This window comes from Streptosporangium sp. G11 (assembly GCF_051192615.1).
Taxonomy (GTDB): Bacteria; Actinomycetota; Actinomycetes; order Streptosporangiales; family Streptosporangiaceae; genus Streptosporangium.
In genome coordinates, this window is sequence record NZ_JBPJUQ010000027.1 from 1 (window position 1) to 55768 (window position 55768).

Here is a 55768-nt window from a genome sequence, read left to right on the forward strand (position 1 = left end):
CGAGGGGTCTGGTTGCGCGAGCGGCCTTCATCACGCTGTATCAGAGGCGGTCACGTCACGCTGGCCAATCAGCCGAAAGCGCCGGTCTCGCGCGGAAGATCTCAGGGATCTTGCACCGGAAGTAGGCATCCCATCGATCACTGACCAGGCGGGACGTGACCACCCGACCGTCATTAGCACCGGAAGCCGCGCGGCAGTCGATCGCCCCAACCCGCGGAGGACGAGGGTCGAAGTGAGCGATCGTCACGGCCTTTCGTGGCACCTTCTACGGTCTCTCGGGCGCGCGGGCGGTGCGTGCCCGGACCGGCCGAAGAGCCGCAGCCGGGCACGCTGACCGACCGGCCCGCCCGCGGGCCGCGTAGCGGACCGCCTTTAACCCTGTAGTGATACTTGTCGCCGAAAACGGCTCTGGCCCAAGATCGACACCGGATGCTCCGGGTGATCAAGGGCCAAGATTGGTTAAACCCGCAGGTCTACGCCTCGCCGGAGGTCAGGCCGACCGGGCACGACACCCCGGTCCCGCCGATCCCGCAGTAGCCGCCGGGGTTCTTGTACAGATACTGCTGGTGATATTCCTCGGCGAAGTAGTACTCCCCCGCCGGGGCGATCTCGGTGGTGATGGGGTCGTAGCCCGACTCGGTGAGCACCTTCTGGTAGGCGTCGCGCGAGGTCAGGGCCGACTTCTCCTGCTCGGGTGAGTGGAAGTAGATCGCCGAACGATACTGCGTGCCGACGTCGTTGCCCTGGCGCATGCCCTGGGTGGGGTTGTGGGCCTCCCAGAAGACGCGCAGCAGTTCCTCGTACGACACCTTGGTGGGGTCGAAGACGACGCGGACGAGCTCGGTGTGGCCGGTCTGGCCGGTACAGACCTCCTCGTAGGTCGGGTTCTGGGTGTAGCCACCCGCGTAGCCGACCGAGGTGGTGATCACGCCCGGGGTCTGCCAGAAGATGCGCTCGGCGCCCCAGAAACAGCCGAGGCCGAAGTCGGCGATCTCGCTTCCCTCGGGGTAGGGCGGAGCGAGTGGGGCGTCGAGGACCGCGTGGCGACCGGGTGCCGTGATCCGTGTGGGGCGGCCCGGGAGCGCGTTCTCCGGGGACACCATCGTCGTCTTGTCCTTGCCGAACAGCCAGCCCATTGTGAACCTCCTCCTGACACGTTCTCACCAGGAGGCAACCGCGGGCGACCTCCTCGTGTTCCCGTAAGACTCTCTTAACTCACAGAAAAGTACTGCTAAATTGTATTAAATCAAGTAAGGAGCGAAGATAGGCGTCATGCCTGAAACGCGCCGGGGAGTCCTGTACGGCATCGCCGCCTACACCATGTGGGGCCTGTTCCCGCTGTACTGGCCGCTCCTGAAGCCCTCGGCCGCCCTGGAGATCCTGGCGCACCGCATCGCGTGGTCCCTGGTCGCCGTGGTCGCCATCCTGGCGGTACGGCGCCACTGGTCCTGGTTCCGGGCGCTCCTGCGCACCCCGGGGAAGCTCGGCCTCCTCGTCCTGGCGGCGGCGATCATCACGGTCAACTGGGCCGTCTACATCTACGCCGTCAACAGCGGGCACGTGGTGGAGAGCGCGCTCGGCTACTTCATCAATCCGCTGGTCAGCGTGCTCTTCGGGGTGTTCCTGCTGAAGGAACGGCTGCGGCGGTGGCAGTGGGTCGCGGTGGGGCTGGGCGCGGTGGCGGTGGTCATCCTGACCGTCGACTACGGGCGTCCGCCGTGGATCGCGCTGGTGCTGGCCGCCAGCTTCGGCACGTACGGGCTGATCAAGAAGATCGCCGGGGTGGGCGCGGCGGAGAGCATGACGGTCGAGACGCTGGTGCTGCTGCTGCCCGCGCTGGGCTACCTGGTCTATCTGGGACAGCAGGGGACGAGCACGTTCGGGAACGCGGGAGCGGGCCACGCGCTCCTGCTGGCCGGGGCGGGTGTGGCCACGGCCGTCCCGCTGCTCTGCTTCACCGCCTCCGCGATCAGGGTGCCGCTCACCACGATCGGCCTGCTGCAGTACATCGCCCCGCTGCTGCAGTTCCTGTGCGGCGTGTTCGTCATGCGGGAGGTCATGCCGCCCAGCCGCTGGCTGGGATTCTGCGTCATCTGGCTGGCGCTGTCGGTCTTCACCTGGGACAGCCTCCGGGCGGCCGCTCAGACCCGCCGGGCGGCTCTCAGGCCCGTCCCCGTGCAAGAACCCGTATAAGGACCAGGAGCGCCGCCGAAGGGCCGCGCCGAGGCGACTCGGGACGATCAGGAGCCGCGTACGGCGAGGACCAGCGGGGTGAGGTCCGGGTCGACGCCGGCCTGCTCCAGTGCCGCGGCCAGGGAGCGCTCGTAGGTGGGGGTGGCCCCGGCCAGGCGGGCGCGTCCCTCTTCGGTGATCACCGAGTAGACGCCGCGGCGGTCGTCGGAGCACAGGTCGCGCCGGGTCATCCCGGCCTCCTCGAGACGGGCGACGAGGCGGGTCACCGAGCTCTGGTTGAGCCCCACCGCCTCGGCGAGCTCCTGCATGCGCATGCAGCCTTTGGGAGCGGTGGCGAGCCGTCCCAGTGCGCGGTACTCCGACAGCCCGAGGCCGTGCCCGCGCTGGAGGGCCTTGGTCAACTCCGCCTCCACGCGTGCGTGCAAGAGGGCGAAACGGTCCCACGACATGGTGATTCCTCCTGGAGTGTTCTATCGACAGGAGTCTACATGCACGTACAATATTTGCTTTAGCATACAATCAACATCGTGGAAAGCGTACGAAAAACCCGGCTCCGCCGGGTGGGCGAGCCGGGTGATGAGCATGCCTGCGCCGGCCGGCCCGAACGCTCCATGACGTGGTCGCACAGTGTCAGGCTAACGGTGCCGGCCGGAACGGCCCGTGACCCGGTCGCGCGGCGCCGGGTAAGGGCACCGGCCGGAACACCCCATGGCGCGGTGCCGGGTAAGGGCGCCGCCAGGAAACCCCCCGTGGCGGGGTGGTCAGCCGGAGCGCTCCACCACGTAGTCGCACAGTGCCAGGTAGGCGGTGCGGGCCGGGATGTCGGGGAGGCTCACGAGGTCCTCGCGGGCGCGGTCGGCCCAGGCGAGCAGCTCGGCGCGGGCGCGCTCCATGGCCGGGTCGGCGCGGAGCAGGCGCAGGGTCTCCTCGATGTCCTCCTCCGCCACCGGACCGGCCAGCAGCTCGCGCAGGCGGGCACTCTCGGGGGCGTCGGAGGCGAGGACGTAGAGCACCGGCAGGGTCCGGATGCCCTCGCGCAGGTCGGTTCCGGGGGTCTTGCCCGACTCGACCGTCTCGGAGGCGACGTCCAGCAGGTCGTCGCCGAGCTGCCACGCGACCCCGATGGCCTCGCAGGCCCGGGTCAGCCGCTCGACGACCTCGGGCGAGGCACCACTGAGCATGGCGCCGAACCGGCCGGAGGTCGCGATCAGCGAACCGGTCTTGTCGGCCAGCACCCCGATGTAGTGGGCCACCGGGTCGTCGCCGGGGCGGGGGCCGATGGTCTCGCGGATCTGGCCGCGTACCAGGCGGGAGAACGTCTGGGCCTGGATCCTGATGACGTCGGCACCGAGGTCCGCGAGGATCTCCGACGCCTGGGCGAACAGGTAGTCGCCGGTCAGGATGGCCACGGTGTTGTCCCAGCGGGCGTTCGCCGACGGGGAGCCCCGGCGGACCGGGGCCTCGTCCATCACGTCGTCGTGGTAGAGCGTCGCCAGGTGGGTCAGCTCGATCACCACGGCCCCGGGCACCACGCCCGCGGCCTCCGGTGAGCCGAACTGGGCGGCGAGCAGGGCCAGCATGGCCCGGAACCTCTTGCCGCCGGCCTCGATGAGGTGCTTGGACGCCTCCGTGACGAAGGCGTCGTCGCTCTGCACCGAGGACCGCAGCAGCTTCTCGACCTCTGCCAGTCCGGTCGCGACGTCCTGCGCCAGCCGCTCGTCGACGAACGGGAGATCAACAACCGGTGGCGCAGCCATGAAACGTTACTCCTCTAGCGAATGAACAACGCGGACGCAGCCTGATCCGCCAGATCGAGCACCGGCTGCGGGAAGACCCCGAGCACTACCGTAGCCGCTGCCGCCAGGGCGACCACAGCCGAGGTGCCCACCGTGGGCGCCGCGATGGACGGGCCGTCGGCGGCGGGCTCGCTGAAGAACATCAGCACGATGACGCGGACGTAGAAGAACGCCGCGATCGCCGAGCTGACCACACCCACGATGACCAGCGGCAGGGCGTCACCGGCGACCGCCGCCGAGAAAACGGCGTACTTACCGAAGAAGCCGCTCGTGAGCGGGATGCCGGCGAAGGCCAGCAGGAAGAAGGCGAAAATACCCGCCAGAATCGGGGAGCGCTTGCCCAGACCGGCCCACCGGGACAGGTGCCCGGCCTCGCCTCCCGCGTCGCGGACCATGGTGACGACCGCGAAGGCGCCGACCGTGGTGAAGCCGTACGCGGCCAGGTAGAACAGGATGGCCGACAGCGCCTGCGCGTTCTGCTCGGCGGCGCCGATCGCGACGACACCGGTGAGCAGGAAGCCCGCGTGCGCGATCGAGGAGTAGGCGAGCATCCGCTTGATCTCGGTCTGGGTGATGGCCAGGATCGCGCCGACGATCATCGTCAGGATCGCGACGCCCCACATGACCGGCTTCCAGTTCCACTCAAGGCCGCCCAGAGCCACCCAGAAGACCCTCAGAACGGCACCGAAGGCCGCGATGAGGACGGTGGATGCCATCAGAGCGGTGACCGCGGTGGGCGCGCCCTGGTAGACGTCAGGCTTCCACGCCTGGAACGGCGCGGCTCCGATCTTGAAGAGCAGGCCGATGCCGAGCAGCGCGGTGCCGATCAGCAGCAGCGTCTCCTGGCCGCTGACCTCGCTGAGCGCGGCGCTGATGGCCCGCAGGTCCACCGACCCGGCGTAGCCGTAGACCAGGGCCATTCCGTACAGGAAGAAGGCCGAGGAGAACGCGCCGAGCAGGAAGTACTTGACCGAGGCCTCCTGCGAGAGCAGGCGGCGACGGCGGGCCAGGCCGCAGAGCAGGTACAGCGGCAGGGACATGACCTCAAGACCGACGAACATGATCAGCAGGTCGTTGGCGGAGGCGAAGAGCAGCATGCCGCCGACCGAGAACAGCAGCAGCGGGTAGACCTCGGTCTGGGCGTAGCCGCTGAGGATCGCCTCCTCCTCGTCGGGGCTTCCCGGCACCGCCGCCGCCTGCGCGACGAACTGCTCCTCGTCGTTGATCAGGAGCGTGCTGACCAGGGCCAGGACGAGGATGATGCCCCAGATGAACAGGGACGGCCCGTCCACCGCGACCGAACCCATGGCCGCCGGGGCGTCCGGCAGGCCGTTGACGGCGTTGAGCACCGTCATGAGGAACGCGCCGAGCAGGGCGAGCAGCGTGAGCGGCATGTGGATCGACTTGCGCAGGTAGCGGGGCGCGAACGCCTCGACCAGCACGCCGATGATGGCCGCGCCGAACACGAGCAGCATCGGCGAGAGCAGCGCGTACTCGATCATCGGGGGTTGGATGGTGCCGTTCACTCGCCGGCCCCCTTCTGGTCCGCCACGGCGGGTTTGGGTTGTTCGATGTTGATACTGGTGAGCGTCTTGTCCACCGCGGGATTGATCACGTCGAGCACCGGCTTGGGGAAGAAGCCCAGGACGAGGAGCACCGCGATCAGCGGGGCCACCACGAACTTCTCACGCCGGTCGAGGTCGGGCATGACGTACAGCTTCTTCGGGGAGTCGGCCAGGGCCTGCGCCGGCTCCTGCGCGGAGGAACCGGGCACGGCGTGCGCCACCAGCTCCTTCGGGGCGCCGGTCATCATGCGCTGGTACATCCACAGGATGTAGACGGCCGCCAGGACGACGCCGCTGGTCGCAATGATCGCCGGAACCGGGTAACGCTCGTAGGTGCCGAGCAGGACCATGAACTCGCTGACGAACGTGGACAGACCCGGCAGGGAGAGCCCGGACAGCCCGGCGATCAGGAAGGTGCCCGCGAGCAGCGGGGCGACCTTCTGCACGCCTCCGTAGTCGGCGATCTGGCTGGAACCCCGGCGGTAGATCAGGAACCCGGCGATCAGGAACAGCGCGCCGGTCGAGAAGCCGTGGTTGACCATGTAGAGGGTGGCGCCCGCGCCCGCGTTCGAGGTCATCGCGAAGACGCCCAGCGCGATGAAGCCGAAGTGCGAGATCGAGGTGTAGGCGATCAGGCGCTTCATGTCGGTCTGGCCGATGGCCACGATCGCGCCGTAGACGATGCCCACGACCGCCAGCACGATCACCAGCGGGGTGAAGAACTTCGAGGCCTCGGGGAACAGCTCCAGGCAGAAGCGGAGCATCCCGTACGTGCCGACCTTGTCCAGCACGCCCACCAGCAGCACCGCGGCACCGGCCGGGGCCTGCGCGGCGGCGTCGGGCAGCCAGGTGTGGAACGGCCACAGCGGCGCCTTGACCGCGAACGCGATGAAGAAGCCCGCGAAGAGCCACTTCTGCGTGGTCGGGTCCTGAACGGCCGCGATGAGCTCGGGGAACATGAAGGTGTTCTTCCCGGCGACCACGTAGAGCGCGATCACCGCGACCAGCATGAGCAGGCCGCCGAAGAGCGAGTACAGCAGGAACTTCACGGCCGCGTAGGACCGCTGCGCCCCGCCGTACGACCCGATCATGAAGTACATCGGGATGAGCATCGCTTCGAAGAAGACGTAGAAGAGGAAGACGTCGGTCGCCGCGAAGACGCCGATCATCATCGCTTCCAGCACCAGCAGCAGTGCGAAGTAGGTCTTCACCGACCGCTTGGGCGGGGCCGCGGCCCCGGAGCCGTCGGCGTCGTGCCAGGAGGCGAGGATCACGATCGGCACGAGCACCGCCGACAGCGCGATCAGCACCAGGGCGATGCCGTCGACGCCGACGCCGTAGTGGACACCGAACCTCGGGATCCACTCGTAGACCTCGGCGAACTGGAAACGCGTCTCGGAGGCCGGGTCGAACCGGACCGCCAGGACGACGGTCAGCGCCAGCACGACCAGCGAGACCACCAGGGCCAGCTGCTTGGCGAGCTTGTCACTCTTGACAAGGGAGACACCCACCGCGCCCAGAACGGGCACGGCCATCAGGGTCGAGAGCCAGGGCATCACATGTTCCCTACGTAGAGCAGCGCGCCAACGACCACGGCGGCACCGAAGAGGATGGACAACGCGTAGGACCGCACGTAGCCGGTCTGGATGCGACGCAGCCGCCCGGAGGTCCCGCCGATCCCCGCCGCCAGGCCGTTGACCAGGCCGTCGATACCGCGGTTGTCGAAGAACACCGCGATGCGGGCCAGCCACTGGCCGGGGCGCATGAACAGCGCCTCGTTCAGCGCGTCGCCGTACAGGTCACGGCGGGCGAAGGTGGTGACGAACGAGCCGCGCGGGGCGACCCGGGGAACCTCGGCGGCGCCGTAGCGGAACCAGGCGAAGACGACGCCGACGGCGACCAGCGCGAGCGTGGCCAGGCCGGGGACGCTGAAGGGGTGGAACCCGGGGAGCTCCTCGGGCAGACCCACCGCCGGGGCGAGGAACTTCATGAACCGGTTGTCCAGGACCAGGAAGGCGCCCAGGAAGATCGAGCCGATCGCCAGCAGGATCAGCGGCACGGTCATCACCGAGGGCGACTCGTGCGGGTGCGCGTCGTCGGCCCAGCGCTTCTTGCCGAAGAAGGTCATGAAGACCATCCGCGACATGTAGAAGCCGGTGAGGCCGGCGCCCGCGACCGCGAGCCAGCCCAGGATCTGGTTGTGGTGCATGGCCGTCTCGATGATGCCGTCCTTGGTGAAGTAACCGGACAGCAGCGGGAAGCCGATGATCGCGAGGTAGCCGACGATGAAGGTGGCCGCGGTGATCTTCATCACCGAGAACAGCCCGCCGTACTTGCGCATGTCGACCTCGTCGTTCATGGCGTGCATGACCGAGCCCGCCCCGAGGAACATGTTGGCCTTGAAGAAGCCGTGCCCGATCAGGTGCGCGATGGCGAAGGCGTAGCCCACCGGGCCGAGGCCCGCGCCGAGCATCATGTAGCCGATCTGCGACATCGTCGAGCCCGCGAGGCCCTTCTTGATGTCGTCCTTGGCGCAACCGATGATCGCACCGGCGAGCAGCGTGGCCACGCCGACGATCGTCACGACCAGCTGCGCGGTCGGGGCGGCCTCGAAGAACGCGCCCGAGCGGACGACCAGGTAGACGCCCGCGGTGACCATGGTCGCGGCGTGGATGAGGGCCGAGACCGGGGTCGGGCCCTCCATCGCGTCCAGCAGCCACGACTGCAGCGGCAGCTGGGCCGACTTGCCGCAGGCGCCCAGGAGCAGCAGCAGGCCGATCGCGGTGATCGTGCCCTGCGAGGCGCCGCCGGACTCGATCGCCCCGCTCACGGTCTCGCCGGACAGCTCGCCGAAGGCGACCGTGCCGAACGTCGTGAAGACCGTGAAGATCGCGATCAGCAGGCCGAAGTCGCCGACGCGGTTGACGATGAAGGCCTTCTTCGCCGCGGCCGCCGCCGAGGGCTTGAACTGCCAGAACCCGATGAGCAGGTACGAGGCCAGGCCCACGCCCTCCCAGCCGATGAACAGGGCGACGTAGTTGTCGGCCAGCACCAGCAGGAGCATCGCCGCGACGAACAGGTTCAGGTACGCGAAGAACCTGCGCCGGTCGACGTCGTGCGACATGTAGCCGATCGAGTAAATGTGGATCAGGGATCCCACACCGGTGATCAGCAGGGCGAAGCTGATCGACAGCGGGTCGATCAGCAGCCCCATGTCGGCGACGCCGGGGATGAACTGGTAGAGCGGTACACCTTGGCGGCGCTGGGCGTCGGGCAGGCCGAGGATCTCGGCGAAGGCGACGACCGCCACCACGAAGGCGCCCAGGGACATCGCGACGCCGAGGAGGTGCCCCCAGCGGTCGGTGCGGCGCCCGCCCAGCAACAGGACCGCGGCGCCGAGCAGCGGGAGTGCGATCATGAGCCAGGAGACTCCGATCACGCCCCCGGAATGCTGGATGATCTCAGCGGGTTCCACGGCCACCTCTTAGTACTTCAGCAGGTTGGCGTCGTCCACCGACGCGGACCTGCGGGTTCGGAAGATCATCACGATGATGGCGAGGCCGATGACGACCTCGGCCGCGGCCACCACCATCACGAAGAACGCGATGATCTGGCCGTCCAGGTTGCCCTGCTGCCTGGCGAAGGCGACGAACGCGAGGTTGCAGGCGTTGAGCATGAGCTCCACGCACATGAACACCACGATCGCGTTGCGCCGCACCAGCACACCGACGGCGCCGATCGCGAACAACAGCGCGGAGAGCACCAGGTAGTGAGTGGTCACTTGCCGTCCTCCTGCTGGAGTGCCGCGTCCCTCACATGGACGGGCTCGTCGTCCGGGTCGGAGTCGCGGCCCTGCGCCGCGTCCTTCTCCAGGACCTGCTTGATGAGCGCCGCCTTCGCCGGGTCGGTCGGCGCGAAGCCGTCCTCGATCTCGTGCCGGGCGAGCACCCGGTTGATGGACTTCTCCGAGACCGTGCCGTCGGGCAGCAGGGCCGGCATGTCGATCGCGTTGTGCAGCGCGTAGGTGCCGGGTCCCGGCAGCGGCGAGGGCTGCGGGCCGTTGAAGCGGGCGCGGGACAGGTCACGCTGGGTGGCCTTGGGCCGGACGCGCTCGCGGTGCGCCAGCACCATCGCGCCGAGCGCGGCGGTGATCAGCAGCGCCGAGGTGACCTCGAAGGCGAAGACGTACCTGGTGAAGATCAGCTGCGCCAGGGAGGGAACGTTGCCGCCCGCCTCCTTCACGGCCCCGGCGAGGCCGGTGGGCGCGGCGAAGGTGGCGTTGCCGACGCCCAGGGCGAGCAGGGCCGCGAAGCTCAGGCCCGCGACGGACGCCCAGAGGCGCTGTCCCTTGATCGTCTCGACCAGCGAGTCGGCGGAGTCGACGCCGACCAGCATCAGGACGAACAGGAAGAGCATCATGACCGCGCCGGTGTAGACGATGATCTGCACCGCGGCGAGGAAGGGGGCGTCCTGGACCGCGTACAGCACGGCCAGCGACAGCATGACGACGCCCAGCATCAGGGCCGAGTAGACGGCCTTGCGGCTGAAGACGAGCCCGAGGGCGGCCCCCACGGAGACGACCGCCAGGACCCAGAACGTGATGGTCTCACCCATTGTTGCGTCCCAGCCGGTAGTAGTCCTCTTCGGTCTCGCCGAGACGCATGGCGTGCGGCGGGGCCTCCATGCCGGGACCGAGCGGCGAGAGCAGCATCTCCTTGGTGTAGATGAGGCTCTCACGGCTGGTGTCGGCGAGGTCGTACTCGTTGGTCATCGTGAGCGCACGTGTCGGGCAGGCCTCGATGCACAGGCCGCACAGGATGCACCGCAGATAGTTGATCTGGTAGGTGCGCCCGTAGCGCTCACCCGGCGAGAAGCGCTCCTCGTCGGTGTTGTCCGCGCCCTCCACGAAGATCGCGTCGGCCGGGCAGGCCCAGGCGCACAGCTCGCAGCCGACGCACTTCTCCAGGCCGTCGGGCCAGCGGTTGAGCTGGTGCCGGCCGTGGAAGCGCGGAGCCGTGGGCCGCTGCTCCTCGGGATAGTTGACCGTCTCGACCTTCTTGAACATCGTGTGGAAGGTCACGCCGAATCCCTTGATGGGATTCAGCCAATCAGTTGCTCCCACTGGGAACCTCCTTGCGCGCTACACCGTGGTAGTGCGGCAGGTCGAGCGGCGGCACCGGGAAGCCACCCGCGGACGGCTCGGCTTGGAGTTGCTCGAACTCGGCCTCGACCTGGGCGGCCTTGGCCTCCTTGCGCTTCTGCAGCACGCTGTCGAAGCGCCACCAGATCCCCAGGCAGCCGATCATCACGATCGCGGCCAGGATGAGGACGAGCGACCGGTCGACGCTCTCCAGCTGCAGGGCCCTGACCGTGGCCACGAGCAGGATCCAGGCCAGGTTGACCGGAATGAGGATCTTCCATCCGAGGGCCATCAGCTGGTCGTACCTGACGCGCGGCAGCGAGGCTCGGCACCAGACGAAGAAGGAGAAGACCAGCACCATCTTGATGAAGAACCACAGCAGCGGCCACCAGCCGGTGTTGGCCCCGTCCCACATGGAGATCGGCCACGGGGCCCGCCAGCCGCCCATGAACAGGGTGATGGAGACCGCGGAGACCACGAAGACGTTGACGTACTCGGCGAGCATGATGACCGCGAACTTCAACGAGTTGGAGTATTCGGTCTGGAAGCCGCCGACCAGCTCGCCCTCGCCCTCGGGAAGGTCGAAGGGGACGCGGTTGGTCTCGCCCAGCATCGTGATGATGTAGATCAGGAAGGACGGGATCAGCAGGATCATGTACCAGGAGGGCATCGAGAACTCGATTCCCCCCAGGGTGACCACCCCGCCCGTCGCCTGCGCCGCGACGATCTCCGAGGTGGAGAGGGTCCCGGCGAACAGGAAGACGCCCACGAACGACAGGCCCATCGCGATCTCGTACGAGACCACCTGGGCGCTGGCCCGCAGGCCGCCGAGCACCGAGTAGGGGGAGCGCGAGCCCCAGCCGGCCAGCACGATGCCGTACACGCCGATCGAGGCCATCGCCAGCACCAGCAGCACCGCGACCGGCAGGTCGGTGAGCTGCAGCGGCGTCTGGACCCCGAACATCGAGACCATCGGCCCCATCGGGATGACGGAGAAGGCCAGGAAGGCCGGGACCGCCAGGACGACCGGGGCGATGAAGTAGATCACCTTGTCGACGGTCCGGGGCATCAGGTCTTCCTTCAGCCCCATCTTGAGACCGTCGGCCACCGACTGGAGCAACCCGAACTTGCCCGCCCGGTTGGGGCCGTACCGGTTCTGCATGCGGGAGATGAGCTTGCGCTCGAACCACACGCCGAACAGCACGCCCAGCATCAGGACGATGAAGATGACGGCGGCCTTGATGATGCTGATCCAGAGCGGGTCCTTGCCGAAGTCGGCGAGGGTCGGATCGGCCGCTAGAAGAGTCCGGGCATTCATTACCGCTCCTCGTTAGCTTCGCCGGCGGCACGTGCCTCGCCGGCCGTCGTGCCGGGGGCACGCTCGTCAGGCCCGGTGCCCGCGACGGTGCTCGCCGCGCCCGGCGTGACCGGGCTGGCGGCGGCGGGCGCGACGGCGCCTCCGTCGGACGCGGCGTTCCCGGAGGAGGCGCCGATCCCGACCACGTCACCGGCGACGGCGCGCAGGTCCCGGGTGACCGAGCGGCCCGCGGAGTTGGCCGGCAGCCACACCACCCGGTCGGGCAGGTCCGCGATCCGCACGGGCAGGCTCAGCGAGCCGCGCTCGGTGCTGACGACGATCTCGCCGCCGTCGACCAGGCCCGACTCGGCCGCGGTGGACTCCGACACCAGCGCCTCGGCCGGGCGGGCGGTGCCCGCCAGGTACGGCTCTCCGGCCTGCAGGCGGCCGTCGTCGAGCAGCAGGTGCCAGGTGGCCAGCACGGCCTCCCCGGCCTCCGGCCTGGCGGCGGCCCGGCCGGCTGCCTCGGGGGCGGAGGCCCTGGGGCCGCGCCAGGCGCCGATCGAGCTGAGCTCGCGGCGGGCGGCGGCGGGGTCGGGCAGGCCGAGGTGGACGTCCATGGCGTCGGCGATCGCGGAGATGACCCGCAGGTCGCTCATGATCCCCGGAACCGGGAGCGCCTCGGCGAAGGTGCGCCCGCGTCCCTCCCAGTCGACGAAGGTGCCCGACTTCTCGGCCACCACGGCGACGGGGAGCACCACGTCGGCGCGGTCGGTGACCGCGCTGGCGCGCTGCTCCAGGCTCACGATGAACGGGGTGTTCTCCAGGGCGAGCAGCGCGGCCTGCGGCGCGGCCAGGTCGTAGGGGTCGACACCGGCGACGACGAGGGCGTCGATCTGGCCGTCGAGCGCCGCCGCCAGCATGGCGGTGGTGTCGCGGCCCTCGGCCTCGGGCAGGGAGGCGACGTCCCACGCCCTGGCCACCTCGGCGCGGGCGGTCTCGTCGCCGACCGGGCGGCCGATCGGCAGCAGGTTTGGCAGCGCCCCGGCCTCGACGGCCCCGCGCTCACCGGCGCGGCGCGGGATCCAGGCCAGGCGGGCACCGGTGGAGTCGGCGAGCCTCAGCAGCGCCGACAGCGCGCCCGGCACGGTGGCGAGCCGCTCACCGGCCAGGATGATCGCGCCCGGCTGCCTGATCGCCTCGGCGGCGAGCGTGTCCACGGCGGCCAGGTCGTCGAGGACGGCGGTCTCGGAGCCCGGCACCGCCGGGATCAGGGTGCCGCCCATCTTGGCCAGCCCGGGGCCGGCGAACGGCGCGACCGAGAAGACCTTCAGGCCCTTCTTGCGCGCCGCCTTGCGCAGGCGCAGGAAGACGATCGGCGACTCCTCGTCGGGCTCGAAGCCCGCCAGGAGCACCGCGGGCGCCTTCTCCAGGTCGGCGTAGCGGACCTCGATGCCCTTGCCCGCGACGGCGTGCGCCAGGAACCGCGCCTCCTCCTCGGAGTGCGGCCTGGCGCGGAAGTCGATGTCGTTCGTGCCGAGAGCGATCCGGGCGAACTTCGCGTACCCGTACGCCTCCTCGACGGTGAGACGACCGCCGACCAGCACGCCCGCGCGCCCGCGCGCCGCGGACAGGCCCTTGGCGGCCGCGGCGAACGCCTCGGGCCAGGAGGCCGGGACCAGGCGTCCCTCCTCGTCACGGACGAGGGGGGTCTTCAACCGGTCCGGCTGGGTCGCGTAGGTGAAGGCCCAGCGGCCCTTGTCGCAGTTCCACTCCTCGTTGACCTCGGGGTCGTCCCCGGCCAGGCGGCGGGTGACCTTGCCGCGCCGGTGGTCGGTGCGCAGGGAGCAGCCGCTCGCGCAGTGCTCGCAGGCGCTGGGAGTGGAGACCAGGTCGAACGGGCGGGCCTGGAAGCGGTACGCGGCACCGGTCAGCGCGCCCACCGGGCAGATCTGCACGGTGTTGCCCGAGAAGTAGGACTCGAACGGGCGGCCGTCGGCGGTGGCGACCTGCTCCTTGGCCCCGCGCTCGAAGAAGTCGATGAGCGGGTCTCCGGCGATCTCGTCGGAGAAGCGGATGCAGCGCGCGCACTGGACGCAGCGCTCGCGGTCGAGCAGCACCTCGGAGGAGAGGGCGACCGGCTTGTCGAAGGTCCGCTTCTTCTCCACGAAGCGGCTCTCGCCCTGGCCGTTGGACATGGCCTGGTTCTGCAGGGGGCACTCGCCGCCCTTGTCGCAGACCGGGCAGTCGAGCGGGTGGTTCAGGAGCAGCAGCTCCATCACACCGCGCTGCGCCTTCTCCGCGACCGGGGAGGTGAGCTGGGTCTGGACGACCATGCCCTCGGCGACCTCGATCGCGCAGGAGGGCTGCGGCTTGGGGAAGCCTCGGCCGTTGCCGGCGTCGGGGATGTCCACCAGGCACTGGCGGCAGTTGGCGGCCGGCTCCAGCAGCGGGTGGTCGCAGAACCGGGGGATCTGGATGCCGAGCAGCTCGGCCGCCCGGATGATCAGAGTGCCCTTCGGGACGCTCACCTGGAAGCCGTCGATGGTGACGGTGACCAGGTTCACCGGCACCTGCTGCGCCGGGGTGGTGGCTTCGACGGTCATGGCGTCTCCTCCGTCGGCCTGGCGACCGAGACGGTGCTGTGCTTGCCGGTGGCCTGGATCCGCGCGCTCACTGGGCACCCCACACCGTGGAGGGGGCGTGATCGAACGGGCAGCCGCCGATCTCGAAGTGCTTGAGGTATTCGTCGCGGAAGTATTTCACCGACGAGTGGATGGGGCTGGTGGCACCGTCGCCCAGGGCGCAGAACGAGCGTCCCAGGATGTTGTCGGCGATGTCGGTGATCGTGGTCAGGTCCTCTTCGGTGCCCTGCCCCTTCTCCAGCCGCTTGAGCACCTGCTTGAGCCAGAAGGTGCCCTCCCGGCAGGGGGTGCACTTGCCGCACGACTCGTGCGCGTAGAACTCGGTCCAGCGGAGCACCGCGCGCACCACGCAGGTGGTCTCGTCGAAGATCTGCAGGGCCCGGGTGCCGAGCATCGAGCCCTTGGCGCCGACGGACTCGAAGTCCAGCGGGACGTCGAGGTGCTCGTCGGTGAAGATCGGGGTGCTCGACCCGCCGGGGGTCCAGAACTTGAGCCGGTGGCCCTCGCGCATGCCGCCGGACATCTCCAGCAGCTCGCGCAGCGTGATGCCGAGCGGCGCCTCGTACTGGCCGGGGGTCGTCACGTGGCCGCTCAGCGAGAAGATGCCGAAGCCCTTGGACTTCTCCGTGCCCATCCCGGCGAACCAGTCGGCGCCGTTGGCGATGATCGAGGGAACACTCGCGATCGACTCGACGTTGTTGACGACGGTCGGCGAGGCGTACAGGCCCGCCACGGCGGGGAAGGGGGGCTTGAGCCGAGGTTGGCCGCGATAACCCTCCAGCGAGTCGAGCAGCGCCGTCTCCTCGCCACAGATGTAGGCGCCCGCCCCGCTGTGCACGACCAGCTCCAGGTCGAAACCGGAGCCGAACAGGTCGGTGCCGAGATAGCCCTTGGCGTACGCCTCGGCCACGGCCGCCTGCAGGCGGCGCACGACGTGCAGCACCTCGCCGCGCACGTAGATGAAGGCGTGGTTGGCCCGGATCGCGTACGCGGTGATGATGACGCCCTCGACCAGCGAGTGCGGGTTGGCCATCATCAGCGGGATGTCCTTGCACGTGCCCGGCTCGGACTCGTCGGCGTTGACCACCAGATAGTGCGGCTTGCCGTCCCCCTGGGGGATGAAGCCCCACTTCATGCCGGTGGGGAAACCCGCGCCGCCTCGGCCGCGCAGTCCGGAGTCCTTGACGGCCTGGATGACGGCGTCGGGGTCCGTGCCCAGCGCCTTCTTGGCCGCCGAGTAGTCGCCGTAACCCTCCAGGGTGAAGGAGTTGGGCTGGTCCCAGTTCGCGGTGAGAACCGGGGTGAGAGTGGTCACTTCGTCTCCTCGCCTGGCAGCCCGTCGCTCCGTGACGAGGCCGCTCCGTGCCTGTTGGCACGCTCGTTACACCCGCACGCGCCGGTCTGACCGATACGCCCGCTCGTGGTGGCTCTGCGCTGTGGCACGCTCACGCCTCCGGGGCCTTCCATCCGTTGGCCTTCGCGATCTTCAGACCCTCCAGGGAGGGGCCGTTCGCCGAGGGGCCGTCGCCGGCCAGGCCGTCGGGCAGGCCCGCGAGCACCCGCGAGGCCTCCTTGAACGTGCAGAGCTTCTTCGGTCCCCGGGTCGGGGAGATCTCCTTGCCGTCCCTGAGGTCGTCGACGAGCTGCTTGGCCGAGGCCGGGGTCTGGTTGTCGAAGAACTCCCAGTTGACCATCATCACCGGGGCGAAGTCGCAGGCGGCGTTGCACTCCAGCCGCTCCAGCGAGACCTTGCCGTCGGGGGTCGTCTCGTCGTGACCGACGCCGGCGTGCTCGGACAGCTCGTCCCAGATCTGGTCGCCGCCCATGACCGCGCAGAGCGTGTTGATGCACACGCCCACGTGGTACTGGCCCATCGGCCTGCGCTTGTACATCGTGTAGAAGGTGGAGACACCCACGACCTCGGCCTTGCTCAGGCCGAGCATCTCGGCGCAGAACTCGTGGCCGTCGTCGGAGACGTAGCCGTCCTCCGACTGCACCAGGTGCAGCAGGGGCAGCAGGGCCGACCGCGGCTTCGGATAGCGGCCGATGATCTCCTTGGCGTCGCGCTCCAGGCGCTCCCGCACTTCCGGCGCGTACCCCTTGGTCACGGTCGCGCTCACCTCCTCGCCGCCCGCGTGGGCGACCTCGCTGCTCGGCGGGCCGCCGAGGACCGCGCCCGTTCTCTCGTCGGCCGGGCCCGTGGTGGGGTTCATCGGTCGACACCTCCCATCACCGGGTCGATCGAGGCCACCGCCGAGATGACGTCGGCGACCATGCCGCCCTCGCACGTCGCGGGCATGGCCTGCAGGTTCGTGAAGGACGGATCGCGGAAGTGCACGCGGTAGGGGCGGGTTCCGCCGTCGCTGACCACGTGGGCGCCGAGCTCGCCGCGGGGCGACTCGACCGAGGCGTACGCCTGCCCCGCCGGGACCCGGAAGCCCTCGGTCACCAGCTTGAAGTGGTGGATGAGCGCCTCCATGGAACCGCTCATGATGTGCGCGATGTGGTCGGGCGAGTTGCCCAGGCCGTCGGGGCCGAGCGCGAGCTGCGCGGGCCAGCCGATCTTCTTGTCGTCGACCATCACCCGGTCGTTCTTGAGCGGCCCGGAGAGGCGGTCGAGAGCCTGCTCAATGATCTTGAGCGACTCCTCCATCTCGGCCACCCGTACCAGGTAGCGGCCGTAGACGTCGGCGGTCTTCTCCGTCGGGACGTCGAAGTCGTAGGTCTCGTAGCCGCAGTAGGGCTGCGACTTGCGCAGGTCCCACGGCAGACCGGCGGCCCGCAGCATCGGGCCGGTGACGCCCAGCGCCATGCAGCCGGTGAGGTCGAGGTAGGCGACGTCCTTGGTGCGGGCCAGGTACACCGGGTTCGCGTCGAGCATCTTGCGCATGTCCTTGATGCGCCCCGGCATGACCTTGAGCAGCTCGCCGACCTTGTCGACGGCGCCGGCGGGCAGGTCGACGGAGACGCCTCCTGGCCGGACGTAGGCCATGTTCATCCGCAGGCCGGTGATGTACTCCATCACGTCGAGCACCATCTCGCGCTCGCGGGACCCGAAGAGGAACGGCGTGGTCGCGCCCAGCTCCATGCCGAAGGTGCCGATGGCCACCATGTGCGAGGAGATCCGGGTGAGTTCCATCATCATCACGCGAATGGCCTGGGCCCGCTCGGGGATCCGGTCGGTGATGCCCAGCAGCCGCTCGACGCCCATGCAGTAGGCGGTCTCGTTGAAGATCGGCGCCAGGTAGTCCATGCGGGTGACGAACGTCGTCCCCTGGGTCCACGTCCGGTATTCGAGGTTCTTCTCGATGCCGGTGTGCAGGTAGCCGATGACCGTGCGGGCCTCGGTGACCGTCTCGCCGTCCAGGTTCAGGACCAGGCGGAGCACACCGTGCGTGGACGGGTGCTGGGGGCCCATGTTGATGACGAGCTGCTGGTCCTGCTGGCCGGAGAGGGTCTCGACCAGCTCCGTCCAGTCGTTGCCCGAGACGGTGTAGACCTTGCCCTCGGTGGCCTCGTCGTACGCGGTGTCGTACGGGCCCCCGATGGTCTCCTTGGTCTCCTGGTGGGGGACGCTCATGTGTAGGACCTCCTCTGGTCCGGCGCGGGGATCTCGGCGCCGCGGTACTCGACCGGGATGCCGCCGAGCGGGTAGTCCTTGCGCTGGGGGTGACCGTCCCAGTCGTCGGGCATCATGATGCGGGTCAGCGCCGGGTGCCCGTCGAAGATGATGCCGAAGAAGTCCCAGGTCTCGCGCTCGTGCCAGTCGTGCGTCGGGTAGATCGAGACCGTGGAGGGGATGTGCCGGTCGTCGTCGGAGCAGGAGACCTCGACGCGCAGGCGGCGGTTGTGCGTGATCGAGCACAGGTGGATCACCGCGTGCAGCTCCTGGCCCGCCAGGTGGGGGTAGTGCACGCCGGAGACGCCGAGCGAGAGCTCGAAGCGCAGGGCGGGGTCGTCGCGCAGGGCCTTGGCGACGTCGAGCAGGCGCTCGCGCCTGACGTGGAAGGTCAGCTCGCCGCGGTCGACGACCACGCGCTCGACGGCGTCGCCGAGGTCGCCGCCGAGGGCGCGCTCCAGCTCGTCGGCGACGGTGTCGAAGTAGCCGCCGTAGGGGCGGGCGCTGGACAGCTCGGGCTTGCGCCGCACGACGAGGCGGCCGTAGCCCGAGGTGTCACCGGTGCCCGAGGTGCCGAACATGCCCAGGTGGGCGATCGGCTCCTCCGGGACCTCGGGGAGGTTGTCAGCGGGCTCGCTCGTCATTTGGCGGTTCCCTGGTCGATCAGCGGCAGCGTCCGCAGGGCCTGCAGTTCGAGCTCGTCGATCTGCTTGGCACGGTGCGCGCCGAACTTCGTGTTCTGGATCTTGTCGTGCAACTTGACGATCGCGTCGATGAGCATCTCGGGCCGCGGCGGGCAGCCGGGCAGGTAGATGTCGACGGGGACGACGTGGTCGACGCCCTGCACGATCGCGTAGTTGTTGAACATGCCGCCGCTGGAGGCGCAGACGCCCATGGCGATGACCCACTTGGGCTCGGCCATCTGGTCGTAGATCTGGCGCAGCACCGGGGCCATCTTCTGCGACAGCCGTCCCGCGACGATCATCAGGTCGGCCTGGCGCGGAGACGCCGAGGCGCGCTCCATGCCGAAGCGCGCCAGGTCGTGCTTGGGACCGCCCGTGGACATCAGCTCGATGGCACAGCAGGCGAGGCCGAACGTCGCCGGCCAGACGGAGTTCTTGCGTGCCCAGCCGGCGACCTGCTCGACCGTGCTGAGCATGAACCCGCTCGGAAGTTTCTCTTCAAGACCCATATCTAGTCCCAGTCCAGACCCTTGCGGCGCCACACGTACGCGTAGGCCACGAGCACGGTGACGATGAACAGCAGCATCTCGACCAATCCGAAGATCCCGAGCTGGTCGAACGCGACCGCCCACGGATAAAGGAAGATGATCTCGATGTCGAACACGATGAACAGCATCGCGGTGATCATGTACTTCAGCGGGAATCGTCCTCCGCCCACGGGCTGGGGCGTCGGCTCGATGCCGCATTCGTAGGCGTCGAGTTTCGCGCGGTTCCAGCGCTTGGGACCGGTGAAGGGGGCGATCGTCACCGAGAAGATCGCAAATCCCGCCGCGAGAACGGCGAGCACCAGGATGGGTGCGTACAACTCCATCGCTACGCCTCCTCTCCCATCTCCACGCGCGCCGGCGCGTAGCTCTGCGTTGTGGTGTATTTCGAAAGTCTAGGCAGGGCGATCATCGCCCCTGGTTCCAGGTGCTCAGCACTTGTTGATCTCATGCCGGTGGCGCCACCTTCGACAGGGCGTTGATGATGCGGTCGGACGCGTCACCCCGCCGGTCGGTGAGATTAGCAAGGAGCTTGAGCGCGAACCGCATCAGGTGGGGGTGCGGCAACGCGTGACGCGTGGCGAAGTTCATCACACCGCGATGCCCGATCAGCTCCACGAATCCCCTGCCGAGGGTGAAGTAACCACCGTATGCGTCTTTCAGCGTCTGGGGGTAAGCGCGCAGCACGCGCTCCCGCTGCGCGGGGGTGACCCTTCCGAGCGCCTGGACGATCATCTCGGCGGCGATGTGGCCGGTCTCCATCGCGTACGCGATGCCCTCGCCGTTGAACGGGTTGATCATCCCGCCCGCGTCGCCCACCAGCACCAGGCCCCGCGTGTAGTGCGGCTGGCGGTTGAAGGCCATCGGCAGCGCGGCGCCCCTGATGGGGGTCGTCATGTTCTCCTCGACGTAGCCCCACTCGGGGGGCATGCCCTTCACCCAGCGCTTGAGCAGGTCGCGGTAGTCCATGCCCTTGAAGGACTCGCTGGTGTTCAGCAGCCCCAGGCCCACGTTGGAGGTGCCGTCGCCGACGCCGAAGATCCAGCCGTAACCGGGCAGCAGGGTGTCGCCGTCCCACAGCTCCAGCCAGGTCTCCAGGTAGTCGTCGTCGTGGCGGGGGCTCTCGAAGTATGTCCGCACGGCGACGCCCATCGGGCGGTCCTCGCGCTTGTGCAGCCCCATCGCCAGGGAGATGCGGGTGGAGTTGCCGTCGGCGGCGACCACCAGCCGGGAACGGTAGGTGACCTCCTCGCCGTCCCGCTTGGCGACCACCCCGACGATGTGCCCGCTGCGCTCGTCGAGGACCGGGGCGGTGACGTTGACCCCCTGCAGCAGGCGGACGCCCGCCTTGACCGCGTTGGCGGCCAGGATCTCGTCGAAGTCCTGGCGGGTGCGGACCAGGCCGAAGTCGGGGTAACTCGACAGCTCCGGCCAGTCGAGCTCGAAGCGCATACCGCCGCCGACCACGCGCAGGCCCTTGTTGCGGACCCAGCCGGGGGCGTCGATGTCGATCCCCATCGCGATGAGCTGCTTGACCGCTCGGGGCGTCAGCCCGTCGCCGCAGACTTTCTCACGGGGGAAGGTGGTCTTCTCAAGCAGCAGGACGTCGAGCCCGGCCTGCGCGAGATGGAAAGCGGTTGTCGAACCGGCGGGCCCGGCGCCGACGACGATGACGTCGGCGTCAGCCTCAGCGACTTTCCGCTGTGTGGCGGCTGGCACGGTCACGGGACCTGTCCTGTCCTACACGCTTTGGGGGCCTCGGAGTAAGGGGCCTTTCGTTCCTTTGTGAAGGTCTTCACAAACTTGTCGGGCCGAAGTCTAACGCCTTTGCAGGGCAAAGTGTCAGGTGGGTGTCGCGATCGCCCGGCAATCTTCCCCGGGGGCCGCTACGCGGGCTTATACGCACGGTGAAGGGCCACGATCCCGAACGACAGGTTGCGCCAGGCGACCCGCTCCCAGCCCGCCCCCTGGATGATCCTCGCCAGCCCGGCCTGGTCCGGCCACGCCCTGATCGACTCCGCCAGATACTCGTAGGAGTCGTCGTTGGACCCGAAGAGCTTCGCGGCCTGGGGCATCAGCTTCATCAGATACTGCGAGTACACGAGGTCGAAGGACCTGGGCGTCGGGTGCGAGAACTCCAGGATCACCAGCCGGGCACCGGGCCTGGCCACCCGGTACATCTCGCGCAGCGCACGGCCGGTGTCCTGCACGTTGCGCAGCGCCGTGGAGATCGTCACCGCGTCGAAGACGTCGTCGGCGAAGGGCAGCCGCAGCGCGTCGCCCGCGACGAAACTGACGCCCCGCACCCCGCCCCCGAAGATGCCCGAGCCGCCCCTGCGCCTGACCCCGGTGCTCAGCATGCCGAGCGAGAAGTCGGAGGCGATGGCGCGGGCGCCCAGCGTGGTGAACGCGTCGGTGGACGTGCCGGTGCCCGCGCCGAGGTCGAGGACCAGCTCACCGGGGCCCGCGTCGACGGCCGCCGCGGCGGCCTTGCGCCACAGCCGGACCTGGCCCAGGGAGATAACGTCGTTGACAAGGTCGTACCGCCTGGCCGTGCGATCGAACATCGCGGCGACCTCGTGCGGCTGCTTGTCCAGAGAAGCGCGCGTCATGACTCCCACCCTAGGGCCGCTCCGATAATCCACGGAAAGTAGTCATTCCATTACCAAGAGCATGCTAAAAATTGTCGAATGTTTGCCAGAGGCACTTATGCGCTGGTCGCGGCCCTGACCCTGGTCCCCACCGGGATCGCCGCCGCCGGCACCACGAAGCACAGCAGGGTCGTCTCGGCCGATCCGGTGGACACCACCCCCCACGTGCTCGACGGGATCGTCAACGCCATCGCGCTGGTGGGCGGCACGGTGGTGGTCGGCGGCTCGTTCGGCGAGGTGCGCGAAGCCGGAAGCACGAGGGTGGCGAGGGTGCTGTCGCGCACCAACCTCTTCGCCTACGACCTGGCCACCGGCCGGATCCTGCCCGGCTTCGCGCCGCGCCTCGACCGGCCGGTCCAGGCCCTGGCGGCGGGGGTCCGCGGCACCGTCTACGCGGGCGGGCGGTTCACCAGGACCGGCGGCGCGCGGACACGGGGCCTGGCCCTGCTCCGGCTGTCCGACGGCTCCCCAGTGGCCCGCTTCGGCGCCCAGGTCCGCGGCGGCACGGTCACCAGCCTGGCCAGGCTCGGCCGCCACCTCTACGCGGGCGGCGACTTCACCCACGTCGGCCACGTCGCCCGCACGGCACTGGCCAGGCTCGACGCCGTCACCGGCGCGGCCGACCCGTCCTTCACGATCGAGCCGGGCTCGCCCAGGGGAGGCAGGACGAGGGTGCACGCGATGTCCCTCAGCCGCGACAGGCTGGCGGTCGGCGGCGACTTCACCACCCTCGGCGGCCTGCCGCGCGCCCAGCTCGGCCTGATCGCCGTCGCCGCCCCGGACGCCCCCGCCGCCTCGGACCTCCCCCCGTCACCGGCCGCGGTCGCGCCGTGGCGGACCGACGCCTACCGGGGCAGGTGCATGGCCGACTTCCCCGGCTACGTGCGGGGGCTGGACTTCTCCCCCGACGGGAGCCATCTCGCCGTCGTGACGACCGGCGGGCCCGGGGGCCGCGACAGGATGTGCGACACCGCCGCCCGCTTCGAGACCGGCGCACGCGGCCGGGTGGGGCCGACGTGGGTGAACCACACCGGGGGCGACTCGCTGTACGCGGTGGCGGCGACGGGGTCGGCCGTCTACGTCGGCGGGCACCAGCGCTGGCTGGACAATCCGGACGGCCACGACTCCGCGGGCCCCGGAGCGGTGGCGCGGCCGGGGATCGGCGCGATCCATCCGCGCACGGGCAAGGCCCTGACATGGAACCCGACGCGGGAACGCGGAATCGGGGTCAAGGCATTCCTCGCGCATCCCGGCGGATTACTGGTTGGTAGTGACACAACCCGCCTTGGTCACGAGTACCATGCCCGAGTCGGCATGTTCCCGTTGCCGATCACTCCCGATTCTTAGTGATTCGCTCACTCAGCGCGTCTCTCTGCTTCGAGAGCAGGACGTAACTGGCCACGCCGCTGACCAGGAATGCCGCGATCAAGAGGACCACGGGCTGGCGCAGGCCGAGGATATAGAGCACTCCCAGGCTCACGGCCAGCAGGCCGACCCGGGACGCCGTGTAAACGATGACGGGATGCACAGCGTCGAGGCTACGTCACTCCGCTCACACAGTCGCGATCGCGGTGGCTGCACGGGTAACTCTTCGCATCTACTGCGAGCACTGCTAGTCTTCCCAAGAGATCTGTTTCGTAAAGAAACACCCACGAGAGTCCCAAAAAGGCTCTATCATATAACAATCGGGCAGGCAGTAGATAACAACCCGTGATCTTTGTTGAAAACCACGGATAAATCAGGCTTCGCTCGGCACACTGGTTACCTGTCCGCCCGCTGGCAGGAAGCGGGATGCGAGGGGGAGAGATTGTGGAGAGTAGCAGCGAGCGTCTGCTGACGCCCGGAGAGGTTGCCGCCCTCTTCCGGGTCGACCCAAAGACGGTTACACGCTGGGCCGCGGCAGGCCGCATCAGCAGCATCCGTACCCCCGGAGGGCACCGGCGTTTCCGCGAGTCGGAAGTGCACGCCCTTCTGCGTGGAGAGGACGTCTTGACGGCCGAACGGCCGGCAGGCGAGTCCCCGCGCGTCTGACGACTTAGGACGTCACACCATCGGTGATCCTGCGCGCCTTACCCGGAAGCCGCAGGGTCACCGTGGAGTCGTGTGAAGTACGACACGATACGGACGGTGACCTCCCCCGTCACCGGGCCACCCGCCCCGCCGGGCCCGCCGCCGCGCTCCGCACCCGGAGCCGCCCGGCGCGCTCCGGCCCCGATCTCCCAGGCGCGGGCTCTCCCGTCTCCCCGGCGCGGGTTCCTCCCGCCCGGTCTCGAAGTCGGCCTAGGTCTCCTGCTCGGCCTTGAAGGCCAGGAACTCCCGCTCCAGCTCGTCGTTCTCCTCCAGCCACCGCCGGCGCCGCTCGGCCCACTCCTCCTCGGTGAGCGACTCGGCCAGCCAGCGGTCGTAGTCGGGATCCCCCGGAGAGATCTCCACGTAGGCGTTGCCGATCAGACGCCCGTCATCGCTGGCCAGGGTCTGCGGCACGCGCAGGGTCCCGTCAGCGAGCCTGACGACGTACATCCCAGATCACCTAGATTCCGTAGCGCCGGTTGAAGAACAACATGACGTTGAGCGCCATCCGTGTGTCGCCGCCCAGCATGTCGACCAGCGCGGGGCGCTGCCGGGAGACGATCGCCGCGAAGGCGTCGGCGAAGAACTCCTTACGGCCCAGGTCGCCCGACTGGAGATGGAACCCCGAGGCCAGCACGGGAACGCACTGGGCGTAGAGGGCGGCGAACTCCGGGGAGTCGGACACCCAGTCGCCGTGGGGGGCGTCCACGTCGTCGAGGGCGTGCCCGACCTCGTGCATCATCACGTCGGGGGTGGGCGAGGGCCGGTCCCCCACCACGATCTTGCGGTCGCCGTACGCTCCGGCGCAGACGTCCCACGTCGCCCGGCCCGAGGGGAGCGGCGCGCCGCGCAGATATCCCATGTCGTCCAGGTCGGGCACCCCGCCCGCGCCGACGTAGATGCCGTCGAGGCCGTCGGCCAGCTTGTCCTTCAGCACCTCGGGCAGTCTCGCCAGGCTCTCCACCGCCCGTACGACCTCGGGGGGCGGCGCCTCCCGCCGCGAGTCCCACTGGCGGTGCAGGATGCGCTCCAGGCGCCCGCAGTGGCGCAGGCCGTCACCCAGGTCGGGGGTGTCGGGGGAGTTGGGCTGGGCCCGGGGACTCTCGTCGTCGAGCTCGAAGTCCTTCCAGGTGTACTGCGGGCGGTCGGCCACCGGGGCCGTGACCGTCCCGACCCTGCGCTCGGCCTCACGGGGGACCTCACGCGGAGCCTCCCTGACGGCACTCTCCGCACGCGTGGCCGGACCCCGCTGCCACCACCGCCGTCGATGACGGCCCTTGTCGCCCGAATGTGCCATCACACCCCCTGGGGAAGTGGCAACGGGTCTACGGTACGGGGTGGGACCCTTGCCAGTCATCCGTAACGCGGGGCCGGACCGCAACCGGTCCCACGATGGCTTACAGTTCGGGCATGCCCCTGCTTGTCGGTCTGGCGATACTCGCCTTCTGGCTCTACTGCCTGTTCGACGTCATCACCACGCCGGACGAGGAGTCCCGGAACCTGCCCAAGCTCCTCTGGGTGCTCATCGTGGTGCTGATGCCGATCGCCGGGGGGACCTTCTGGCTGCTGCTCGGGCGGCCGACCGGCCCCAGGGCGCCCCGCTCCCTGACGGCCGAGGACAGGCCACCCCGCACCGAGGCCCCGAAGGGCCCCGACGACGACCCCGATTTCCTCAAGGACCTCGACCGCCGCCTGCGCGACGACGACTGAGACGGCGGCCGAATCGCCCTGACGGCGATCGTCCGGCCGGTATGGCCGGTACGGCCGGCCGGGAATTCCGGCACGGAAACCCGCCGGGAATCCGGCGTGGAAATCAGCGGAAACCCCGGCCTGAGAATTCGGCCGGGAATTTCCGCTGTGAAAATTCAGCGAGAGGAAATCTCGGTGTCGAGAATCAGCGGGGAACCTCGGCGTAAGAGTGCAGGCCCCCGAGGAAAATGTTCACGCCGACCAGGTTGAACAGCAGGCAGGCGAAGGCGACGAGTTGCACGATCATGGCCGCCTTGCCCTTCCATCCCGCGGTGGCCCTGGCGTGCAGGTAGGCGGCGTAGGCGATCCAGGTGATGAACGCCCAGATCTCCTTGGGGTCCCAGCCCCAGTAACGGCCCCACGCCTTGTCCGCCCAGAGCGCCCCGGCGATGACGGCGAAGGTCCAGATCGGGAAGCCGATCACGATGGCCCGGTGCGCGACCCGCTCCAGATCCCGCCGGGACGGCAGCCGGACCGCGCTGTCCTTCCTGACCAGATAGAGGATGCCGGAGACCCCGGCCACGATGAACAGCCCGCTGGCGACGATCGCCGCCGACACGTGGATCGCGACCCAGTACGAGTTCAGCGCGGGCACCACGGGACCGGCCTGCACGTGCAGGTACCGGACGGCGAAACCGAGGCCCAGGGCCGCGGCGACCGTGACGAACGCGCCCAGGAAACGGACCGGGTAGCGGAGCTGCATGAACAGGAACGCGCTCACCGCCGCGAAGCACATGGCGACCACGAACTCGTACATGTTGCCCCACGGCCACCGGTCCACGGCCAGTCCCCTGGTGAGGAGGGAGGCGAGGTTCGCGGCCCAGCCGAGCCAGCTCAGCCCGACACCCACCGGCCCCGCCCACACCGCCCAGGCGGGCGGCGTCCTGTCGGCGGGACCGGCGTCCTCGGCGGGAGCGGGCTCCGCGCTCTCGGGAGCGGCGCCGACGGTGGCGAGAACGGGCCGGGCCGCGCGCGCCGACGCCCCCGCGGACCGGCCGAAGGCCAGGTCGAGGGCGTAAGCGATCATTGCGGAGACGTAGAGCAGCACCGTCGCCAAGATGAGCTGGTCGCTCAACGTGGCGAGGCCGGCGTCAACCTCAGCGGACATCCTTCACTCCTGAATCGGGAACTCCTGGGTTCAAAGCGGAGACGATCTCGGCGAACTCCTCGCTGAAATCGCCCCCCTCGGTGCGCGTGAGGCCGCCCGCCTCGACCTGGCGGTTCTCGTGGATCCGCACCCACACCCTGCGGCGGCGGACGGTCAGGGTCAGCACGAGGCCGACGACGGCGAGGACCGAGGCCACGAACGCGGGCATCCGGCCCGGGTCGTGGGCGATCTGCAGGGCGATCCACTCCCTGACGCCGGTGAACTCGATCGAGCCCGCGCCGTTCGGGAGCGTGAGCTTCTTGCCGACCGCCAGCGGGTCGGCCTTCATGACCAGTGGCTTCATCTTCTTCAGGCTCGCCGGGTCGAGCTCGTAGACCGACTGCGGCCGGCCGTCCTTCAGGCCCAGGTCACCGGCGAAGGCGCCGTACACCTGGGCGGTGGGGTTGGCCGCGCCGGGGAAGACCGACACCCACTCGGCGCCCATCGGGACGGTCGTCGGCAGGAAGCCGACGAGGATGCCGAGCTGCTCGGGCTGCGCGTCCGGGACCTTGATCACGCACTCGGAGGTGAAGGTGGCGGGCTGGACGACCAGGCAGGGCACCGGCCCGTCGAAGGCGACCTGGCCCTTGCCGTCGGTGATCCTGAAGGTCGGCGCGTAGCCGTGGTCGATCAGGTAGCTCAGCGTGCCGTTGACGTCCAGCGGCTCGTTGACCTTCAAAACGTAGTCGCGCGGAGCGGCGCCAGGGACGTCCTCGACCTTGAGCCTGGCCTCGTAGTCGAGGGCCTGCCCCGCCTTCTCGCCCTTCGCGATGTAGGTCGCCTGGAAGTCGTCGACGGTGAAGGAGAACGGCTCCAGCGACTCGGCGTTCACCTGCGGGCCGGGCATGTAGCGGTCGTAGGCCGCGACCGTGTTGGCGAACCCCTCGCCCTCCACGACCAGCACGTTGCCCCGGTAGCCGTACAGCGCCCCGGCCCCGACCGCGACCAGCAGGCCGAGCAGGGCCACGTGGAACAGCAGGTTGCCGGTCTCGCGCAGGTAGCCCTTCTCCCCGGCGACCCAGCCGGGACCGGTGGTCACCCGGAACCGCCTGGCGCGCAGCCTCGCGGCGGCCTCCTCGACGGTCAGATCGGCCTCGAAGGAGGCGTGCTGCGGCAGCCTGCCCAGGTTGCGCGGCGCCGCGGGCGGCTTCCTGCGCAGCTCCCGCAGATGGGTCGCGGTACGGGGGAGCACACAGCCGATCAGGGACACGAACAGCAGAAGGTAGATCGCGGCGAACCAGGGCGCCTTGAACACGTCGAACAGCCAGAACCTGTCCAGCCACTCGGCGAGCCGGGGACTGTCCTCGAAGTACTGGAAGACCTTGGCGTCGGAGACGCCGCGCTGCGGCCAGATCGAGCCGGGAATGGAGCCCAGGGCGAACAGGAACAGCAGGATCAGCGCGGTCCGCATCGAGGTGAGCGTCCGCCAGAACCAGCGTGCCCACCCCACGACCCCGAAGCCCGTGGGCCGCCGCGCCTCGCTCACCGCTCGCTCCCCCGTCCCCGGGTCGACGTACACCATCAGATCACCGGCTCGAATCCGCCGACCCAGCCCTGCGTCATCGCGACGAGCTGCTCCCAGAGCCCGGTGACGAGCAGTACGCCGACGACGACGAGCATGACGCCGCCCGCCCGCGTGATCAGCTGCGAGTGCCGGCGCACCGCCTTGAACGTCCTCAGTGCCCTGCTGTACGCCAGACCGGCCGCCACGAACGGCAGGCCGAGGCCGAGCGCGTACGCGAAGGCGAGTATCGCGCCACGACCGGCGCTGCCCTCGTTCAGGCCGAGGGTGAGCACGACCCCGAGGGTGGGGCCGATGCAGGGGGTCCAGCCCAGGCCGAACACCAGGCCGAGCAGGGGTGCCCCGGCCAGGCCGGCGGCCGGGAGCCGGTGGATGCGGAAGTCACGCTGCAGGCCGGGGACGGCCCCCATGAAGGCCAGGCCGAGCACGATCGTGAGGGCGCCCAGCACCCGCGTGATGATCCCGGCGTTGCCGAACAGGGCCGCGCCGAGGCCGCCGAAGAGCGCTCCCCCGGCCACGAACACGGAGGCGAAGCCGAGCACGAACAGCACGATGCCCGCGACCATGCGCCCCCGCCTGGGGTCGGCGCTCATGCCGGTCACGTACGAGAGGTAGCCGGGGACCAGTGGCAGCACGCACGGCGACAGGAACGACACCAGCCCGGCCGCGACCGCGATCGGCAGCGCCAGCGCCAGCGAGCCGCTCGCGACGGTGCCCACGAGGTCGGCGCTCATGACGGCTCCGGCCGTCGCCCCGAGCCGTTATCTCTCATCGCCGACCTTGGTCACGGCGTCGAGGAGGTCGTTGTACTTGACCGCGCCGAGGGCCCTGGCGGCGATCCGGCCCTGGCGGTCGATGATCAGGGTCGAGGGGATGGCCGCGGGCGGGACCGTGCCCTGGAAGGAGAGCGCGACCTTGCCCGGCTGGTCGAAGATGCTCGGGTAACCCGACTTGTGGCTGCGTTCGAAGGCGAGCGCGTCGGCCTTACGGTCCTTGAAGTCGATGCCGAGGAACTCCACGCCGTCCGCCTTCGTCTTGGCGGAGATGTCCTTGAGCACCGGCGCCTCGGCCCGGCAGGGCGCGCACCAGGAGGCCCAGAAGTTGATCACCACGATCTTGCCCTTGTGGGCCGCGAGGGTCGCGGTGCCCCCGTCGAGGGTCTCCCCCTCCACCTGCGGGGCGACCTTGCGGTCGGCGGCCTGGAACAGGGTGATCCTGCCGTCACCCGCCACGAAGCGGGTGTCGCCGGTCTGCGGCTGCGACCCCTGGTTTCCGGCGCATCCGGCCACGGCGATGAGAAGCACGGCGGCGGCGAAGGATTGTGCGCGCATGGGTGACGGAGGCTCCCTGTACTACAACCGGTAGAGCAATCACTGTACCGGCGAGGTCAGGCGCCCGGCACAGTGGGGCGTTTGACGAGCGCCGCCGCGGGCTCGCTGTATCCGACGCTGATCAGGCGGTCTCCCTCGAAGGAGAAGCTCGTGAGGCTGGCGAGCCCGCACTGCCTGCGGCGCGGGTCGTGCGGCAGGCGCCTGCCCTCGGCGGCGAGCCTGATGGTCCAGATCGGGAGCTGGTGGCTGACCATGATCGCCTCATGGCCGCGCGCCGCGTCGCGGGCGGCGTCGATCGCGGCCCTCATCCGGCGGACCAGGTGGGTGTAGCGCTCCCCCCAGGAGGGGCGGAGCGGGTTCCACAGGTAGCGGTAGAAGCGCGGGTTGCGGAAGAGCCCGTCGCCCCTGCCGAGGGAGAGGCCCTCGAAGATGTTCTCCGCCTCGATGAGCCGCTCGTCGATCGTGACGCCCAGGTCGAAGGTCGCGGCGAACGGGGCGGCCGTCTCCTGGGCCCGCTCCAGCGGGGAGGAGAACAGCGCGGTGACGTCACGTCCGGCCACCGTCTTGGCCACCGTCTCGGCCATCTGTCTGCCGTTCTCGGAGAGGTGGTAGTCGGGAAGCCTGCCGTACAGGACGTTATCGGGGTTGTGCACCTCACCGTGGCGCAGGAGGTGAACGACGGTCGTCTCAGCCATGGTCCCGCCAGCCTACCGACAGGTAGGGGTTGGTAGCCGTGCAGGTGGGCCACTTGGGCCGGAGGAGGCAGGATAAGGTCACCGCGTGGGCCCCCTCGCGCTCGCCCTCGTCCTCGCCTCCGCCGTCGCCCACGCCTGCTGGAACCTGATGAGCAAGCAGGCGGCCAAGGCCGACGGCGTCGTCTTCGTCTGGATGGTGGCCGCCGCCTCCGCGCTCGTCTGGACCCCGGTCGCGGCGGGCTATCTCCTCCTCGGCGGCACCGGCCCCTCCTGGGCCGACCTCGGGGTGATCTCCGCGAGCACCACGCTGCACCTGGGCTACTTCATGCTGCTCCAGCGCGGCTACCGGCACGGCGACCTGTCGATGGTGTACCCGATCGCCCGCGGTACCGGGCCGCTGCTGGCCAGCCTGATCGCCGTCCTGTTCCTGGGCGAGCGGCCGGGTCCGGTCGGCATCGCGGGAATCCTGCTGGTCGGGGTGGGCGTCCTCCTGCTCGGCGCGGCGCGCAGGCCCAGCCGCCAGGACCTGGGCGGGATCGGGTTCGGGCTGGCCACCGGGGTGTTCATCGCGGCGTACACCGTCTGGGACAAGCAGGTCGTGAGCGCCTTCGCGGTCGCGCCGATCCTGCTCAACTACGGCGGCGACCTCAGTCGCGCCCTGGTCCTGACCTCGCCGGTGCTCGGCTCCCGCCGCAGGGGCCTGGTCCTGCCCATCTGGCGCGAGCACCGGGCGCGGGTGCTGGGCGCGGCGGTGCTGATGCCGCTCTCCTACCTCCTGGCGCTGACCGCGTTCACGTTCTCGCCGATCAGCGTGGTGGCCCCGGTACGGGAGGTCAGCGTGCTCGTGGCGGTGGTGCTCGGCGGCAGGCTGCTGGCCGAGGGCGACCTGACCCGGCGGCTGCTGGCCGCCTGCGTCATCGTCGGCGGCGTGGTGACGATCGCCCTCAGCTAGGGCGCCGGACACCGGCCTCGACACCAGGAGCCACCGGAGACGTCACCCGGAACCACCGGGACCGCCCGGAGCCACCGGGGGAGCCATCATCGGAGCGGCCACCGGCTCGGACACGGGGCCGCGGAAGTCGGCGGAGACGGCCTTGAGCGCCTCGACCGCGGCGCGGATGGCCGGGCGGCGGGCGGCGTCGCTCCGCCAGAGCGCGTAGATCCTGCGCGTCGGGCGCGATCGGATCGGGACGACCCGTACCCCCGGCAGGACGAAGTCGCGGCCCAGCCGGGGGATGATGGCGCACCCCTGCTCCGCCGCGACGAGGGCCATCTGGGTCGGATACTCGTCCGCCATGCAGGTGATCTCCGGCTCCAGCTCGGCCGAGCGCAGCGTGTAGACGAGCCAGTCGTGGCAGACCGTGCCCGGTGAGGAGCTGATCCACTGCTCCCCGGACAGCTCGGCGAGCTCGATCTCGGCACGAGTCGCCAGCGGGTGGGACGCGGGCAGGATCACGTCGGCGATGTCGTCGAAGAGCGTGGCCCGCGACAGCCCCTCGGGGATCGCCACCGGACGGTTCATCCAGTCCTGGATCACCGCGAGGTCGAGCTCGCCCCTGGCCACCTCGCGGACCTGCCGCTCCGGCTCGCGTTCCATGAGCTGGAGGCGCAGGTCGGGGTGGCGCGTGCGCAGCAGGGCGAGCGCGGCGGGCATCAGGCCCCGGGCCGCCGTGGGGAAGGCGCCTATGCTCAGCCGCCCCACGACCGCGCCCCGCAGCGCCTCGAAGTCGGCCTCCGCCGTCTCGACCAGCGCGAGGATGCGCTCGGCGTGGTCGGCGAGCAGCCCGGCCGCGTCGGTCAGCCGCACCCCGCGCCCGTTGCGCTCCAGCAGGGTCGCGCCCGTCTCCCGCTCCAGCTTGGCCAGCTGCTGGGAGACCGCCGAGGGGGTCACCATGAGCGCCTCGGCCGCCGCGCCCACCGAACCGTAGACGGAGACCGCGTGCAGGGCCTTGAGCCGGTTGAGATCCAACATGTAAGCAATCCTAAACGGCACTGACCAGAAAGTCTCACTTGTGCTGAAATATCGTTGAAAACGATGATGCCTGCATGCGTACCCGGCATCTCCTCCTCGCCATCGGCCTCGCCGCCATGTGGGGCTTCAACTTCGTGGTCATGGAGGCCGGGCTCCGGCACTTCCCCCCGCTGTTCTACGTGGCGCTGCGCTTCCTCCTGGCCGCCTTCCCCGCCGTACTGCTCGTCGGCGGCCCCGGGGTGCCCTGGCGGAAGGTGCTCGTGGCCGGGGCCACGCTCGGCATCGGGCAGTACACCCTGCTGCTGATGGGCATGCGGGCGGGCATGCCCGCCGGGCTGACCTCGCTCGTCGTCCAGATCCAGGCGGTCTTCACCGCCGTCCTGGCGGTCGCCCTGCTGGAGGAGCGGCCCACCCGGCGGCGGATCACCGGCATGGCGGTCGCGCTCGCCGGTCTGGCGCTGATCGCCGCCGACCTGGGCACCGGCGGCCCCATCGGCGCGTTCCTGCTGGTCGTCGGCGCGGCGTTCTTCTGGAGCGCGGGCAACATCGCGATCAGGAACGCCGCGCCGCCCGACTCGTTCCGCTTCATGGTCTGGATCTGCGGGGTCGCGGCCATCCCCATGATGGCCCTGGCCCTGCTGGTGGAGGGCGTGCCCCGCCTGGAGTTCTCGGTGGAGGGCGGCCTGTCGGTGATCTACGTGTCGCTGATCGCCACCCTCGGCGGCTTCGGCATCTGGGGCTTCCTGCTCAAGCGCTACGACGCCTCGGTCGTCGCCCCGTCGGCCCTGCTCATCCCGCTCTTCGGCCTGACCTCCGCCGCCCTGTTCGCCGGAGAGCCGCTCTCCCCCGCCAAACTCGCCGCCGCCGCCCTGATCCTTTCCGGAGTCCTCTACGCGAGCACCCGCGCCCGCCTTCTCCCTGCTTCGGCGTCCGCTCCTTCCGTTCAGGCCGAAACGGGAGAGAATAAAATGAGGCAACGGAGATGATCTGAATGAACACATCGAGTGACGGAGACGACGTTACGGTGACCGACGTGAGCGCCGCACTCGACTACTGGCCCTCCCCACCCCCGTGGAGATGGACCGCCGACGACCTCGACAACCTCCCCGCGGAGGGACCGAACGGCGAACCCGACTTCTTCAAGCACGTCGAACTCATCGATGGAGCTCTCGACCCCGCCACCCACGCGTACGCTCTCACCGGCATCCACCACGACCGGCTGACCGTCCCGGTGCCCTTCCCGATCACCATCGACCTCGGCGACCTGCTCCGGTAGGGCCCCATGAGCCTCGTACGGCGAGCGCCCCCGCGCTCCTTTCCGCACGGGCGCTTCAGCTACGGCGCTCGACCGCCAACGGTCCCGTACGGATCGCTTCAGCGTCCCGGAGCACGCTGGGCGGCCGGAAAGGAAGCGACCACGCTCCGCGGGGCGACGGCCGGGCAGACCGTGCGCGGAGATGGGTGGGTGTTCCGGGCGGCTTACAGAAATCCGCGACCAGCGCGCCCGCCAGACCGGAAGCCTGACACACCGGACCGCCACCAACGACGGCCGCCCGGAACACCCGCCCACCGGAGCGCGAACACACCCGGCACCTACCGAAGCATGAACACACCTGGCACGCTCAACCGATACCCACCGGCCGGGAAGCCCGCGAACGGCCACCGGAACGCGAAGCCCCGCTAGACGGAAACCTGGGCGGCCGCCTTGGCCGCGACCGGAAGGGCCTCGGCGATGCGGGAGAGGGCCTCGTCGTCGTGGGCCGAGGACAGGAACCACGCCTCGTACGCCGACGGCGGCAGATAGACGCCCTGGTCGAGCATGGCGTGGAAGAACGCCCGGTAGGCGGCGGTGTTCTGCTTCTGGGCGGTGGCGAAGTCGGTGACCCGCTCGTCGGTGAAGAAGATGGAGAACAGGCTCCCGGCACGCTGCAGACGGTGCGGCACCCCGGCCGCGGCCAGGGCGTCGGCGACGGCGCGGCCGATGACCAGGGCCGCGGCGTCGACCCGGTCGTAGACCCCCTCGTCGCAGGCGCGCAGGGTGGCCAGACCGGCCGCGCAGGCCAGCGGGTTTCCCGACAGGGTGCCCGCCTGGTAGACCGGTCCCTCCGGCGCGAGATGGGCCATCACGTCCGCGCGTCCGCCGAACGCGGCCGCGGGCAGGCCGCCGCCCATGACCTTGCCGAAGGTCATGAGGTCGGCGTCGACCGGGTCGAGGCCGTACCAGCCCGACTCCGACACCCGGAAGCCGGTGAGCACCTCGTCGACGATCAGCAGGGCGCCGTGCGCGGTGCACAGCTCGCGCAGCGCGGCGTTGAACCCCTCAAGCGGCGGGACCACGCCCATGTTGGCCGGACACGCCTCGGTGATCACGCACGCGATGTCGTCGCCGAAGGTCCGGAAGGCCTCCGTGACCGCCTCGACCGAGTTGTACGGCAGCACCACGGTGTCGGCGGCCGAGGCGCCGGTCACGCCCGGGGTGTCGGGCAGGCCGAAGGTCACCACGCCGGAACCGGCCGAGGCGAGCAGGGCGTCGACGTGGCCGTGGTAGCAGCCCGCGAACTTAACGATCTTGGACCGGCCGGTGAACCCGCGGGCCAGCCGCACGGCGGACATGGTGGCCTCGGTACCGGAGCTGACCAGGCGCACCTTCTCCACCGGCTCGACCCGGGCGACGATCTCCTCGGCGAGCTCGACCTCACCCGGTGTCGCCGTACCCAACGAGGTGCCGTCGCGCAGCGCCTCCTGCAGGGCCTCGATCACGGCCGGGTGCCGGTGGCCGAGGATCATCGGCCCCCACGAGCAGACCAGGTCGACGTAGCGGTTGCCGTCGACGTCGGTGATGTAGGGCCCCTGCCCCGAGGTCATGAAGCGCGGCGTGCCGCCGACGGCCCCGAAGGCTCGAACCGGGGAGTTGACGCCCCCGGGGACGATCTCACGTGCGCGGGCGAACAGGGCCTCGGAGTTCTCAGTACGGCTCACGCCCTCAAGGGTAGTCACCGTGGGACGCACCCCGTCGCCTCTCTCCCCGCTCTCCCCCCGCACCTCTGGCCGCGCCCGCTCCCCCCGGGCCACACCCGGCGGTGCCCGGACCGATGTCCTCCCAAAGCGGGACACCCGCCCCGGGACGGCGGGACATCATGTGAGGGATCCTTCGAGCATGGCAGTGACGACACCCCCTGCCCGGCGGCCGAAAGTCCGGCCTCCCGGCCTCCACGCCGTGATCAACGGCGCCCTGGTCTACGGCGCCCTGGCGGTGGTCACCGGCGGCACCTACTCCGGCCTGACCTGGCTGACCGGCACGCTGTCCGGCGGCCAGGACCCGGCGGCCGGGCTTGTCGCGGCACTGGCCGTGGGCGCGATCTTCCACCCGTCGCGGCTGCGGCTGCAGCGGGCGGTGGACCGGCTGCTCCGGGTCGAGCGCGACCCCTACCGGGTGGCCGACCGGCTGAGCCACACGCTGCAGGAGGCCGTCGACCCCGCCGAAGGGCTGGCCACCGCCGTGATACTGGTCCGCCAGGCGCTCCGCGCCGACGGCGTGGCCGTCGAGGTCCACGGAGGGACCGTACGGGACGGCGAGCTGGGGGAGCGGCCGGTCGAGACTCCGCTGATCTGGCACGGCGAACCGGTCGGGCGGCTGCTCAGCAGCGGCCCCGGCATCTCGCCGGACCTGCTGAACGTGCTGGCCCGGCATCTGGCCGAGCTGGCGCACGCCGTACGGCTCACCGCCGACCTGCGACGCTCCAGGGAGAACATCCTCACCAGCCGGGAGGAGGAGCGGCGCAGGCTCCGCCGCGACCTGCACGACGGGCTGGGGCCGACGCTGGCCAGCCTGGCGATGACCGTGGACGAGGCCAGGCTCCGGCTGGAGCGGGACCCCGAGGCCGTGGAAGAGCTGCTGATCCGCGTGCGCGACCAGATGGGCACCGCGATCATAGACGTCAGGGACCTGGTGTACGGCCTGCGCCCGCCCGCGCTGAACGACCTCGGCCTGGCCGGCTCACTGCGCTCGCTGGCCGACGCGCCGGGGCCGCGGGTGGACATCGCCCTCGCCGGCCCGCTGGGCGACGTACCCCCGGCGGTGGAGGTGGCGGCCTACCGGATCGCCCAGGAGGCTCTCACCAACGTCCGCCGCCACGCCCAGGCCACCACCGCCCTGGTACGGGTCGAAGTGGTCCGGCGCGGCGAGCCGACGGTCGCCGGAGACGGGCCCGGCAGTGCGGCGACGGGCGGCGGCGAGCCCCGTCCGGGTGGAGTCGCGGCCCACGGTCCCGGCGGGCCGGAAGGTGACACCGCGGTTACCGGAGGCGAGCTGCGGCTCTCGGTGGCCGACGACGGGATCGGCCTGCCGGAACGGATCCGCGGCGGCGTCGGCCTGGTCTCCATGCGCGAGCGGGCGGCGGAGGCGGGCGGCTCGTGCGCGATCGGGCCGCGGCCCGGCGGCGGCACGGAGGTCGTCGCCCGGCTTCCCCTCGGAACGGAGACGACATGACCTCTCTCGCGCACGCGCACGCCATGATCCCGCCCGTGGACGGAGCCCCCTTGCCCTCATCCATGAGCGAAGACGCCGCGACCTCCCCCACCCGCGCAGAGACCGGACCCCTCCCCACACTCACGGACGCCATGACCTTCCCGGTCCTCCCGGACGCCACGACCTCGCCCATGTCCTCGCCCATGTCCTCGTCCGTGGACATGGGCATGGGCATGGGCATGGGCACGGGTGGAGACGCCATGAAAGGCCGGCGCGGGACGGCACTGGCCGTCCTCGTCTGGACCGGCGCGGTGCTGGGGCCCGCGTGCAACGTCCTGGCGGTCCTGCTGGCCGAGCTGAGCGCCTCGACCTGGACCACCCCCTTCATCACCCTGGACCCGACCGTCATCCTGTTCCCCGCCGCCGGCGCGTTCCTCATCACGCGCCGGCCCGGACTGCTCGTCCCCTGGCTGCTGTGGGCCGGCGGGCTGGTCGGCGGCTTCTACTACCTGATCTTCAGTACCACCCACTGGCTCTACCTCACCGACCCCGGAGGGATCACCCTCTACGCGGGATGGCTGGCGCTGTGGCTGTGGCTGTGGCACGTTCCCGTGCTCACCTCGCTGCTGCCGCTGCTGTTCCCCGACGGCCGGCTGCCCTCCAGGCGGTGGCGGCCGGTCCTGTACGCCAACCTGGCCCTCATGGTCGGACACTCGCTGTTCCTGGGCCTGGCCCCGGATCCGGAGTTCGAGCTCCAGCTCCCGATCGCCAACCCCTTCGGCGTCGAGGCGCTGCGTGAGATCTCACCGCTCGTGGAGTCGTACATCGGCCCTCCGATGATGGTGCTCACCGCGCTCGGCGTGCTGTCCCTGGCCTTCCGCTACCGGGCGGGCGACACCGAGCTACGCCGCCAGATCGCCTGGTACGTCGCCGCGCTGGTGGTGCTCCTGGCCTCCTGGATCCTCAGGGTGACGACCGGCTCATGGCTGCTGGCGGCCATGGAGACCGTCTTCATAGCCGGACTCCCCCTGTCGATCATCGCGGCGGTGCTGCGCTACCGCCTCTACGGCATCGACGTCGTGCTCAACCGCGCGCTGGTCTACGGCTCCCTCGTCGCGGTCACCGGAGGGGTCTACTTCGGGCTGATCTGGGCGGCCGGCGCCCTGGCCAGCGACCTGGGGCAGGGCGCCCGGCTGGTCGCGGCGCTGGCCGTGGGCGGGGTCTTCCACCCGTTGCGGCTCCGCCTGCAGGGGGTGGTGGACCGGGTGTTCGCCGTCGAGCGCGACCCCTACTGGGTCGTCGGCCTGCTGGGCCGTACCGGACAGGGGGCGCAGGATCCGGCGGCGGCCCTCGACGAGGCCGTGGCCGCGATCCGCGAGGCGCTGGGAGCCACCGGGGTCGGCGTCGAGGTCCGCACCGGCCGGGGCGGCGCGGCGCGCGTGTTCACGTACGGGGAGCTGCGGCCCGGGGCGCGGGAGGTGCCGCTGTTCTGGCACGCGGAGTGGGTCGGAACCCTGCTGGTGTCGGGGGTCCGGCCCGGCCGCGAGCCGATGGCGGTGCTCTCCAGGCACCTCGCCGAGCTGGCGCACGCCGTCCGGCTCACCGCCGACCTGCACCGCTCCCGGGAGCGCATCCGGTCCACCCGCGACGAGGAGCGCCGCCGGCTGGGCAGGGAGCTGCACGACGGGCTCGGCCCGGCGCTGACCAGCGTCACGTTCATCCTTGACGAGGCGCGCAGGCGCCTCGACACCGACCCGCGGACCGTCGAGAAACTGCTGGTCAGGGTCCGTGAGGAGATGATCGCCACGATCGCGTCGGTCCGCGAGCTGGTGTACGGCCTGCGCCCGCCCGCGCTGGACGACCTCGGCCTGGAGGGCGCGCTGCGCGCCGCCGCGGGGGAGACCGCGGTGACGGTGGACGGCCCGCTGGACCACCTGCCCGCCGCCGTCGAGGTCGCCGCCTACCGCATCGCCCAGGAGGCGCTCACCAACGCCCGGCGGCACGCCGGCGCGGCCACCGTGCTCATCCGGCTGCGCCGCCTGCCGGGCGAGCTGCGCGTGGAGGTCACCGACGACGGGATCGGCCTGCCGGAGAACCCGGTCGCGGGCGTCGGGCTGATCTCGATGCGCGAGCGGGCCGCCGAGGTGGGAGGCTCGTGCGTGATCGGCCGCGGGCCGGGCGGCGGCACGAGGGTGACCGCCAGGTTGCCGGTGGAGGAGACCAAGTGATCACCGCACTGATCGTGGACGACCACCCGGTCTTCCGGCAGGGGCTCCGCGGCCTGCTCTCGGCCATGGACATCGAGGTCGTCGGGGAGGCCTCCGGTGGCCGGGAGGCCGCGGTGCTGGCCGCCGAGCTCCAGCCCGACGTGGTCGTGATGGACCTGCAGATGCCCGGCGGCAACGGCATCGAGGCGACCAGGACGATCATCAGGACCAGCCCGCGGATCGGGGTGCTGGTGCTGACCATGTTCCACGACGACGACTCGGTGTTCGCCGCCATGCGCGCCGGGGCGCGCGGCTATCTGCTCAAGGAGGCCGGTGCCGAGGAGATCGGCCGCGCCGTGCGCGCCGTCGCCGCGGGCGAGGCCATCTACGGCCCCGAGATCGCCCGTCGCGTCCTGGCCTACTTCACCGGCATGCCCGATCCGTCACGGACCGCCTTCCCCGAGCTCACCGAGCGGGAGCGGGAGGTGCTCGAACTGGTCGCCCGGGGCAGGGGCAACGGCGAGATCGCCGAAACCCTCTTCCTGTCCGGCAAGACCGTGCGCAACCACGTCTCCAACATCTTCATGAAGCTCCAGGTGGCCGACCGCGCCCAGGCGATCGTCCGTGCCCGCGAGGCCGGCCTGGGCGGCTCCCCGTGACCTGCCCGCCCCCGGCTCAGCACGGCCCGAAGAACCCTTGAAACGGCCCGGAGAACCTCGGAACGGCCCGGGGAGCACGGCTCACTCGCAGGTGTCGGCGAGCCAGTCGAGAACGCGGAGAGGGTCGGGCAGCGGACGTCCGTCGGGCGGGCGCAGCCACGAGCCGGACCCGCCGGTCGGCAGCAGCGAGGGCGGGGCGAGGACGTAGCTGTCACGGCAGTGCCAGCGCAGGCCGGGCATCTCGTCGATGGTGGACGGGCCGAAGTCGAGGGCGCAGGTCCACCACTCGTCCTCGTCGTCGGAGGCGTTCCTGGTGGCCACATAGAACAGGGCCCGGTCGCCGTTGACGGCGACCGGGCCCGAGGTGGCTCCCGCGGAGTCCATGTTCGCGAGGGTGGTGCGCCCCGCGGCGAGCGGTACGTCGAAGACGTCGAACACCCGCCCCGTGGGAAGGACCACGTTCGCCTCTGGCTCGTACCGCCACCAGTTGGTGAGCAGGGCCGGGTCGGTGGTGGCCTGCATCTGCCAGGCCCGCGAGAGCGGATGGGCTCCCGGGTCCGGACAGCCGACCCGGTCGCAGGAGCAGGAGCGCGAACCGCCCTTCAGCGGTCTCGCGCCGGGACAGCTCGCCCACCCCAGGGCGGCGTACTCCAGCACAGAGTTGATCATCTGCTTCGGATGGCCATGTCGTCTGCCTCGACGAACCATCGGTACCCCGACCATTGTGTCCTCCGTCGTCCGCGCATTCCGCGTGTCACCCGGATGCGATCGACCTGTCCACACTCTGGTCAGTGGAACGCCAAACACCCAGGGTTTACGCCACCTGGGACACATCCGCACCGGTTATCGCACTCTAACGCACACGCTTCTCCATCAAGCGACGAACCTCCAGTTCTCGGTACGTGCCGCCGGTCTCATCTCAGTTTCGCGGCCACCTCGGTCGCCCAGTAGGTGAGGATCATGTCTGCCCCCGCCCTGCGGATCGCGACCAGCGACTCCATGATCACCCGATCCCGGTCGACCCAGCCGTTCGCCGCCGCGGCCTCGACCATGGCGTACTCACCGCTGACCTGGTACGCCGCCACCGGCACGTCCACGGCGTCGCGCACCTGGCGCAGGATGTCGAGGTAGGCCAGCGCGGGCTTGACCATCACGGCGTCGGCCCCCTCGTCGAGGTCCAGCCGCACCTCGCGCAGCGCCTCGCCGATCGGTCCCGCCGCGTCCTGCTGGTAGGCGTTGCGGTCGCCGAACCGGGGAGCGCACTCGGCCGCCTCGCGGAACGGGCCGTAGAACGCCGAGGCGTACTTCACCGAGTACGCCATGATCGGGATCTGCTCGAAGCCGTCGCCGTCCAGGGCCGCCCTGATCGCCGCGACCTGGCCGTCCATCATGCCGCTGGGCGCGATGACCTGCGACCCGGCCCGCGCCTGGGCCACCGCCGAGGCCGCGTAGCGCTCCAGGGTGGCGTCGTTGTCGACCTCCCCGTCCGGGGTCAGGATGCCGCAGTGCCCGTGGTCGGTGAACTCGTCCAGGCAGGTGTCGGTCATCACGACCAGCGTGTCGCCCACGTCGGCGACCAGGTCGGCGACGGCGAGCTGGACGATTCCCTCCGGGTCGTCGGCCGCCGACCCCCGGCCGTCCTTCACCGAGGGGATGCCGAACAGGATCAGCCCGCCGACCCCGGCCTCGGCGGCCTCGTGGGCGGCCTTGCGCAGCGAGTCGCGGGTGTGCTGGAACACCCCGGGCATCGAGCCGATCGGATTCGGCTCGGTGATGCCCTCCTTCACGAACATCGGCAGCACCAGCTCCGCCGGGTGCAGTCGGGTTCCGGCGACCATCCGGCGCATCGACGCCGTACGACGGAGCCTGCGCGGGCGTGCGACAGGGAACTGGGCGGTCATGGTCTCTCCCCCTCTCCCCGGCCGGTAGGCGACTGCGGGCCGGAGGAGCTCGGTTGTGTGTTCCTGACTCGCCGCGCGGCGCGACGTGGTGCCGCTCAGCGACGTAATGCTGCCCGGCGCGACGTAGCGCCGCTCAGCGCGACCGCGGTGCCGGTCAGGTGCCGGTCACGGCCCGCGGCGCTCGCCGGGGCCGTCGAACGCGGCCCGCCCGCCCGTCGTGACGCGGGCGGCCGCCACTTCCAAGGTTACTTCGCGCGGCGCCGGGCACCCCGCCGGGTTTGCGAGGGCCTGCGGGGGGCGTCCCCCGCCATGACCGCGGCCTGTCTCTGCTTGGCACCATACTCCGCCAGCGCCGCCGCGAGGGCGGAAGCCGAAGGCTTGTCTGCCATGACGTCGACGCGGAGCCCGAACTCCTCGGCCGTCTTGGCGGTCTGCGGGCCGATCACGGCGATGACCGTGACGTTGTGCGGCTTGCCCGCGATGCCCACCAGATTGCGGACGGTGCTCGACGAGGTGAACAGCACCGCGTCGAACCCGCCTCCCTTGATGGCCTCGCGGGTCGGGGCGGGCGGCGGCGCGGCGCGGACGGTCCGGTAGGCGGTCACGTCGTCGCACTCCCAGCCGAGCTCGGTCAGCCCGGCCACGAGCGTCTCGGTCGCGATGTCGGCGCGCGGCAGCAGCACCCGGTTGATCGGGTCGAGCATCGAGTCGTACGGGGGCCACTCGGCCAGCAGGCCCTCCGACGACTGCTCGCCGGACGGCATCAGGTCGGGCTTGACGCCGAACTGCACCAGTGCCCGCGCGGTGCTGTCACCCACGGCCGCGACCTTGAGCCCGGCGAACGCGCGGGCGTCCAGGCCGTACTCCTCGAACTTCTCGCGCACGGCCTTGACCGCGTTCGCGCTGGTGAAGGCCACCCACTCGTAGCGTCCCGTGACCAGGCCCTTGATCGCGCGGTCCATCTGCTGCGGGGTGCGCGGCGGCTCGACGGAGATCGTGGGGACCTCCTCGGGCACCGCGCCGTACGAGCGCAGCTGCTCGACCAGGCTGGCCGACTGCTCCTTGGTCCTGGGCACGAGCACCCGCCAGCCGAACAGCGGCTTGGTCTCGAACCACGACAGCCGGTCGCGCATGCCGACGGCCTCACCGACCACGATCAGCGCGGGCTCGACCATCCCGGCGTGCTTGAGATCGGGCGCGAGCCGGCCCAGCGTGGTCACCACGGTGTGCTGCTCGGTGGTCGTGCCGGCGCTGCTGACCGCCACGGGTGTCGAGTCGGGACGGCCCGCCGCGATCAGCGCCTTGCCGATCGGGACGGCCTCGGCGACGCCGTTGTAGATCACCAGGGTGCCGGTTCCGGTGGCGTACGCGGACCAGTCGGTGATCTGGGTCGCGTCCACGACCCGGAACTCGGGCACCGACACCGCGGCGGGGATTCCCGCGTAGGTGAGCACCGCCGTCGCCGGCGGCACGCCGGGCACGATCTCGAAGTCCACCTCCGCCTTGGCACAGGCCGCGACCTCCTCGGTGATCGAGGAGAAGAACATCGGGTCGCCCGCGCACAGCCGCACGACGCCGCTGCCGCCCTTGGCGGCCTTCACGACCTTCAGCGAGACGGCGCCGTCCTCGGCCGCGTCGACGATCTCGACGTCCTCGCGGCAGTGGCGCAACAGCGGGCCGTATGCCTCCCGGTCGAGAATGACGACGTCCGCCCTGGCGAGCAGGTCGGCGCCGCGGAGCGTGAGCAGGCCCTCATCACCGGGACCGGCGCCGACGAAGGCGACGAATCCGGACGGGCGCTCGAAGGTGGCACTTCCGGAGCTCAATGTGCTCGCTCCCCTATCAACGTGCCGGCCCCTTCCGCGATCATCTCGGCCGCGAGGTCGCGGCCGAGATCCATCGGCGCGGAAGAGCTTCCGGCGGTGGACTTGCGCACCGCGCGCCTGCCGTCGACAGCGACGACAGCGGCGGTAAGGATCAGATCGTGCCCGTTCTCGACCGAGTACGCGCCCACCGGGGCGGCGCACCCCGCCTCCAGGGCGTTGAGCACCGCGCGCTCGGCGGTGACCGCGGCGCGGGTGCTCGCGTCGTCGAGCACGCTCAGCAGCTCGACCAGGTCGGCCCGGTCGGAGCGGCACTCCACGGCCAGCGCCCCCTGCCCGGGGGCGGGCAGCATCTCCTCGACCTCGAAGATCTGGGAGATCTCGGCGTCGCGGCCCAGCCGGCCGAGCCCGGCGGCGGCGAGCACGACGCCCTGCAATTGGCCGGAGGTCACCTTGCCGATGCGGGTGTCGGCGTTGCCGCGGATGGGCACGTATTCAAGATCAGGACGGATCATCCGGAGCTGGGCGATCCGGCGCGGGGAGCCCGTGCCGATCGTCGCGCCGGGCGGCAGGTCCGCCAGCTTGGCGACGCTCACCAGGGCGTCCCTGGGATCGTCGCGCGGCGGGATCGCCGCGATGACCACGCGCGGGTCGGGCGTGGTGGGCAGGTCCTTCAGCGAGTGCACCGCGAAGTCGATCGAGCCCTCGATCAGCTTGTCGCGCAGCGCGCTGACGAAGACCCCGGTACCGCCGAGTTGCGTGAGGTCGGCCTTGGTCACGTCGCCGAAGGTGGTGACGCCGACCAGCTCGACGGCCGTGCCGGTCAGCTCGGTGAGGCGGGTGGCGACCAGGCCCGACTGCGTCGTCGCCATGACGCTCCGCCTCGTTCCCAGCCGGAGCGGAGGGGAAACGCTGCTCACAGGCCTGCCTCCTTCTTGCTCGGCTCGGTGTTCTTACCCGGCTCGGCATCGATCGTCTCGATGCGCCTCACCGCTTCGGGCACCTTCGGGTCAAGATTGAACAGCTCACGCAGGGCTTCCGCGTAATGATCGCCCGCCGGGGACTCCGCCAGCTGCTTGACGCGCACGGTGGGCTCGTGGAGCAGCTTGTCGACCACGCGCCTGACGGTCTGGGCGACCTCGTCCCTGACGCGTCCCTCAAGATCGGGGACCCGCGCGACGAGCCGCCCGAGCTCCGCCTCGACCACCTGGGCCGCCTTGCTCCGCAGCGCCACCACGGTCGGCGTGACGCGCGCGGCGCGCTCGGCCGACAGATAGGCGGTGACCTCCTCGGCCACGATGCCGCGCACGGCCACGACCGCCTCGGCGCGACCGCCGTCGTCGGTACCGGCGTCGGCCTCGCTCTTCTGCATGGACTCCAGGTCGACCAGGGTCACGCCGGGCAGCCGCCGCACGGCGGGGTCGATGTCGTGCGGCAGGGCCAGGTCCAGCAGGAACGTCTCGTGGGGGGTCACCATGTCGGCCGTGATGACCACGTCGGTGGCGCCGGTGCAGGAGATGACCAGGTCGGCCCCCGCCAGCTCGGCCGCCAGGTCGCCGAATCCGGCGGCCCTGCCGCCGACCGTCTGTGCCAGCCGCACCGCGCGGTCGTGGGTCCGGTTGACCACCACGATGTCGGTGACGCCCGCCCGCTGCAGGGTCGCGGCGGAAAGGGCGCTCATCGAGCCCGCGCCGACCACCAGGGCCCGCTTCCCCTGGAGGGGGCCGAGGGTGCGCTCGGCGAGGGTGAGCCCCACGCCGACGAGGGAGGCGCCCGCCCGGTCGATGCCGGTCTCGGTGTGGGAGCGCTTGCCCACCCGCAGTGACTGCTGGACGAGCTCGTTGAGCGTCGGGCCGAGCGTGCCCTCATGCTGGGCGAGCCTGAGCGCCGACCGCACCTGGCCGAGGATCTGCCCCTCTCCCACGACCATCGAGTCGAGGCCGGAGGCGACCGAGAACAGGTGCTCGACGGCGCGGTCCTCGTAGTGCACGTAGAGGTGGGAGGCCAGCTGCTCCATGGGAACGCCGGAGTGGGCGCTGAGCAGCCGGGACAGGGAGGTCACCGCGGCGTGGAACCGGCCGACCTCGGCGTAGACCTCGACCCTGTTGCACGTGGAGACGACTATGGCCTCGGCGACGTGGACGTCCTGCTGGACGTCCTGGAGCAGCTTCACCAGCGAGTCACCGGAGACGGAGACCCGTTCCAGCAGGGCCACCGGTGCCGTCCGGTGGCTCAGGCCGACGACGAGAACGCTCATCGGCCCTCTCCCGCCTGCCGGGGAAGGGCACGATCCGCTCTCGTGCTCGTACGCGTGGCCGCGGTGCCGGTATGTGCCGCTGTCGTCACGGCTGTCACGCTCGTCATGATTGTCCGGGAGAGCCGGGAGATGCCGTGCCCGTCAGCTCGTGCGCCGTGTCTCTTCACAAGTCCACCGCCTCGGGCCACTCCTCGGCCATCGCGGGCCCCCCAGTCATCCGATCCGCCTTGCGTTGCTCGTGGAACGCCAGGATCTGCAATTCAATTGATAGGTCGACTTTACGGATATCAACGCCTTCCGGCACGGAAAGGACGACGGGGGCGAAGTTCAGGATGCTGGTGACCCCCACGGCGACAACCCGGTCGGCCACCTGCTGGGCCGCCACGGCCGGTGTCGCAAGCACCACGATCGACACTCCCCGCCGTCTTATCACGGCTTCCAGCTCGTCGATGTGCTCCACATTCAATCCCGCGATGTGGTCGCCCACCACTTCGGGGTCGGCGTCGAGCAGCGCCGCGACCCTGAACCCGCGGGAGACGAACCCGCCGTAATTGGCGAGCGCACGCCCGAGGTTACCCACTCCGACGATGGCCACGGCCCAGTCCTGGGTGAGACCCAGCTCACGGGAGATCTGGTAAATGAGATATTCGACGTCGTAGCCGACCCCGCGGGTCCCGTACGACCCGAGGTGGGAGAGATCCTTGCGGAGTTTCGCCGAGTTGACGCCCGCCGCGACGGCGAGGTCCTCCGAGCTCACGGTCGCCAGGCCACGCTCGGCCATGCCGTTCAGCGCTCGCAGATAGAGCGGCAGCCGGGCGACGGTCGCCTCGGGTATGCCGCGTTCGCGGGCTTGGGACAGACGGCGGATCACGTGCCGGAACTCCAGGGGGACAGGCGGCCGGCGCGGCCCGGACGCGACGGATGACGAGGTGAAACCACTGTCATTCAGGTTAGTCCTTTTGTGAACCGGTGCACAAAGTGAGTGTTCACAATCTTGGCCGCGTCCCCCGCCGGTCCGTCCTCCGACCCCCTCACCAGGCCCTGGACCTGCGCCTTCGACGGGCGCGAGCACCGCCGCCACCGGGTTTTCCCAGCCGTGGGACCGGATCCTCACCCCTCGCCGCGAGGGCCGGCGCGGCGCCGCGATTCGGCTACCGTGGCGGTCATGTCACCGCGAGACCATCGCATCACCCTGCTCGGCAAGCCCGGTTGCCACCTGTGCGACGACGCGCGGGCCGTGATCGAGCGGGTCGCCACGGAACTCGGCGTGCCGTGGGAGGAACGCGACATCACGGCCTCCGAGGAGGACCAGGCCCGCTACTGGGAGATGATCCCCGTCACCCTCGTCGACGGGGTGCAGCACGACTTCTGGCGCGTCGACGAGAGCCGCCTCCGCGCCGCCCTCGGCGCCTGAGGGCGAGGGCCCGCCTCCCGTACGGCGTTTCCGGGGATCTTCCGCGCCGCCCGGGACGCGGCCGTCGCGAGAGCCGGGCGGGCCGTCACCGTGGCGGGAGCCGGGCGGGCCGTCACCGTGGCGGGAGCCGGGCGGGCCGTCACCGTGGCGGGAGCCGGGCGGGCCGTCACCGTGGCGGGAGCCGGGCGGGCCGTCACCGTGGCGGGAGCCGGGCGGGCCGTCACCGTGGCGGGAGCCGGGCGGGCCGTCACCGTGGCTCCGGCGCGCGGGCGGCCGCCTGACGGGCCGCCCGCGACGCGCTCACGCCCTGAAGGCCGTCGGGAGCGGCATGACCTTCGCGGCGTTCACGGTGAGTTCGATCACATTGGTGGCGAGCACCATCGCCTGGCGCTCGGTGACGAAGCGCTGCGTCTGGGGCTGGCGCTGGTGGTCGGCGTAGGCGACCTCGTCACGGTAGAGCTCGTAGACGATGCGCTGGAGGGGCGCCGACTTCACCGAGTGGCAGGTGTAGACGAGCGTGTCCGGCTCGGAGCGGCGCACCGCCTCGACGGTCTCCTCGGCGAGCCGGTCGAACCTCTCGCCGGTGCCGTCGAGCAGGGTGAAGACGGTCAGCAGGCCGAAAATGCTCGGCGAGGGACGGTTCGAGCCGCCCGGGAGGTCACCGGCACCGCCCGGCATCCCCGGCCCGCCCTGCATTCCCGGCCCGCCCGGATACAGGGCACCGGTCGAGGGGGTGGCGCCGAACGCCTGGTCGTAGCCCGGGGAGCCCCCACGGTCATAGCCCCGGGAGCCTCCGCGCCCCTGCTCGGAGCCCGAGGAGGGCGCGCCGCCGAAGGCCTGGTCGGCGGGCATGGGCTGGAGGCTGCCCGGCCTGCCGGGTCCGGGCACGCCCGGCCTGCCGAACTCGCCGGTGCCGGGCCCCACGGGCCTGCCGAACTCGCCTGTTCCCGAGCTGGGCGGCCTGCCGAACTCGCCGGTGCCCGAGCTGGGCGGCCTGCCGGAACCCGCGGCGCCGTGCCTGCCGAACTCGCCGGCCGGGATGTTGTACTCGCCGGTCGCGGGACCGGCGGTCGGCATGCCGAACTGGCCGGTGACCGGCGGCGGCTGCTGCTGCCTGCCGGGATCACCACCGCGCCTGCCGGGGTCACCACCGGGCGGCTGGTCGGCGGGCGGCATGCCGTACTCACCCGCCATGAACATCCCCGTGGCGGGGCCACCGAACCTGTCGTCGTGTGGAGAGGGTTGCTGCCGCATGCGCGCAGCGTAGTCGACGTCCTGCTCACCCGCCCGATACTCGGCCACGAGGTCGCCGAGGCCGGAGCGGCGGGGACCCTCCTCGGCCAGAGCGCGGGCCGGGGGATTCTCCGGGGTCACGCGGCGGCCGGCGACCTGCACGTCGCGGGGCTGGTACTCGGGGCGGCGGGGCTGCGGGGGACGGTCCTCCCACTCGTCGTCCGTGTCGTCCGCGTCCTCGTCGTCGTCCTCGTAGGGCGCGAGCGGGCGGAGCATGGCGTACCAGACGGCGGCGGCGGTGACGAAGAGCAGGAGCGCGGTGAACATCCCGGGCACCGCGAAGCTGACGGCTCCGACGAGGGCGAGGCCGGTGGGGCCGAGCACCAGGAGCGCGTGCATGTTGTCCGCGTCGTAGTCGTCACCGCCGCGCCAGCGGACGACCGCCAGCACCAGGCCGCCCAGCAGCACGAGCGCGACGATCACGTGGACGGTCCCGAGCAGGTAGGCCGGAGGCAGGTTCCAGTGGCGGCTGCCCAGCGGGAGGACCTTGGTGAAGTCCTTCTCCTGCAGGACCGGGTCGACCGCCAGGATCACCGCGGCGATGACGGTGAGGGCGATCCCCAGGAGCCAGGAGGAGAACCTGGCCGCGCCCTTGCGGGCCAGCAACTGGATGACCCCGACGGTCAGCCAGAGGGGCGCCAGCATGGATCCGGTCAGTTGATAAATACGGAATGTGCCCGCCCCAAACCCGATCAAGTAACCGGTGGCGATTACACCGAGTGAGACGGAGAGAGACGCCGTCGTGATGCTCCAGGCGATCAGCCAGCCCTTGGGCTCACTGCGGAGGCGACTGACGAGAGCACCGGTGGCGATGGCTGCGAGCAATGCACCGGCGAAGGCGATGACAGCGACGAGGACTTCCATGGTGTCTCCAATGCTGCCGGACATTACCCCCCAACCGGTAGCCGAACCCTCGGTTGGCTCCCGGAGCCGGTTTGAAACAACCGCCCCCACACCGTATCTGGCGATTACCCCCAGTCACGACGCTTCAAAGTGGATTGTGCAATTACCCGTTGATTTCTAGAGTGAGCGAGCACGCCGTACCCCCTCCCCTCAGGGATACCGGATGCCTGAAACGTGGCCGCTCGCCGGGCACCTCCCCACGACAGCCGGGGTAGCCCAGCCCGTCCGCAGTAGTGACCTCACCGTGCGTGAGGATGCCTCCGAAGAACTCCGGAGGCTTGTTTTGCGTGCCAAAACCGGAGACTCGGATGCTTTTGGCACGCTCTATGATCGTTACCTCACCCTGGTGTACCGCTACGTCTATTTCCGGGTCGGCTCACACCCGCTGGCCGAGGATCTCACGAGCGAGACCTTTCTCCGCGCGCTCCGCCGGATCACGGACTTCACGTGGCAAGGGCGTGATTTCGGGGCCTGGCTCGTGACCATCGCGAGGAACCTGATCACCGATCACTTCAAGTCCGGCAGATACCGCCTTGAGGTCACGACGGCCGAGGTGATCGACACACCGCTCGACGGCCCGCACATCCCGGAGAACGCCGTCGTCACCGCGATGATCAGCGATCGGGTGCTCACCGCCGTCCGTGACCTCGGCCCCGAGCAGCAGGAATGCGTGGTGCTGCGCTTTTTGCACGGCATGTCACTGGCGGAGACCGCGCTCATCATGGGCAAGAAGAGCGGTGCCATCAAGGCGCTCCAGTTCCGCGCGATCCGCGCCCTGGCCCGCGCGCTCCCCTCGGACCTCAGCTGACATCAACCGACACCGGCCAACACCGGCCGACCGACACCGACCGACCGACATCGGTTGATATCGACCGACATCGGCTGACACCGCCTCACGGCCGCGACCGCCACGCCCGGGACGATGTTCCCCATGCCGATGGGGCGCAGCGCGTAACCTGCCGTGCCGAGTCGTCGTTAGGCAAGTGACACCGATGGATCATGAGCTGGGGGCGGCAGGGAGCGTTCATGGGGAAATGGCTGCCCGGATTCTCGCGGAGGTCGCAGGCGCGCATCCAGAACCGCGTGTCACGGCTCGGAGCCCGCATGGCGGTCGGTCCCCGGCCCGAGTTCAACGCCAGGCTCCGCGAGCAGCTCACGCAGTCCCCTCCCGGAGAGGATGTCCCCGAGGAGCGGCCGGTGGGCCCCCGCCACTCCCGGCGGAGGTCCCGGGTGGGACTGTTCCCGCAGTTGCTGAGCATCGCCCTGGTGGCCTCGATGGTCATTTCCGGGATATGGACCTACCGGTCGATGCCCGGTGACACCTTCTACCCGCTCAAGCGCGCCGCCGAGGGGACGCTGTTCCACCTGAGCAGCGACGACGCCGAGCGGGCCGACCGCTCCTTCGGCTACGCCGAGACCCGGGCCCGCGAGGTCAAGGAACTCCTGGGCTCCGGCGAGCACGAGGAAGTGATCGGGGAGACCCTCCAGGCCATGGAGGACACCACGCGCTCCGCGGTGACCTCCCTGCGGCAGATACGGCGCCGCGACTCCGCGCGCGCCAAGGAGCTCAAGCGCTTCGTCCAGAAACAGCGCACCCAGATCGCCGGGATGATCCCCAAGATGGGCGCCGAGAACCAGCGCAAGGCTCACGTCTACCTCAACTACATCGAGGGCCTGGCCCCGCCCGAATAGCCGGTCCCGTACGGAACCGGCCTCGCCGTCACGGACCGCCACGGACGGGAACCGGGCGGCCGTGCCGCCTCCGGCGTCCCGGTTCGCGACGCCGGAACCCGAAGACCGGCCCCGCCGGGCTCGCGCGACGCCCTACGGCCGCCGTACGACGCCAAGACGTCACATCCGGCTAACACGGACGCTACCGATCTCACCCCCCTGTCACGGTTAAGCTGAGGTGCTATGAGGCGGCTACTACGACGGCGGGACGAAGCGGGCACGACCGGGCGGGCGACGATCGGAGAGATCGCGGCCGGAGAGGTCGCGGCCGCGGCCGCCGTGGCGATGCCGATGGCCGAGCCCGACCCGGTGTCCGCCGCCTTCTTCGACGTCGACAACACCATGATGCGCGGCGCCTCCATCTACCACTTCGCCCGCGGCCTCGCCTCCCGGGGCCTGTTCACCAGCAGGGATCTGTTCAGGTTCGCGCTCGGCCAGGTGGTCTTCAGGATCCGCGGCGACGAGAACCCCGCTCACATCGAGGAGGCCAGGGAGACTGCGCTGGCGTTCGTGGCGGGCAACAAGGTCGAGGAGATCGTCAGGCTCGGTGAGGAGATCTACGACGAGGTGATGGCCGACCGCATCTGGGCGGGCACCCGCGCCATCGCGCAGGCACACCTCGACGCGGGCCAGCGGGTCTGGCTGGTCACCGCGACCCCGGTGGAGCTGGCCCGCGTGATCGCCCAGCGCCTCGGCCTGACCGGCGCGCTCGGCACCGTCGCGGAGACCGAGAACGGCGTCTACACCGGCCGCCTGGTCGGCGACCTGCTCCACGGCCCCGCCAAGGCGGAGGCCGTCAGGGCCCTGGCCCGCAGGGAGGGGCTCGACCTGTCCCGCTGCTCCGCCTACAGCGACTCGGCCAACGACCTGCCCCTGCTCTCCCTCGTCGGCCACGCCACCGCGATCAACCCCGACGCCGAGCTGCGCGACTTCGCCCGGCTGAACAGCTGGGACATCAAGGACTTCCGTACGGGGCGCAAGGCGACCATGGTCGGCCTGCCCATCGCGGCGGGCGCCGGGGCCATCGCGGGCGGCATCGCCGCCGCCGTCGCCCTGCACCGCCACTACCGCTCCCGCCGCTGACCTCCCGCCCGCGCCGCGGGGCCCCTCTCGCGGTACGCCGGGGACCGTGAAAGGCCCCTGGACCCGGGAGCCTCAGAAAAAGGGCGGGAAGGCGTGGCCTCGCCTGAGCCTGAGCTCGTCGAGCTGCTGCTGGACGGCTTCCCTGACCTGGTCGGTGAGGTTGAAGACCAGCATGGGGTCGTCGGCGTCGGCGGGGTCGAGCTCGTCGGTGCGGATCGGCTCGCCGAAACCGATCATCCACTTGGACGGGAGCGGGACCAGCCCGAGAAGCCCGAACCAGGGGAACAGCGGCGTGACCGGCAGGTAGGGAAGACCGAGCGCCCTGGCCAGGAAGCGCAGGTCGCCGATCTTGGGGTAGATCTCCTCCGCGCCCACGATGGCGCAGGGAACGATCGGCACGCCCGCGCGGATGGCGGAGGCGACGAAGCCGCCCCGGCCGAAGCGTTGCAGCCGGTAACGGTCGGAGAACGGCTTGCCGACCCCCTTGAAGCCCTCGGGGAAGACCCCGACGAGCTCGCCCTTGCGAAGCAGCCGGTCGGCGTCCTCGCGGCAGGCGAGGGTGTGGCCGGTCTTGCGGGACAGGTGGCCGAGCACCGGGAGCCGGTAGACCAGGTCGGCCCCCAGGAGACGGAGCGCGCGACGGTCGGGGTGGTCGTCGTACAGGGCGACCTGGAGCATGAGACCGTCGAGCGGGAGGGTGCCCGAGTGGTTGGCCACGATCAGGGCTCCGGAGTCGCCGGGCACGTTGCCCATGCCGACGGTCTCGGTGCGGAACCAGTGGCGGTACAGCGGGCGGATCAGCTCCAGCAGCACCCTGTCGGTGAGCTCCGGGTCGAACCCGAACTCGTCGACCTCGTACTCTCCGGTCACACGGCGGCGCAGGAAGGCGAGCAGCTCGGCCAGCCGATGATCGTCGTCTTCCTCGCCGGCCGGCCGGCCGGAAAAGGGCGAGTCGGCTCCGAAGACGGGACCGTCTTCGGAGACAGGCTCGCCGGGCGCTTCGGGGAAGGGCTCGCCGGGCGCGCCGGGGAGGTGCCTGCGGGAGGCGCGGACCCTGGTGATGGGAATCACCTCGGCGTCCCCGCTCTCATCCGCCGTCTCGCTCATCCCGTCACCGGCCGGGACACCATGTCCATCAGGGCCGCGGGAAGGCCTCCGGCCAGGTCACGCGCACGGACGAAATCCTCGAAGGCCGCCGCGGTGGAGAACTTCGGTCTCCAGCCCAGAGCCGTGGACAGCGCGGTGGTGTCGACCACGCGCCCGTGGCACATCAGGCGGAGCTGCTCGGGGGAGAAGTCGACCAGTCCCGCGCTCCGGGCGAGCTCGCCCATGAAGCGGAAGACCGGGGAGGGGACGGGCATCGGGAGCAGGCCCGCCCTGCGCGCGCACTGCGACAGGAGCAGCACACCGTCTCCGGCCACGTTGAACGTGCCCGGGTGGTCTTCCATCGCCATCCGCCGCAGCACCTCGACCGCGTCGTCCTCGTGGACGAACTGCAGCCGCGGGTCGAACCCGAACACGGTCGGCAGGACGGGCTGGGCGAAGTAACGCGTCAGCGGTGAGTCGACGCCGGGTCCCATGAAGTTGGCGAACCTGAGCGTCGACACCGCGACATCGCGCCGCCGCCTGGCGAAGCCCCGGACATAACCCTCCACCTCGGAGGCGTCCTTGGCGTAGCCACGGCCCGGCGGCTCTCCCGGCTCGGCGTCCTCGGTGAAGACCGCGGGGTCGTGCGGGGAGGAACCGTAGACGGCGGTGGTCGAGCGCACGACGACACGGCGGACCGTCGCGGACCGCTGACAGGCACCGAGCAACTGCATGGTGCCGATGACGTTGTGCTCCTTCATGAGCGCCCGGCCACCGCTCCTGGGAGGAGCGCTCACCAGGCTCATGTGAACGACGGTGTCGATGTCGGCGGCCGCGATCACCTGGGCGATGTCGGGGCTGCGAAGGTCGACGCGGACGAACTCCATCCGGCCGAGAGGTACGCCGCCATCACGTGAGAGCGAGGGCGGCGGCACCGTATCCACTCCGATGACCCGGTCGATGTCCGGGTCATCCGCGAGAACGCTCGCCACTCGGGCGCCGATGTGGCGCGAGACCCCGGTGACAAGCACGGTGTGGGTCATCGGCGCCTCGCAGATCCGCGCTACTTCTTGTTACGCCGCTGGATGCGGGTCTTCTTCAGAAGCTTGCGGTGCTTCTTCTTCGCCATGCGCTTACGGCGCTTCTTGATCACAGAGCCCACGGGACCCCCAGGTAGCTGGTAGCCGAGATTGTCGAACCGGTGCGCGAGAGCACACCGGCACAACAGACTACCGGCGATCCACGGTAGATCGCCCCTGGGGGGACCCCGGGCGCATGAACTCACGACGTGGCGACCACGTCGCTACCCCGATGAGACACGGACCGAAGCTCTCACGGTCATACCGGAAATCGTGTCCCGGTCAGACCGGAAGAGCAGGACCGTGAGCGGCCCAGCACGCCTCGCTCACCTCACGGCCGGATCGTCCTCCCCGGCCGCTCGGCTCGACGCGTCGAGCTCACCCTGCCTCAACCTGCCTCGATGTAGGCGTCCCTGAGATAATCGTGCACCGCCTGCTCCGGCACCCGGAAGGATCGACCGACCCGGATGGCCGGCAGCTCGCCCGAATGCACGAGTCGGTACACAGTCATCTTGGACACCCTCATGACAGTGGCCACTTCTGCCACCGTCAGGAACTTCACCTCGCTGAGAGGTCTTTCGCCTGCACCCATCGGACGCCTCTTCCGCACGTGTATCCGGGTTATCCCCACTGGTGCCATTGCTCACGCACGTGTACTGCCGTCAGCGTAAGTCGGGACCCCCGTCACGCAAACCCCCTATTTTCTCAGCCTTTAGGGTCCTACGTCAGCGGAACCGACAAAATCGCTGGCCAGCAGCCGGACCGTGCCCCTCGCATTGATCTTGGAACGGACCAACTGTCTCCCATTAGAGTCGCCCACAATCACCAAAAAGTTGGCAAACGGTCGGCGAGGTACGTGGAATGCAGGCGCGAAATACCCGTATAGGGATGACCTAAATTGCGCATCCCCCGCCTCAGAGGGCTCGCACGACCCTCTCGACCAGGTGGTGTGTCAGCGGTTCGTAATACCTCGGTAGCACGTTGTCATCAAGCGGAACGGTGACCGCGATCTTGCCTTCGGCCTCCCCGACGAAGAGGGCGGGGTCGTTGCTGTCGGCGAACCCGACCGTGAGGATGCCCGCCTCGCCCGCCGCCCCGGCCCAGCCATGGTCGGCGATCACCAGGTCGGGACGGTCGCCGTCCAGCTCGGCGAGCATGGCGCGCATCGGGGCGGGGTCGTGGGTGTGCACGAAGGCGCCCTTGTCGTCGAGCATCGCGACGTCGTCCATGTAGCGGATCTTGCG

At 70.2% G+C, this 55768-nt stretch carries 55 protein-coding genes (1 of these 55 cut by a window edge); 14 read left to right on the top strand and 41 right to left on the bottom strand.

The features are described from left to right. Nucleotides 1-473 precede the first annotated feature (473 nt). The gene (gene msrA, locus ACSDR0_RS24035) at nt 474-1136 is read right to left on the bottom strand and encodes a peptide-methionine (S)-S-oxide reductase MsrA (protein WP_435291128.1); all 663 of its coding nucleotides are present in this window, start codon (nt 1134-1136) and stop codon (nt 474-476) included. Nucleotides 1137-1272: 136 nt separating this feature from the next. Between msrA and rarD the strand changes: the two genes are divergently transcribed. Next, nucleotides 1273-2193, top strand: coding sequence for an EamA family transporter RarD (gene rarD, locus ACSDR0_RS24040; RefSeq protein ID WP_435291129.1), 921 nt, complete (start codon nt 1273-1275; stop codon nt 2191-2193). A 47-nt stretch (nt 2194-2240) separates the two neighbouring features. Here rarD and ACSDR0_RS24045 read toward each other — a convergent pair whose 3' ends face one another. From ACSDR0_RS24045 to ACSDR0_RS24130, 18 genes are all read right to left on the bottom strand, one after another. Then, nucleotides 2241-2642, bottom strand: coding sequence for a MarR family winged helix-turn-helix transcriptional regulator (locus ACSDR0_RS24045; protein ID WP_435291130.1), 402 nt, complete (start codon nt 2640-2642; stop codon nt 2241-2243). Between the two features lie 312 nt (nt 2643-2954). Then, entirely contained in the window at nt 2955-3950 is a 996-nt protein-coding gene (locus ACSDR0_RS24050; RefSeq protein WP_435291131.1) for a polyprenyl synthetase family protein, read from the bottom strand. Between the two features lie 14 nt (nt 3951-3964). Next, entirely contained in the window at nt 3965-5515 is a 1551-nt protein-coding gene (nuoN, locus tag ACSDR0_RS24055) for an NADH-quinone oxidoreductase subunit NuoN (RefSeq protein WP_435291132.1), read from the bottom strand. Then, on the bottom strand, nt 5512-7110 hold the full coding sequence (locus tag ACSDR0_RS24060; RefSeq protein WP_435291133.1) for an NADH-quinone oxidoreductase subunit M: 1599 nt from the start codon (nt 7108-7110) through the stop codon (nt 5512-5514). The genes nuoN and ACSDR0_RS24060 overlap by 4 nt, the downstream gene beginning before the upstream one ends. Beyond that, complete coding sequence (gene nuoL, locus ACSDR0_RS24065) at nt 7110-8972, bottom strand: NADH-quinone oxidoreductase subunit L (protein WP_435291226.1); 1863 nt, start codon at nt 8970-8972, stop codon at nt 7110-7112. Before nuoL ends, ACSDR0_RS24060 begins: the two co-directional genes overlap by 1 nt. Nucleotides 8973-9038: 66 nt before the next feature. Then, nucleotides 9039-9335, bottom strand: a complete 297-nt coding sequence (nuoK, locus tag ACSDR0_RS24070; protein ID WP_389919284.1) for an NADH-quinone oxidoreductase subunit NuoK — start codon at nt 9333-9335, stop codon at nt 9039-9041. Next, complete coding sequence (locus ACSDR0_RS24075; protein ID WP_435291134.1) at nt 9332-10168, bottom strand: NADH-quinone oxidoreductase subunit J; 837 nt, start codon at nt 10166-10168, stop codon at nt 9332-9334. Before ACSDR0_RS24075 ends, nuoK begins: the two co-directional genes overlap by 4 nt. Then, nucleotides 10161-10676 carry an NADH-quinone oxidoreductase subunit NuoI gene (nuoI, locus tag ACSDR0_RS24080; protein WP_435291135.1) on the bottom strand — a complete coding sequence of 172 codons (516 nt, stop codon included), beginning with the start codon at nt 10674-10676 and terminating at the stop codon, nt 10161-10163. The genes ACSDR0_RS24075 and nuoI overlap by 8 nt, the downstream gene beginning before the upstream one ends. Then, nucleotides 10663-12012, bottom strand: a complete 1350-nt coding sequence (nuoH, locus tag ACSDR0_RS24085; RefSeq protein ID WP_435291136.1) for an NADH-quinone oxidoreductase subunit NuoH — start codon at nt 12010-12012, stop codon at nt 10663-10665. Before nuoH ends, nuoI begins: the two co-directional genes overlap by 14 nt. Next, nucleotides 12012-14597, bottom strand: a complete 2586-nt coding sequence (locus ACSDR0_RS24090) for an NADH-quinone oxidoreductase subunit G (protein ID WP_435291137.1) — start codon at nt 14595-14597, stop codon at nt 12012-12014. The genes nuoH and ACSDR0_RS24090 overlap by 1 nt, the downstream gene beginning before the upstream one ends. 67 nt (nt 14598-14664) lie before the next feature. Then, on the bottom strand, nt 14665-15951 hold the full coding sequence (gene nuoF, locus ACSDR0_RS24095; RefSeq protein WP_435291138.1) for an NADH-quinone oxidoreductase subunit NuoF: 1287 nt from the start codon (nt 15949-15951) through the stop codon (nt 14665-14667). Between the two features lie 130 nt (nt 15952-16081). Continuing rightward, nucleotides 16082-16849: an NADH-quinone oxidoreductase subunit NuoE gene (nuoE, locus tag ACSDR0_RS24100; protein ID WP_435291139.1), complete on the bottom strand. Its 768-nt coding sequence runs from the start codon at nt 16847-16849 to the stop codon at nt 16082-16084. After that, nucleotides 16846-18216: an NADH-quinone oxidoreductase subunit D gene (locus ACSDR0_RS24105; RefSeq protein ID WP_435291140.1), complete on the bottom strand. Its 1371-nt coding sequence runs from the start codon at nt 18214-18216 to the stop codon at nt 16846-16848. The genes nuoE and ACSDR0_RS24105 overlap by 4 nt, the downstream gene beginning before the upstream one ends. Beyond that, nucleotides 18213-18899, bottom strand: a complete 687-nt coding sequence (locus tag ACSDR0_RS24110) for an NADH-quinone oxidoreductase subunit C (RefSeq protein WP_435291141.1) — start codon at nt 18897-18899, stop codon at nt 18213-18215. The genes ACSDR0_RS24105 and ACSDR0_RS24110 overlap by 4 nt, the downstream gene beginning before the upstream one ends. Then, a complete protein-coding gene (locus tag ACSDR0_RS24115; protein WP_030916695.1) occupies nt 18896-19447 on the bottom strand; it encodes a NuoB/complex I 20 kDa subunit family protein in 552 nt (183 codons plus the stop codon). The genes ACSDR0_RS24110 and ACSDR0_RS24115 overlap by 4 nt, the downstream gene beginning before the upstream one ends. A gap of 2 nt (nt 19448-19449) precedes the next feature. Next, nucleotides 19450-19809, bottom strand: a complete 360-nt coding sequence (locus ACSDR0_RS24120) for an NADH-quinone oxidoreductase subunit A (protein WP_344891066.1) — start codon at nt 19807-19809, stop codon at nt 19450-19452. A 121-nt stretch (nt 19810-19930) separates the two neighbouring features. After that, entirely contained in the window at nt 19931-21208 is a 1278-nt protein-coding gene (locus tag ACSDR0_RS24125) for a geranylgeranyl reductase family protein (protein ID WP_435291142.1), read from the bottom strand. 161 nt (nt 21209-21369) lie between these two features. Then, complete coding sequence (locus ACSDR0_RS24130; protein ID WP_435291143.1) at nt 21370-22095, bottom strand: demethylmenaquinone methyltransferase; 726 nt, start codon at nt 22093-22095, stop codon at nt 21370-21372. A gap of 78 nt (nt 22096-22173) precedes the next feature. Here ACSDR0_RS24130 and ACSDR0_RS24135 point away from each other — a divergent pair, with 78 nt between their 5' ends. After that, entirely contained in the window at nt 22174-23481 is a 1308-nt protein-coding gene (locus tag ACSDR0_RS24135; RefSeq protein WP_435291144.1) for a hypothetical protein, read from the top strand. Here the strand turns inward: ACSDR0_RS24135 and ACSDR0_RS24140 are convergent. Next, the gene (locus ACSDR0_RS24140; protein ID WP_435291145.1) at nt 23465-23662 is read right to left on the bottom strand and encodes a DUF4229 domain-containing protein; all 198 of its coding nucleotides are present in this window, start codon (nt 23660-23662) and stop codon (nt 23465-23467) included. The two genes, ACSDR0_RS24135 and ACSDR0_RS24140, sit on opposite strands and share 17 nt — an antisense overlap. 263 nt (nt 23663-23925) lie before the next feature. On the opposite strand from ACSDR0_RS24140, the gene ACSDR0_RS24145 reads away from it, so the two are divergent. Beyond that, nucleotides 23926-24165: a BldC family transcriptional regulator gene (locus tag ACSDR0_RS24145; RefSeq protein WP_012887349.1), complete on the top strand. Its 240-nt coding sequence runs from the start codon at nt 23926-23928 to the stop codon at nt 24163-24165. Nucleotides 24166-24414: 249 nt separating this feature from the next. On the opposite strand, the gene ACSDR0_RS24150 is transcribed toward ACSDR0_RS24145, so the two are convergent. Beyond that, on the bottom strand, nt 24415-24654 hold the full coding sequence (locus ACSDR0_RS24150) for a hypothetical protein (protein WP_435291146.1): 240 nt from the start codon (nt 24652-24654) through the stop codon (nt 24415-24417). A gap of 10 nt (nt 24655-24664) precedes the next feature. Beyond that, a complete protein-coding gene (locus ACSDR0_RS24155) occupies nt 24665-25501 on the bottom strand; it encodes a hypothetical protein (protein ID WP_435291147.1) in 837 nt (278 codons plus the stop codon). A 113-nt stretch (nt 25502-25614) separates the two neighbouring features. Here ACSDR0_RS24155 and ACSDR0_RS24160 point away from each other — a divergent pair, with 113 nt between their 5' ends. Beyond that, nucleotides 25615-25914, top strand: a complete 300-nt coding sequence (locus tag ACSDR0_RS24160; RefSeq protein WP_435291148.1) for a PLD nuclease N-terminal domain-containing protein — start codon at nt 25615-25617, stop codon at nt 25912-25914. A 184-nt stretch (nt 25915-26098) separates the two neighbouring features. Here ACSDR0_RS24160 and ccsA read toward each other — a convergent pair whose 3' ends face one another. From ccsA to ACSDR0_RS24185, 5 genes are read right to left on the bottom strand one after another with little or no spacing between them, the layout of a single operon-like run. Continuing rightward, entirely contained in the window at nt 26099-27061 is a 963-nt protein-coding gene (gene ccsA / locus ACSDR0_RS24165; protein WP_435291149.1) for a cytochrome c biogenesis protein CcsA, read from the bottom strand. After that, nucleotides 27051-28622 carry a cytochrome c biogenesis protein ResB gene (gene resB, locus ACSDR0_RS24170; protein WP_435291150.1) on the bottom strand — a complete coding sequence of 524 codons (1572 nt, stop codon included), beginning with the start codon at nt 28620-28622 and terminating at the stop codon, nt 27051-27053. The genes ccsA and resB overlap by 11 nt, the downstream gene beginning before the upstream one ends. Further along, nucleotides 28622-29356 carry a cytochrome c biogenesis CcdA family protein gene (locus ACSDR0_RS24175; protein WP_435291151.1) on the bottom strand — a complete coding sequence of 245 codons (735 nt, stop codon included), beginning with the start codon at nt 29354-29356 and terminating at the stop codon, nt 28622-28624. Before ACSDR0_RS24175 ends, resB begins: the two co-directional genes overlap by 1 nt. Before the next feature lie 27 nt (nt 29357-29383). After that, nucleotides 29384-29953 (bottom strand): TlpA family protein disulfide reductase, encoded by a 570-nt coding sequence (locus ACSDR0_RS24180; protein WP_435291152.1) that lies wholly within the window; start codon nt 29951-29953, stop codon nt 29384-29386. A 56-nt stretch (nt 29954-30009) separates the two neighbouring features. Beyond that, the gene (locus tag ACSDR0_RS24185) at nt 30010-30648 is read right to left on the bottom strand and encodes a histidine phosphatase family protein (protein WP_435291153.1); all 639 of its coding nucleotides are present in this window, start codon (nt 30646-30648) and stop codon (nt 30010-30012) included. A gap of 85 nt (nt 30649-30733) precedes the next feature. Here ACSDR0_RS24185 and ACSDR0_RS24190 point away from each other — a divergent pair, with 85 nt between their 5' ends. Beyond that, nucleotides 30734-31600, top strand: coding sequence for an EamA family transporter (locus ACSDR0_RS24190; protein WP_435291154.1), 867 nt, complete (start codon nt 30734-30736; stop codon nt 31598-31600). 42 nt (nt 31601-31642) lie between these two features. Here ACSDR0_RS24190 and ACSDR0_RS24195 read toward each other — a convergent pair whose 3' ends face one another. After that, the gene (locus tag ACSDR0_RS24195) at nt 31643-32620 is read right to left on the bottom strand and encodes a LysR family transcriptional regulator (protein ID WP_435291155.1); all 978 of its coding nucleotides are present in this window, start codon (nt 32618-32620) and stop codon (nt 31643-31645) included. Between the two features lie 74 nt (nt 32621-32694). On the opposite strand from ACSDR0_RS24195, the gene ACSDR0_RS24200 reads away from it, so the two are divergent. Both ACSDR0_RS24200 and ACSDR0_RS24205 read left to right on the top strand, forming a co-directional pair. Next, the gene (locus ACSDR0_RS24200) at nt 32695-33606 is read left to right on the top strand and encodes an EamA family transporter (RefSeq protein ID WP_435291156.1); all 912 of its coding nucleotides are present in this window, start codon (nt 32695-32697) and stop codon (nt 33604-33606) included. A gap of 47 nt (nt 33607-33653) precedes the next feature. Further along, nucleotides 33654-33896 carry a hypothetical protein gene (locus tag ACSDR0_RS24205; protein ID WP_435291157.1) on the top strand — a complete coding sequence of 81 codons (243 nt, stop codon included), beginning with the start codon at nt 33654-33656 and terminating at the stop codon, nt 33894-33896. A 404-nt stretch (nt 33897-34300) separates the two neighbouring features. On the opposite strand, the gene hemL is transcribed toward ACSDR0_RS24205, so the two are convergent. Continuing rightward, nucleotides 34301-35599, bottom strand: coding sequence for a glutamate-1-semialdehyde 2,1-aminomutase (gene hemL, locus ACSDR0_RS24210; protein WP_435291158.1), 1299 nt, complete (start codon nt 35597-35599; stop codon nt 34301-34303). Nucleotides 35600-35777: 178 nt separating this feature from the next. On the opposite strand from hemL, the gene ACSDR0_RS24215 reads away from it, so the two are divergent. The 3 genes from ACSDR0_RS24215 (at nt 35778) to ACSDR0_RS24225 (ending at nt 39954) form a co-directional block, all read left to right on the top strand. Then, entirely contained in the window at nt 35778-37109 is a 1332-nt protein-coding gene (locus ACSDR0_RS24215) for a sensor histidine kinase (protein WP_435291159.1), read from the top strand. 131 nt (nt 37110-37240) lie between these two features. Continuing rightward, complete coding sequence (locus ACSDR0_RS24220) at nt 37241-39316, top strand: sensor histidine kinase (protein WP_435291160.1); 2076 nt, start codon at nt 37241-37243, stop codon at nt 39314-39316. Next, on the top strand, nt 39313-39954 hold the full coding sequence (locus ACSDR0_RS24225; protein WP_435291161.1) for a response regulator: 642 nt from the start codon (nt 39313-39315) through the stop codon (nt 39952-39954). The genes ACSDR0_RS24220 and ACSDR0_RS24225 overlap by 4 nt, the downstream gene beginning before the upstream one ends. 81 nt (nt 39955-40035) lie before the next feature. On the opposite strand, the gene ACSDR0_RS24230 is transcribed toward ACSDR0_RS24225, so the two are convergent. From ACSDR0_RS24230 to ACSDR0_RS24255, 6 genes are all read right to left on the bottom strand, one after another. Beyond that, nucleotides 40036-40677: a bifunctional DNA primase/polymerase gene (locus tag ACSDR0_RS24230; RefSeq protein WP_435291162.1), complete on the bottom strand. Its 642-nt coding sequence runs from the start codon at nt 40675-40677 to the stop codon at nt 40036-40038. 191 nt (nt 40678-40868) lie between these two features. Further along, entirely contained in the window at nt 40869-41855 is a 987-nt protein-coding gene (hemB, locus tag ACSDR0_RS24235) for a porphobilinogen synthase (RefSeq protein WP_435291163.1), read from the bottom strand. A gap of 245 nt (nt 41856-42100) precedes the next feature. Then, nucleotides 42101-43681: a uroporphyrinogen-III synthase gene (locus ACSDR0_RS24240; RefSeq protein WP_435291164.1), complete on the bottom strand. Its 1581-nt coding sequence runs from the start codon at nt 43679-43681 to the stop codon at nt 42101-42103. After that, nucleotides 43678-44550, bottom strand: coding sequence for a hydroxymethylbilane synthase (gene hemC / locus ACSDR0_RS24245; protein ID WP_435291165.1), 873 nt, complete (start codon nt 44548-44550; stop codon nt 43678-43680). The genes ACSDR0_RS24240 and hemC overlap by 4 nt, the downstream gene beginning before the upstream one ends. A 44-nt stretch (nt 44551-44594) precedes the next feature. Beyond that, a complete protein-coding gene (locus tag ACSDR0_RS24250) occupies nt 44595-45935 on the bottom strand; it encodes a glutamyl-tRNA reductase (RefSeq protein WP_435291166.1) in 1341 nt (446 codons plus the stop codon). A gap of 163 nt (nt 45936-46098) precedes the next feature. Then, the gene (locus tag ACSDR0_RS24255) at nt 46099-46806 is read right to left on the bottom strand and encodes a redox-sensing transcriptional repressor Rex (protein ID WP_329089022.1); all 708 of its coding nucleotides are present in this window, start codon (nt 46804-46806) and stop codon (nt 46099-46101) included. Between the two features lie 294 nt (nt 46807-47100). Between ACSDR0_RS24255 and ACSDR0_RS24260 the strand changes: the two genes are divergently transcribed. Beyond that, nucleotides 47101-47349 carry a glutaredoxin family protein gene (locus ACSDR0_RS24260; RefSeq protein ID WP_329089021.1) on the top strand — a complete coding sequence of 83 codons (249 nt, stop codon included), beginning with the start codon at nt 47101-47103 and terminating at the stop codon, nt 47347-47349. A 300-nt stretch (nt 47350-47649) separates the two neighbouring features. On the opposite strand, the gene ACSDR0_RS24265 is transcribed toward ACSDR0_RS24260, so the two are convergent. Next, nucleotides 47650-49287: a putative quinol monooxygenase gene (locus ACSDR0_RS24265; protein WP_435291167.1), complete on the bottom strand. Its 1638-nt coding sequence runs from the start codon at nt 49285-49287 to the stop codon at nt 47650-47652. 421 nt (nt 49288-49708) lie between these two features. On the opposite strand from ACSDR0_RS24265, the gene ACSDR0_RS24270 reads away from it, so the two are divergent. From ACSDR0_RS24270 to ACSDR0_RS24280, 3 genes are all read left to right on the top strand, one after another. After that, entirely contained in the window at nt 49709-50353 is a 645-nt protein-coding gene (locus tag ACSDR0_RS24270) for a sigma-70 family RNA polymerase sigma factor (protein ID WP_435291168.1), read from the top strand. 218 nt (nt 50354-50571) lie between these two features. Further along, on the top strand, nt 50572-51237 hold the full coding sequence (locus ACSDR0_RS24275) for a DUF5667 domain-containing protein (RefSeq protein WP_435291169.1): 666 nt from the start codon (nt 50572-50574) through the stop codon (nt 51235-51237). 222 nt (nt 51238-51459) lie between these two features. Then, nucleotides 51460-52359: an HAD family hydrolase gene (locus tag ACSDR0_RS24280; protein ID WP_435291170.1), complete on the top strand. Its 900-nt coding sequence runs from the start codon at nt 51460-51462 to the stop codon at nt 52357-52359. Between the two features lie 72 nt (nt 52360-52431). Here the strand turns inward: ACSDR0_RS24280 and ACSDR0_RS24285 are convergent, their stop codons facing one another. The 5 genes from ACSDR0_RS24285 to ACSDR0_RS24305 all read right to left on the bottom strand — a co-directional run. Further along, nucleotides 52432-53466, bottom strand: a complete 1035-nt coding sequence (locus ACSDR0_RS24285; RefSeq protein WP_435291171.1) for a lysophospholipid acyltransferase family protein — start codon at nt 53464-53466, stop codon at nt 52432-52434. Further along, nucleotides 53463-54488 (bottom strand): NAD-dependent epimerase/dehydratase family protein, encoded by a 1026-nt coding sequence (locus tag ACSDR0_RS24290; protein ID WP_435291172.1) that lies wholly within the window; start codon nt 54486-54488, stop codon nt 53463-53465. The genes ACSDR0_RS24285 and ACSDR0_RS24290 overlap by 4 nt, the downstream gene beginning before the upstream one ends. 20 nt (nt 54489-54508) lie before the next feature. Then, a complete protein-coding gene (locus ACSDR0_RS24295) occupies nt 54509-54607 on the bottom strand; it encodes a 30S ribosomal protein bS22 (RefSeq protein ID WP_018654693.1) in 99 nt (32 codons plus the stop codon). A gap of 305 nt (nt 54608-54912) precedes the next feature. Next, complete coding sequence (locus ACSDR0_RS24300; protein WP_012887307.1) at nt 54913-55116, bottom strand: helix-turn-helix domain-containing protein; 204 nt, start codon at nt 55114-55116, stop codon at nt 54913-54915. A gap of 322 nt (nt 55117-55438) precedes the next feature. After that, on the bottom strand, nt 55439-55768 hold the 3' end of the coding sequence (locus tag ACSDR0_RS24305) for a phosphatase (RefSeq protein WP_435291227.1). 510 nt of this gene lie beyond the right edge of the window; 330 of the gene's 840 nt are visible here — the last part of the coding sequence; its start codon lies beyond the right edge, outside the window; its stop codon occupies nt 55439-55441.

Excerpts from the sequence above, each read along its gene's own strand:
- hemB (WP_435291163.1), bottom strand. The coding sequence starts at position 41,855 with ATGACCGCCCAGTTCCCTGTCGCACGCCCGCGCAGGCTCCGTCGTACG.
- ACSDR0_RS24075 (WP_435291134.1), bottom strand. The coding sequence starts at position 10,168 with ATGGGTGAGACCATCACGTTCTGGGTCCTGGCGGTCGTCTCCGTGGGG.
- ccsA (WP_435291149.1), bottom strand. The coding sequence starts at position 27,061 with ATGTCCGCTGAGGTTGACGCCGGCCTCGCCACGTTGAGCGACCAGCTC.
- ACSDR0_RS24160 (WP_435291148.1), top strand. The coding sequence starts at position 25,615 with ATGCCCCTGCTTGTCGGTCTGGCGATACTCGCCTTCTGGCTCTACTGC.
- ACSDR0_RS24270 (WP_435291168.1), top strand. The coding sequence starts at position 49,709 with ATGCCTGAAACGTGGCCGCTCGCCGGGCACCTCCCCACGACAGCCGGG.
- ACSDR0_RS24250 (WP_435291166.1), bottom strand. The coding sequence starts at position 45,935 with ATGAGCGTTCTCGTCGTCGGCCTGAGCCACCGGACGGCACCGGTGGCC.
- ACSDR0_RS24285 (WP_435291171.1), bottom strand. The coding sequence starts at position 53,466 with ATGAGCGAGACGGCGGATGAGAGCGGGGACGCCGAGGTGATTCCCATC.
- ACSDR0_RS24105 (WP_435291140.1), bottom strand. The coding sequence starts at position 18,216 with ATGAGCGTCCCCCACCAGGAGACCAAGGAGACCATCGGGGGCCCGTAC.
- ACSDR0_RS24175 (WP_435291151.1), bottom strand. The coding sequence starts at position 29,356 with ATGAGCGCCGACCTCGTGGGCACCGTCGCGAGCGGCTCGCTGGCGCTG.
- ACSDR0_RS24260 (WP_329089021.1), top strand. The coding sequence starts at position 47,101 with ATGTCACCGCGAGACCATCGCATCACCCTGCTCGGCAAGCCCGGTTGC.
- nuoH (WP_435291136.1), bottom strand. The coding sequence starts at position 12,012 with ATGAATGCCCGGACTCTTCTAGCGGCCGATCCGACCCTCGCCGACTTC.
- ACSDR0_RS24215 (WP_435291159.1), top strand. The coding sequence starts at position 35,778 with ATGGCAGTGACGACACCCCCTGCCCGGCGGCCGAAAGTCCGGCCTCCC.
- ACSDR0_RS24090 (WP_435291137.1), bottom strand. The coding sequence starts at position 14,597 with ATGACCGTCGAAGCCACCACCCCGGCGCAGCAGGTGCCGGTGAACCTG.
- msrA (WP_435291128.1), bottom strand. The coding sequence starts at position 1,136 with ATGGGCTGGCTGTTCGGCAAGGACAAGACGACGATGGTGTCCCCGGAG.
- ACSDR0_RS24185 (WP_435291153.1), bottom strand. The coding sequence starts at position 30,648 with ATGGCTGAGACGACCGTCGTTCACCTCCTGCGCCACGGTGAGGTGCAC.
- ACSDR0_RS24180 (WP_435291152.1), bottom strand. The coding sequence starts at position 29,953 with ATGCGCGCACAATCCTTCGCCGCCGCCGTGCTTCTCATCGCCGTGGCC.
- resB (WP_435291150.1), bottom strand. The coding sequence starts at position 28,622 with ATGGTGTACGTCGACCCGGGGACGGGGGAGCGAGCGGTGAGCGAGGCG.
- ACSDR0_RS24135 (WP_435291144.1), top strand. The coding sequence starts at position 22,174 with ATGTTTGCCAGAGGCACTTATGCGCTGGTCGCGGCCCTGACCCTGGTC.
- ACSDR0_RS24045 (WP_435291130.1), bottom strand. The coding sequence starts at position 2,642 with ATGTCGTGGGACCGTTTCGCCCTCTTGCACGCACGCGTGGAGGCGGAG.
- ACSDR0_RS24110 (WP_435291141.1), bottom strand. The coding sequence starts at position 18,899 with ATGACGAGCGAGCCCGCTGACAACCTCCCCGAGGTCCCGGAGGAGCCG.
- ACSDR0_RS24120 (WP_344891066.1), bottom strand. The coding sequence starts at position 19,809 with ATGGAGTTGTACGCACCCATCCTGGTGCTCGCCGTTCTCGCGGCGGGA.
- ACSDR0_RS24300 (WP_012887307.1), bottom strand. The coding sequence starts at position 55,116 with ATGGGTGCAGGCGAAAGACCTCTCAGCGAGGTGAAGTTCCTGACGGTG.
- ACSDR0_RS24115 (WP_030916695.1), bottom strand. The coding sequence starts at position 19,447 with ATGGGTCTTGAAGAGAAACTTCCGAGCGGGTTCATGCTCAGCACGGTC.
- ACSDR0_RS24220 (WP_435291160.1), top strand. The coding sequence starts at position 37,241 with ATGACCTTCCCGGTCCTCCCGGACGCCACGACCTCGCCCATGTCCTCG.
- ACSDR0_RS24050 (WP_435291131.1), bottom strand. The coding sequence starts at position 3,950 with ATGGCTGCGCCACCGGTTGTTGATCTCCCGTTCGTCGACGAGCGGCTG.
- ACSDR0_RS24145 (WP_012887349.1), top strand. The coding sequence starts at position 23,926 with ATGCGAGGGGGAGAGATTGTGGAGAGTAGCAGCGAGCGTCTGCTGACG.
- rarD (WP_435291129.1), top strand. The coding sequence starts at position 1,273 with ATGCCTGAAACGCGCCGGGGAGTCCTGTACGGCATCGCCGCCTACACC.
- ACSDR0_RS24280 (WP_435291170.1), top strand. The coding sequence starts at position 51,460 with ATGAGGCGGCTACTACGACGGCGGGACGAAGCGGGCACGACCGGGCGG.
- nuoL (WP_435291226.1), bottom strand. The coding sequence starts at position 8,972 with ATGATCGCACTCCCGCTGCTCGGCGCCGCGGTCCTGTTGCTGGGCGGG.
- ACSDR0_RS24195 (WP_435291155.1), bottom strand. The coding sequence starts at position 32,620 with ATGTTGGATCTCAACCGGCTCAAGGCCCTGCACGCGGTCTCCGTCTAC.
- ACSDR0_RS24200 (WP_435291156.1), top strand. The coding sequence starts at position 32,695 with ATGCGTACCCGGCATCTCCTCCTCGCCATCGGCCTCGCCGCCATGTGG.
- nuoE (WP_435291139.1), bottom strand. The coding sequence starts at position 16,849 with ATGAACCCCACCACGGGCCCGGCCGACGAGAGAACGGGCGCGGTCCTC.
- ACSDR0_RS24155 (WP_435291147.1), bottom strand. The coding sequence starts at position 25,501 with ATGGCACATTCGGGCGACAAGGGCCGTCATCGACGGCGGTGGTGGCAG.
- ACSDR0_RS24265 (WP_435291167.1), bottom strand. The coding sequence starts at position 49,287 with ATGCTGGCGCCCCTCTGGCTGACCGTCGGGGTCATCCAGTTGCTGGCC.
- ACSDR0_RS24130 (WP_435291143.1), bottom strand. The coding sequence starts at position 22,095 with ATGACGCGCGCTTCTCTGGACAAGCAGCCGCACGAGGTCGCCGCGATG.
- ACSDR0_RS24275 (WP_435291169.1), top strand. The coding sequence starts at position 50,572 with ATGGGGAAATGGCTGCCCGGATTCTCGCGGAGGTCGCAGGCGCGCATC.
- ACSDR0_RS24290 (WP_435291172.1), bottom strand. The coding sequence starts at position 54,488 with ATGACCCACACCGTGCTTGTCACCGGGGTCTCGCGCCACATCGGCGCC.
- ACSDR0_RS24230 (WP_435291162.1), bottom strand. The coding sequence starts at position 40,677 with ATGGTCGGGGTACCGATGGTTCGTCGAGGCAGACGACATGGCCATCCG.
- hemC (WP_435291165.1), bottom strand. The coding sequence starts at position 44,550 with ATGGCGACGACGCAGTCGGGCCTGGTCGCCACCCGCCTCACCGAGCTG.
- ACSDR0_RS24060 (WP_435291133.1), bottom strand. The coding sequence starts at position 7,110 with ATGCCCTGGCTCTCGACCCTGATGGCCGTGCCCGTTCTGGGCGCGGTG.
- ACSDR0_RS24150 (WP_435291146.1), bottom strand. The coding sequence starts at position 24,654 with ATGTACGTCGTCAGGCTCGCTGACGGGACCCTGCGCGTGCCGCAGACC.